Below are 52,740 nucleotides of genomic sequence, written 5' to 3'. Positions count from 1 at the left end.
AGACGCTGACCATGCCCGCACCCTTTTCAGGGTACTTCGATGTTTCCAAGACTGCGCGAAAATGTCTGGCACATCAATCCCGAGCGAGAGACGGCGCTCCTCATCACCAGCCAGACCAGCTACGAGGTTCCGGTGATGCCCGCATTGCAGTTCCTGAAGATGCGCAGCTACTGCACCGGACATCATTCGGTCGACGACATCGCTTCGCGGAGTGGCCTTTCCGTAGATGATGTCAATGCGCTATTGGGGTCGTTGCGGCCGGCCGGCGTGGTCTACTTCTCCAGCGATACCCAGGACACGATTCCGCATCCGGTGGTCCGTGACACGCTCGTGCGTGCCTGCCGCATCTGGGCCAGCGAGCTTCGCATTTCCTACATCGGCAACGAGTTTTCGGCCGGCGATCTGCCAAAGTCGGTACTGATCGGTTGGCTGCTTGAGATGTATCACTACATCCGCGATTTCCCTTCCGCCATCCAGCACGCCGCCGACCGTGCCGATGGACGCCTTGAGGAGGTGCTGACGCGGTACGCAGCCGAGGAGCGGGGACACGAAGGGTTCGTCCTCGACACCCTCGTTCGGTTGGGTCTGTCCCGCGCAGAGGTGACCACGAGCATCCCGCTGTTGTCCACGCGCCTGATCGGATTCCTGATGCGTGAACTTTTCGAACTGGCGCCCTGCTCGGCGCTGATGGTTGCGGCAGTGATCGAGGCACAGGAATTTGACGGCGATCGGATCGACGACTTCAAGCGCAGCCTGCACGAGCATTACGCGATTGACCCGCAGGCCTTCGATCCCTACTTCAAGCACCAGCAGATTGATGTCGGTCTCGGCCATGCAGAACTGCTCGGGTCGCACCTCGACTTGGTCGACATCGACGATCGGCGCACACTCGATCAGGTGGTCAACAAGATTCACGATCTCAAGCACGCATTCGATTTGCAGGGAATAGAGATCAAAACCTATTTCACTGCCTTGACCGGGAAATATTTTCCGCGCCAACCGGTTAACTTCGAGTCGATTTGACTGCTGGCGCCGGCGGCGCTTGCAGAGGGAGGATTGCATGCAAGCCCTGTCCATTGCTGACGAACAAATTCTCCGCGTCGTGATCGTGGCATTTGACGACTTCACCGACATCGATCTGATCCTAATCTGGGATCTCCTGAATCGCGTTCACCTCCCGAACTGGAGTGTGCGCATCGTCGGCGAAGCAAAGTTCCATCGCTCGATGACCGGCCTGACGGTGCCGATCCACGGCCCCCTCGACGAAGCCAACGTCGCTGACGCCGTGCTCTTCACCAGCGGCAAAGGGACGCGCACGAAGATCGTCGATTCTGAATACCTGGCGCAGTTCAAGCTTGATCCAGAGCGTCAACTGATCGGCTCGATTTGCTCCGGCGCGCTGCTTCTGGGCGCACTCGGGCTGCTGACCGGGAAAGAGGCCACCACCTATCCCTCCGCCAAACCGCTCCTTGAGCTATTTGGCGTACGCGTCGTCGAGCGACCGATCGTGATTGAGGGAAACATCGCCACTACTGGCGGTTGTCTGGCAGGGCAGTACCTGGCGGGCTGGGTGATCGAACGGCTCGTCGGGAGCGCCATCGCGCAGGCCGTGATCACTTCTTGTCAGCCCGTTGGGGAGGGTTTGTCGTTCAACACCGAGGTTGAAGCCTTGCCGACACCCGGCGTCGTGGTGGCCTGATGCGTTACCGGCTGCTGGGGCGCTCGGGTCTGCGGGTCTCGGAACTGTGCCTCGGCACCATGACTTTCGGAGAAGACTGGCACTTCGGTGCTGGCAAAGACGAGAGCCGGGCCATCTTCGACGCCTATTGTACTGCCGGCGGAAACTTCCTCGATACCGCCAACGCCTACACGTGTGGGACCAGCGAGAGGCTGGTCGGTGAGTTCGTGGCGGGTGAGCGAGAGCGCTTCGTGATTTCGACCAAGTACTCGCTGAGCACCAATCCGAACGATTCGAATGCCGGCGGCAACCACCGTAAGAACATGCACCAGGCGATCGAGCGCAGCCTGCGGCAGTTGCAGACCGACTACATCGACATCTACTGGCTGCATGTCTGGGATGCCATCACCCCAATCGACGAGATCATGCGCGGACTAGACGACCTCGTACGTTCCGGCAAGATCCTTTACGCAGGAATTTCCGATGCGCCGGCCTGGGTTGCTGCGCAGGCCAACACTCTGGCCGAGTTTCGCGGCTGGACACGCTTCATTGGCCTACAGGCGGAGTTCAGCCTGATCGAGCGAACAGCGGAGCGGGATCTTCTGCCGATGGCCGCAGCGCTGGGCCTCGGCGTCATGGCGTGGGCGCCGCTCGGCGGTGGCGTCCTCACCGGCAAATATGTTTTGAACGACGATGCGGTTCACATCGCCGATTCGAAGCGCGGCGAATGGCTGAATGGCGAGCGTCTCAAGCGGCGCTCGTTGCAAATCGCTGGCACCCTGGCGAGCATTGCCGCTCATTTGAATCGTCCGCCGGCACAGGTGGCCCTGAGCTGGATTCGCCAGCAAGCTGGTCACCTGATACCCATCGTTGGCGCGCGTACAGCGTCACAGATGATCGAGAATCTCGGTTGCTTGGAACTGACGCTCGACGCCTCGACATTGGCGAAACTCGACAATGTGAGCGCCATCAGCCTTGGCTTTCCCCATCGTTTCCTCAATTCCCGGCCTCTCCAGGATGCCCTGTTCGGGGTCAAGCACGAGCAGCTTGATGGCTGGCATCAGTTCGCCGGGTGCAGCCGCGATGAGGAGAATCCGGGGAAATGATCTACGTCATCGCTGCGATCAGGGCCCGGGAAGGGCAACGCGACGTCGTGGAGCGGCTATTGCGCAAGATCGTCCCTGCCGTACAGGCGAAAGCGGGTTGCCTCGAATACGAGTTGGCCGTGCATTTGTCGAGCGGATTTCCGGGACAACCCGCCTTCGACGATAACGAGTTGGTGATCGTCGAGAAATGGGCTGATCTCGAGGCGCTCAAGACTCATCTGGCGGATCCGGCGTACATGGACTGGTATACCAATGTCTGGCCGCTGCTGGCCGGGGCTTCGATGCAGGTCTTCAAGCACTGTGGCGGATAGCGAGTTCTGGTGGGGGTTCTAAGCCGGAACCGTCGAAATTTCCGTCATCCCAAACCCAACCCTGCCACGAGCGTATCCAGGTCGATGAGCTTGCCGTCGCTCTGGAATGTGTAGTGCCCGTTGAGCAGGATGTGCCGCCACGCGGCCGGCGATATTGGGGTTCTGGGAGTAATGGAACCGGGAACTGGTTTAAGGTGTTCACTCTAATGAACACCTCAGGGTAAGATAAAAAGATGATCCCGAAGTCCAGAGAAGAATTTCAACGCTGGGCGCGTATTCGTACTCGGCTTGCACGAGCCTCCTTCCAGTTGGAGATGGCCGAACTCGAACGCGTCTGGGCCATCGTGTCGGCTCATCGACAAGGGCTTTCCGTCCGAGATATCGCCCAACAGGTGGGCTTGGGTCCAACCCGTGTTCATCAGCTTGTCACCAGCCCGCAGGCGGATTGTGTGGAACACCCCTTATCGATGCTTCGGGAGGCGGGATGGCCTGCTCCAGAGGATCCTCTTCCTGACGCAGAGGAGCAGGTCGCAGACCGACTCACAGAGGAAGCAACGATGCTGATCTCATGCGTTGGCTGGCTGGAATCTCTCGCTGCAGGAGAAACGCCGGCAGTGAACCTCCGACCGGACGATGACTTGCCAGAGACCTGTTACGTCGGCGTGGACCACGGGCCGTGTGATCCGGGTGCTCCGGCGCATAGCCCATGACCTGGAGGAACTGGCCAGGACCAAGCGGCTGGCGGATCTGTCCACGCGCGCAAACGACGCCGACCCGCGCCTGCGGCTACGTCGCCGCCTAGCCGAACCACCCATTGAAATCTCCCTGCGGGGGACGAGCATCCCACAAAGCCGACAAGCCTGGGCGGATTACGAGTCTCACATGCAGAAAGCCGGATTCCCGGCCCCAGTTAATCCGTACCGTCATCTCGACCGTTCTGATAAGTGAACACCTTAAACCAGTTCCCGGTTCCATTGCTCCCCGAACCCCTTGCAGCCGAGCAGGATGTCGCGCAGGTCGATCAGGCTATAGATCGTCTTCTTCAGGGGCGCCAATTCTCGGGTGGCGTGCCTGTCCTTGTGTTCCACCTTGCGGTGGTGTTTGAAGAAACTCACGTCATTGACGGTCGTTTCGACCCGCAGTACGCGGGAGAATTTGTCATACACCTTGACGCCAGCGGCGCCCATGGTGTGCTTGATGCAGCGCCCCTCGATACGGGTGGACAACCGGGAACCGATCTCCTGGGCCAGTTGTGGCGTGACCTTCTTGCCCAGAAAGCTGGAGACGCGTTCTGCGTTGGCGGCCAAGACCGCTTGGCGCGAAATGGCGTCATACAGTGGAACCAATATCTGCTCACTGCGAAACATCAGGTCGGTGGAGTATTCGACTTGGCGCAAGCTCCAGTGATACGAGGATCCAAAGACGTCAAGCACTGGGCACAACCACTGCGCATAGCGATCCAGTCGCGGGTGAAGTACGTCGGGACTGAACGCATCCGCCAGCGCCTGCGCCTGCGCGATGTCGGCGACACGCAGGAAGGCGTTGTCCTGCTGGAGGAAGTCGATCCTTTCTCGCGTCAGAGTTCTTGCCAGAGCGCTGTGACCATTACAGTAGAACTGCAACCCGAACGGTGCCCACGTCGGCACACGCAGGTAGCACAACCCCAGTTCCTCGTCGATGAAATAGAAGTAGTAGTGCAGGCACTTGCCTTGATCGGGGCGCAGGTAAGTCTTGCCACTGCCTTTGTCATGCCACGGTTTGTAGCTCGGACAGGCTTCCATGGCCGAGAGCACATGCACCAAACCCGGTGCGTCGCCGCGACCGGCGAGCACTCGCGCGACCAACTCTTCCTTGCGAATATGGCTTTTGCTGACGTGCTCGATTTCAATACCCGCCGCCAGACACACCTCCTGCGCACGCTCACGAATGCGATCTCGCAGCGGCTCGGCAAATCGCGGGTAGTCGAATACCCGAATTCCGTGCGCGTACAAATAACTCGTCATTCCTGCCGCGTAGCACGCACCAGGCAGCGTGCCGGTGATAATGATCCGGTCAAAGCACGAAAGCACACCATGCATGTTCGTCGCGTATCGTTCCGCCAGAGCCATCGCCAACATGATCGCCTCCTCGGTCATTCGTCAGGCTTCTATCGTAATACCTGTTTGGTTCCGGCTCGTCCGGCTTAGGATTATTGATTTCTGGTTGAGTGACGGTGGATGCATTACGCATGTGTTTAGAACAAAACTGATGGTCTCATAATGCAGAGGGTTTTTAGCTTGGCGGGCGCGGCGTGCCGAGGTTGGTAGGAGGTGTAGCGCCACCACCGCGACCGGTAGGCTAAAAACCCTCTGCACTATGTAGAGGTTTACATAGCGGCCATCTGCGGACGGTTGAGAATACCCTATTGCTTTGGAGACTGAACATGGCCATCCCTCATGCTGCCTCGGGCGAACTGATCAACGTCGCGCCACTCGGCGAGTTCGTCAAGGGCTCGGTTTCAACGACGCTCGTCCGGGCCGATCACCTCGAGGTTTTTCGGTTGGTATTGCCAGCAGGCAAGTTCACCCAGGAGCACGAGGCCGCGGGCACGATCACCATTCAGTGTATCGAGGGCGTCGTCGAACTCGATGCGCATGGACGTACGCAAACCCTGCGTGCCGGTTCGCTGGTCTATCTCGCCGACCATCAGCCGCACGCCGTACGGGCACTGGAGGACGCTTCACTGCTGATCACCATGTTGCTGCACCGTCTGTGATGAGCAACAACGGCAGTACCTTTGACCAGCCTCTTTTAGCGTTCGACGACACCGGCATGCTTGCCGTTGACCGGTAGCGGCAAGCAGCATTGATGGGCTGCACTCAGCGAAATTAGCGTTCCAGCAATCCGCGCTTGTCCGTCAGTTTGGCGTACTCATCTGCTTCTGGCAGTGCATCTTTGCTCTTCCCAATCACTGGCCATTTCTTGGATAGCTCGGCATTCAAGGCAAGGAACTCATGCTGGGATTTAGGCAAGTCATCTTCGGCAAATATGGCCGCGACCGGGCATTCGGCCACGCACAGGGCACAGTCAATACATTCATCGGGGTCAATGGCCAAGAAATTCGACCCTTCATGAAAACAATCGACCGGGCAAACGTCCACGCAATCGGTATATTTGCATTTCACGCAGGATTCGGTGACGACGTGGGTCATTACAGGTTGCTCCCGGATGGGTAAATGACAGAAAAGGTCAGCTTCTGGATGCCATGAAGGAAATTATGCTGACGTGTCCAAGTCAGGGGAAGATACGGTTCGTGCCGACGACGGCACGTCCGACCTGCAGCTCAAGCTGGTGGAGATCGCGCTGGCACCGGTGCAGCCCCTTGTGTCGGAATTTACCACGCTGACTGTGGCCTCCGGCACGGCTTCCAGCAGTGGCCGCTTGCGCTATGGCGATCCGGCAGTTGCCGGTGCAAAACTGGCCTACAAAGGCAGCTTTGTGGTCGATAAGCTGCAGATCGACGAGGTCGAGCCGAAGCGGCCATTCGTCACCTGGGACAAGCTGACCACCGACGACCTGTTGCTCACCGTCGAACCGAATCTGCTGGATGTCGGCGAGCTAAAGATAGTGCAGCCCACCGGGCGTTTGATCATTGCCGAGGATCAGTCGATCAATCTGACCGATGTGCTGAAGAAATCCAAGGACGGCGAGCAGGTTGCCGGCGAAGCACCAGCGGCGGCGACAGCAGGCGACGAGGGTGTTCCGACCGAAGATCCGTTTCCGGTCACGGTTGCCCGCATTCGCGTCTCCAAGGGCGCGCTTGAGTTTGCGGACCTCAGTCTGAGACCGCAGTTCCGCACGCGCATGCACGAACTGCAAGGCGTGATCACCGGCCTTGGAACCGATCCGGCACGCAGCGCCAAGGTGCAGCTCGACGCGCGAGTAGACAAGTACGGTTCGGCGAAGATACGCGGCCAGATCAGCGTCTTCCACCCGGCGAAACTGACCGATATCGAGATGACTTTTCACAACCTGACGATGAGCTCGCTGTCGCCGTACGGCGTCAAGTTCGCCGGTCGCAGGATCACGGGCGGACAGTTGTCTCTGGATCTGCAGTACAAGGTTAAGGAGAGAAAGCTGCGCGGCGAGAACAAGATCGTTCTCAAGCAGGTGAAACTTGGCGAGCGGGTCGATACCCCCGGTGCTGCGGATCTGCCGCTCGATCTGGCGATAGCGATCCTAAGTGATTCACAGGGTGTGATCGATATCGGGCTACCGGTCAGCGCCGCCCTCGCGTCCACGCGGAGTGCTACACTGACCGCATCGTTCAACGTGAACACATTCAGGGAGATCAAAGTGTCCAGACTGCAAGACAAGGTTGCACTGATCACGGGCGGGGCCAACGGTCTTGGCGAAGCGATTGCCCAGCGCATGTCCGAAGAGGGCTGCGCAGTGCTGATCGTCGATCGTGACGACCGTGGTCGCGAAGTTGCCGAAAAGCTTCAGGCTGCCGGGCGCAAGGCGGCGTTTCATGCCTGCGATGTGACCATCGAGGCGCAGGTGAAGGCGGCCGTTCAGGCGGCGGTCGACCAGTTCGGTCAGCTCGACGTGCTGGTCAACAACGCCGGCATCGAAGGTGTCAATAAGCCGACCGACCAGCTCGAACTTGCCGAATGGGAGAAGGTGATGGCGGTGAACACGACCGCCGTCTTTCTGTGCACCAAACATGCCATCGCGCCGATGCGCCAGGTCGGTGGCGGATCGATCATCAATATCTCGTCGATCTACGGCCTCGTCGGCGGTGCCGACATTCCGCCCTATCACGCCTCCAAGGGCGCGGTGCGCGTCATGTCGAAGAACGATGCGCTGACCTTCGCCCCCGACAAAATCCGGGTCAATTCGGTTCACCCAGGGTTCATCTTCACAGCGCTGGTTGATCGCTACGTTAAGGACGCCGGCCAGCAACATGACGCGGCCAAGGCCGCTCTGGACGCTCTCCATCCCTTGGGGGGCACTGGCCATCCCGACGACATCGCTTGGGGCGTGGTCTATCTGGCCTCCGATCAGGCACGTTGGGTGACCGGATGCGAACTGGTCATCGACGGCGGCTACACGGCACGCTGAGGGCCTGACAAATGCGGCCGGCGGCATCTTGCATGTTTCGACTTCGCAGCGGGAGCGCGAAGGCGCCGCCGAACCACGACGCGGCAAGGTGCGGGCAGCAGCGTGGTAGACATGCCGTCGCTCATGGGCACCGCCTCGGCCGATGAGCCGCCAGGCCCCCTCAGGCACTACGCCGGCTGCAAGCGGGGGACCCGCTGTTCCACGAAGCAGCTGTCAACATCGGCTTAAATCTAGCCCACTTTCGGCCTGAATCGCCGAAGTAAATCAGACCACGCCGAACTGCCGCGCCCGGGTGTGTCTTGGCTATTTTGTCCCGCTCGAAACAAGCAACGCAAAACTCAGTATAGGATAGGATGAAATAAAAGAGGCCCAACATGTGGGGTGAATGACCGATGCTTACGAGCATTCCGCATGGCATGGCCCCTTGGAAGGTCAACGCCACAAAGTGTATGGTGACCGTATTTACAGGAGTTGCTGTGCCCAAGCTGAGCGAGTACGTCGAGATGGCTGCAACAGAATATTTGCGGGAGACTGGGCTAGACGAACTGGCCGCACGTTGGATTGCTGCGTTCTTTCAAGATGGCGGCGTTCAGGACGATTATCCGCGGCAGGACGTGGTCGCATTTTCGGACCTGGTGCAGAAAGCACTGACCAAAAAGTCAGAGCGCGCCGGAAAACAAACGCACTTCCAGTTGGACAAGATCATCCACTTCGTCCGGCATCCGCGCAAACCGTAAGGGAGAATGCGGCAATCGGTGTCAGCGGGCATCTGACAACCCTTAACAGAATCTGCCAGAAGGGTAATTAACACAACTCGGCCTGAACGGACGGTAGTGCTCAGCGCCAACTTGGTTCGCAATGCGTTGATTACTTGTCGATGGCAAACTCGGCAAGGCTGGAGGTGCGCCACCTGGAACAGAGGCACGCAACCTTGATCTCTTTTGTCTTCGCGTGGAGCCCTTTGATAAAGCCAGTATTCGCATTCACCTTAACGCTCATGGGGTGGAGGCTGGAAACGTCGAGGCGCGCTATGGTGCCGAGGGTGAGGGTCCGCCCATGTATCTCACAGACCCCGAAGGCAATGTCATCAAGTTCAGGGGCCCACCGGCTAGCTATGCCTTCCATAATCTGCACGGCGGTGACGACAACGTCGTCTAACCCGCCCAATGAGCGGTTCTCGTTCCCAGCCGTCATGTCGGTGAGGGCTGGCATCTGACAACCCTTAACAATAGCCGACCCTCGGTCGCCGTGACCTGACGGAATTTTCGGCGGTTCCGGCTTACACCCCCAACCAGCGATAGCGTTCCGTCATCAGCCTGCGTGCTTTTTCACCCACGCGACGTAGCGGTCCATCCAGGCCTGCAGGAACTTCTGGCTGCCCGCACCGATGTCGCCTGACGGGTCGAACAAACCCTCCTTGTTGTGGATGAACGCTTCGGGCTGGCCCAGCGTCGGCATGTCGAGGTACGCGAGGATGTTACGCAAATGCTGCTGCGCCATCGCTGTGCCGACGACCCCGATCGAAGCCCCCAGCACACCGGCCGGCTTGCCCGCCCAGACGCTTTCGCCATAAGGGCGCGAGGCAAGGTCGATCGCATTTTTGAGCACACCCGGAACCGAACGGTTGTATTCGGCGGTGACGAACAGCACTCCACTGGCCGACTTGATTTCGCCTTTCAGGCGCTTGACCGATTCAGCTGGGGTGCCATCGTCGTCCTGGTTGTAGTGCGGCAGGTCACCGATCTCGATTTGATTGAATGAGAACTCGGGCGGTGCCAGTTTGGCGATCGCAGTCGCGAGCTTGCGGTTGATCGAATCACGGCGAAGGCTGCCGACGACGACGGCGATGGGGTATTGGCTCAAAGGGAACTCCTGGAGGAATGACGGAATGACGGAATAAGCTTACTGCAATAGGCGTAACGGAGGGCAGGAACAGTCTTTTCCAACATGGTATGAGTCTGAACGCTGGGGTGTATTTCCAACGAGGTATGAGTCTGAAGGCGGATAAAGGGATCGATCATTGGCGGCATGGTGATCGACATGGACGAATCGAAGCTCACGACGCTGGAGCAGATAAAGGCGTTTCTCAAGGGAACGGAAGCGGTTGGGTTTTCGGCACGGCAAGAGGATGTAAATTGCTATCGACACATCGAAGAGGTTCTGCAGCGCTTCAGTTATGGCCAACTGCACCGCTCCGACAAGGGGCTGGTCCTGCGCTACCTGGAGCGGACGAGCGGCTACTCGCGCCAGCAGCTCACGCGTCTGGTCAAACGCTGGCGGGCCGGCGAGAAACTGGTCAAAGCCTACCGCCGGCCGAAGGAAGGCTTTGCCCGCCGTTTCACCGCAGTCGACCTCGCCGTGCTGGCCGAGACGGACACCCTGCACGGCACGCTGTCCGGGCCGGCCACGCGGCACCTCATGGCACGCGCGCTGGTGATCTTTGGCGACCCCCGCTACGAACGGCTGGCGACGATCTCGGTTGGGCACCTCTACAACCTGCGCAAGCAGCGCGGCTACATCGACCGGCGGCGCAGCTTCACCAAAACCCGTCCGACGGGCGTTGCTATCGGCACGCGCCGGGCACCGGTGCCCGATGGCTGGCCGGGCTTCATCCGTATCGACAGCGTGCATCAGGGCGATCAGGACGGCATCAAGGGCGTCTATCACATCAACGCCGTCGACTGCGTCACCCAGTGGGAACTGATTGCCACCTGCGAGAAAATCAGCGAGGCCTACCTGCTGCCGGTCATCGAGGCCCTGCTGGGCGGCTTTCCCTTCGGTATTCTGGGCTTTCACGCCGACAACGGTTCGGAGTACATCAATCGCAAGGTCGCCCGGATGCTCGACAAGCTAGCGGCCGAATTCACCAAATCACGGCCAGGCCACGCCAACGACAACGGCCTGGCCGAGACCAAAAACGGCGCGGTGATCCGCAAGCATCTGGGCTACGCGCATATCCCGCAATACGGCGCCGCCGAGGTCAATGCCTGGTGCGCTGGCTACCTCAATCCCTATGTGAATTTCCATCGCCCCTGCCTGTTTGCCGAGGAGATCACGGACCAGAAGGGCAAACGACGCAAACGCTATCCCTTGCCGCTGGTGATGACGCCGTTCGAAAAGCTGGCCAGCTTGGCCGACGGAGCCGCCTTCCTGCGCCCCGGCGTGACCCTCGAGAGCCTGCGCGCGAAGGCCACGGCACGGAGCGACAACGCGGCTGCCGAGCAGATGAACCAGGCCCGGCAGAAACTGTTTCTTTCTATCAACAAACGATCCCGCACCGCCGCTTGAGCACGACTTACGTAATATCAGACCTGAAGTTTAGACACACGCCACGTTTCGCCGCCCGGGATTTCCCCGGTGGCGAACCATGACAAACACAACAACACGACGATTTGACACCGACCTACGCAATGCCACGTGACTCAACACTGCCAACGCTGATCCTGACCGGGGGATGGCATCACGAAATTCCCCGATTTCGGATCTAAGGCACTCCTTACGCGAAGTCCGACAAATTGAATCCGCATCCACTGGCCAAAAAGCCCTGCGGTGATCGTAGCGCCCTTGCGCCAAGGCGCAATCTCCATCAATGGAAAGGCTCCCCACAGTTTCAAGGCAAGCAACTGCATCAAGGCATACGCCGTGCAACGAATCTGCATCCACAGCTCCAGCAATGGCTTGGACTGCTGCCACAGATTCGCCACACCCCACCAGCGCTTCAGATTGTGAAACAAGGGCTCGATACCCCAGCGCTCGGCATAGATCTCCACCACGTCCTGGGCTGTCAGACTCGTCTCGGTCGCCAGAATCAGCCGTGGGCGCGACCACGTGCCGTCGTCCTGGTGCATCTCGCACCACACCGCCCGCACCGGGAGACCCTTCAGAAAGCGGGCGATCGCAATGACCGAGCGCAGTCTCACACGCTGCGACTTGCCGTACAGCGTGAGTTTGGGTCCAATTAAACAAACGTCAGAAACGTCCCATAGGATTTTTCGTAATACCCCAGCCAGAAAGGCTTTGTGCCAATTTGGAAGCTCCCGAATTTAACCCGACACCCAGGCCGGATTTTTGGGAAGTGCCAAGCCCATCGAGTCGACCATTCGCTCATCCGAGAAATCGAACTCCCCGTGCAGGTTGAAATGCGCCCAGGTGGCGACCGAGCCATGGCGAATGGCTTCGAGCAGTTTCACCATGCGCTCTTCGCTCTTTTCTGCGGCAAGCTCCCGTGAAAGGTAGAGGTAGTTCCAGCATACGATCGCATTCTTGATCAGCCGCCGGCAAGCTTCGGCGATCTCCTGGTCTTCCTTCTCGCTTTGGATGAATTCCTGGCTGTGGCCGAACGAAACGGCCTTGGAGAACTTGTTCGAGGCCTCGACCTTGTTGAGCTGCTTCTCGATGGCCTGCCGGAATTCCAGATCGTCAGCATATTTCAGAATGAAGAGCGTCTTCGGAATCTTCCCGAATTCTTTCAAGGCCCGGTACAGCGGATGTTGCTTGGAATAGGAGTTCAGGCGCTTGAAGAGCTGCGAGGCGGTCGTCACCTTCAGCCGGATGGTCGCGATAAAGCGCAGAACCTCATCCCATTGATCCTCGATGTGGGGCTCGCGGATGTAGCGGTCGGGTAGCAGTACGTGTCCTTGCTCCGCGTAATGATTGCGGTGCTTGAACGCGCTGAGCTGCTGCCGGCCCACGCCCTTGATCCGCGGCGCAAACTCAAACATCAGGAGATGGGTCGCCGCGAAGATGATTTCCGAGTAACCGTGCGTGTCGGTCGAATGCACGTCACTCTTGACCACGTCGTTGTGCATCAGCCCGTCGATGACGTAGGCCGCCTCCCGTTCGGCGGAGCTGATCACCGTGGAGTGCCACATCAGATCGCGCATGTCGATGAACGTCACCACGCTGACGCCTTTGTCTTTGCCCAGATACTTGTACGAGTAGTTGGCATTCAGGGAGTCAACGGCCACCTCGAATTTCTGGCCGTCGCTGGAGGTGTGCAATACGTCAGGTTTGCGCCGATAGATGTTCGGCACGCTCATTCGGTCGACAAAGCGCAGGATGCGATCGTTGGCGCCCTGGACGTTCTGCAGCGAGAAATGCCAGTTGACTGCGTTATCCAGCTCGCCCTCGTCGATCTGCCTGGAAATCTGCGCCAGCTTGCGGTGGCCGATATCGCAGCCATAGCCGATGATGCCGGCAAACAGAATCTTCTTGGTCGGCTTGGCGCGTTGGTACTTGATTTGCCAATGCTCGAATTCATCGAGGAAGTGGGTGGCGTGATCCACCGTCGCGAGCATTTCCAGCATGGGGATATATTTCCGATCCGGGAAGAAAGCCCCCAAGGACAGGCATTCCACCTCTTCTTGCTTGGGCGTACTGACATGGAAGCTGCCGTTGGCGCGTATGGTCAGATACGGGTTTTCACCGGATGTGAGGTTCTGGTTCGTTTTCTGGTAACGGGCATCAAGTGCCAGATCAAGCGCGCTCAAGGTGGCCTTGCAGTCGGCGAAGCCCTCAAGCTGCGCTCGTTGCAGATACTCGGCCCGGTGGGCTTCCCAATCCGCCTTTGGGATCAGGTATTCGTCCAGGGACCGGTATTTCTCCGAGTGGATCAGATTCAGCGCGCCAGACTTGATGGCTTCGGCGATCTCGACAAAGAGCAGCGCCTTGTACAGCGAGACGCGGAACTTGCCGTCCTCGGCGGTTAGTGCGGCGCGCTGTTCGTCGGCCAGAAAATCGTCAGGGGCGCTCTTGTCAACGTTGCCCTCCTTCTGCTGATAATGGCGCAACGCGTCCCACAACGCCGGCTTGCCGCAGTTGGGCGCGAACTGCACTTGGCGCACGATGTCGGCGACGCGGTGTTGCAGCTTGAGGGAGCGCGCTTCCAGCTGCGCGAAGTAGTCCGGACCCTGCTGCAATTTCACCGCGTTTTGCTTGAACTCGTCGAGTTGCTGTTCGACCTGGGCCGGCTTGGCAGTGTCCGCATTCAGTGCTACGTCGATCAAAGCGAGCTTCTGGCTGTCGCTCAATTGCGCATCGGCAACGATATGCTTGATTGCGGACAGCGTTTCGCGGACGTTCTGCCGAAACCGCTCGACGAGGGTGGCGAAGGACTGGTTGCGCTGGTCGCGCTCCCGGAAGTAGACGTCCTTTTGGTCCTTCTGCGCGGCGTTGACTGCCGCTTGCACGGCGCTTAGCATCGTATCGATCAAGGTGTCGTTCAGCTTAAAGGTCTGATATACGACGAAGGCAATCAGGTGCAGGAAGCGGTCTTCGTCAGCGCGGCGCGAAACTTGGGGAATCTGGGCCTTGATGACCGAGTAGGCGTAGTAACGGATGCTTTCGTAGCTCAAGTCCAGGCGCTGCACGAGCGGCTTCAGGTCGAGATAGAGCGTCTGCACGGTGTCCAGGTCTGTCAGATTGGCTCTGATTTTCGCCGGCTGCGTGGATTGGTAAGGCTTTTTCAACAACGTGAGGCGGTAACGCCAGCCCTCGCCGGGCGCCTTTTCCAACAAATCGTCGAGCCCGGTGCGTTGGTTTTCGCTGAGGCACTCGTTGATGATTTCACTGAGGGTATGCTGGTGCCGATTGAGCGCCGAGACGATAAGGTCAGCCAGCACGTTGTAGCTGGGGATCGCAATTCTCTTGTGGGTCAGCACCTGGATGATTTCCAGCAGCACCAGCTTGGGCCGGAACTGGACGCGCACCAGAGCTGCAATCTCCCTGGCGGTGATGCTCTTCGCTGCTTCGTCGAATGGACCGCAGCTGAAGTAGCTCAGGATGACGCGCTGATGGCGGGCACAGGTTTCCTTGCTGTAGGTCTCGACGCGAACCTCGGTCGAGTTCACGCCGACCTGATTCGCGACGTACTCGATATCAGCCTGGCGGAATTGGCAGCCGAAGAATTTGCGCCGTGCCTTGAAGTAACCTGCCGCCACCAGGAAGCAGACTTTGTTGGTCGGTGTCCGCAAATTCACCATCGAGTCTTTGAGCATCAACGGCAAAGAGAAGTACCGTTTGCGCTCGGCGCTGTTGAGCACCGGCGGGGACTCGAACGCCTCTTTCTCCAGGGTGTTGAAGATCTTCATTCTTGGCATGGGGAGCCCTCACCAGGTGGAACATACGCAGGGATCGTCTATTCTTAAAACGATCGTTTATCCGGTAAGGAAGATTAGGCAATAATGCTTGATATTTCTATGCATATGCTTATCTGATAAGCATTACTTTCAGGTATTCATCGAATGGCGTAACCATGGCAACACAGGTGGCTGCTACGACGCCCAAAACGGTCGCTTATCTGCGCGTGTCGACCCTCGACCAGGACATCGAGAAGAACAAGGCGGATATCCTCCGCTTTGCCAACCACCACGATCTGGGCAAGGTGCATTTCGTCGAGGAGATTGCCTCAGGACGCACACCATGGCGGGAACGCCAGATCGCGCAGGTGCTGGAGGAATTGCAGAGGGGCGATGCCATCATTGTGGCTGAGCTGTCGCGACTGGGCCGCAGCATGCTCGAATGCATGGAGATTCTGGTGCTGGTGACGCGCAAGGGCATCCGCGTCTATTCGGTGAAGGGAAATTGGCAGCTGGACCACACCATCCAGAGCAAGATCATTGCCCTGGCATTCTCGATGGCGGCAGAGATCGAACGCGATTTGATTTCGCAGCGGACCAAGGAAGCGCTGCGCTTCAAGAAAGAACAGGGCTTCACGCTCGGACGCCCCAAAGGACCGGGCAAGAGCAAGCTGGATACGTTTCGACCGGAAATCGAGAGCCTGTTGGCCAACGGCTCGACGCAGAGATTCATCGCGCAGCGTTACCACACGACTGAAGCGAATCTCCACAACTGGCTCAAGAAGCACGGAATGAAGACCGCCAAAGCCCATGCCCCGGCGTGAGCGGTTCAGTTCACCTGAAGTTCAGGCCGCGCCATCGCTCAAAAACCTATGGGACTTTTCTGACGTTTGTTTAAATCCACCCAAGGATGGTTTCTTTCAGGAATGTCCTGTCCTTGCTCTGGATGGCGGCGAATAGGGCGGAACGGATAAAGCTGTTGGGCGTTCCCCGCTTCGGTTCTGGCCAAAGCGGGAGCTGAATGGGCTGCTTGGCCTCGCGTTGCCGGGTTTTCTCCATGATGCGTTCAATCGCACCCACCATGGCCTTGTCACCATTGTCGATCATGTCGCCCTCCTGCCCCGTCATTCGTGCGGCTTCACGGTCAGCTTTGTCTTGCCGCTTGGGTGCGCGCGTGTTCATGGCTACGGCTCTAGCCCCGTCCGTCGGTTTGGGCGGATAACAAGGCAATTTGCGCCTTGTGGCGGCGAGCGAATACCGCGTTGATCCCTTCGCCCAGAAGCGCCTGGATGCTGGTGCGTTCCTCCGCGGCGACAATCTTGAGGGCAGTTTGCACCTCCGGCGCGAAATGCCCTCCGATCAGGACGCGACCGACGCGGGACGGAGGCACGGGCTTGATGGCGCTGGGCTGCGCCTTGACCGCATCTGGGGTTTCGGTTGCCGGTTCGAGCCTGCGGGCTTGCTGGTTAAGCCCTTGCGTGAGCGGGTTTGGCTTGGCCATGACTGTCGCCTCTTTTGGTTAAAAGTTTTAATGTATACATGTATAGCTGTTGTGATTCATCGGCGGCCTTGCTTTTCGGTTCGTATTCCTGGGCGGTCTGGCCGACGTTTCCGGCATGGCGGTGCGCGGCCCGAAGATGCAGCGTCACGGGGCAGACATTGAAGCCTTGCGCTTTGATGTAGGCGGCGGCGTCTTGGCCCTCCTTGCCCTGCACGGCGGCCTTGTTCACTACGAACAACGCGGGGGCGTCGCCGCCGAGTTTGAGCAGGTCGCCCAGCTTGGGTAGGGTTTCGAGGGTGTAGAGATGCGGTTCGACGGGCACAATCACCAGGTCTGAGCGTCTGGCCGCCTCGACCGCGTCGGTTCCGGCGTGGGGCGGCGTGTCGATCACGATAAAATCCACGCACTGCCCCTTGGCGTTCGCAATGGCGGCGTCAAGCCGCGTCGCCGGTGTCGCGACCACCCACGGAAATTCGTGGGCGCGGCGGTCTGTCCATTGCGCGGCGGTCGCCTGGGGATCGAGATCGAACACCGCGACCTTGCGGCCCGATTGAACGGCGGCCACGGCCAAGGTAAGGGCGAGGGTCGTTTTGCCGACGCCGCCCTTTTCCGCCACCACGGCGACTATCTGTAGTTTTATCGTCATGTATACACCTAGTCATGGTTACATATTATTATGCGTACATGATTGAGTGTAGCGATGTAGCTTTAAGACTGTCAACGCGCCAGGGTTGCGCCGCGCCTGGGGCAATCCCCAAAGCTAGGGCGTGAGCGGGGATGCCAAAGAAAAACATTGTTTTATCCGTACAACTGCCGTACAGTTAAAAAGTCATCGCTTGCGAGACGCGAAAGAGTACGGGAGAAGGACCATGCAAACCAACAACCATCCGGGAACTGGCGACAAGTCGCGTACAGCACGCCTGGAAGCCCGCCTGTCCGCCGAACAAAAGGCCTTGCTGCAACAGGCCGCAGAACTGTCCGGGCGCACCTTGAGCGAATTCGTCGTCGCCAGCGCCCAAGAGGTTGCCACCCGCGTCATTCAGGAACACGAAACCATCCGCCTAAGCCGGGCCGATCAAATCGCGTTCGTGACCGCCTTGCTCGATCCGCCAGCACCCAATGAGCGCTTGCGCCACGCCGCTGCGGCTTATCGCCAGCAGGTTGAGCAGCGGTAATTGTTGCCCCCGGTGACTCCGTATCGCGTCGAACCTCTTGGCAAGAGCCATGATCGCGAGGGCTTTTCCTGCGGCAGTCCGCCGCTGGATCGCTATCTGCGACAGCAAGCCCGCCAGGACGCAGAAAAGCGTGTCGCCGCGCCCTTCGTCCTGATCGAACCGCCTGCATCGCAGGTGCTCGGCTACTACACCTTGTCCGCCTCGGTCGTCGACGCCAGCGAACTGCCGAACACTCTAGCCAGGAAGCTGCCGCGCTACCCGCAACTACCGGTAACGCTGCTGGGCCGTTTGGCGCTTGACCAAGGCATGAAGGGCAGGGGGGCGGGGGAATTCCTGCTCATGAATGCCCTGCGCCGCAGCCTGGAGGCAGCGGCCAACATCGCGGCAATGGCTGTCCTGGTGGATGCCAAAGACGATGCCGCCGAAGCCTTCTACCGCCATTTTAGCTTTCTGCCGCTGCAACAACAGCCCAAACGCCTGTATCTGCCCATGAAAACCATCGTGGAGCTGTTCGGCAACTGAGAGCGTATCGGGATTGCAACGCAAGATATACATCTCTTTATGTTGGCATGTGTACATGCATACATGCCAACATAAAGAAAGAGAAACGGCAGCGACCATTGATTAGGCAAGGTACAAACACGCCCCATCACCAGGCGTGTACGCCGGCTTCGGCATCTTCATCTTTCGCTTCCAAAGTGACTGAATTCTACGTCACCATTGGACGACGAAATTTCCGGGAAAGCTCACATCGATGACACCTTGAAACTTCGATTTCCTTGGAAGGTTGCACTTCACCCCTCAGCTGTCATGTTTTGGTCACACCTCCGGCGCGATGAGCCGCGGCGGCAATCAAGAGCAAAACCGTTGGGGCCATTAGTGAATGATAAAGGACGTTATCATTCACAAATGGCGGCAGGTCACGGATCGCCGTGGACAAACTTGGTCAGTGTGATTACATTGGATTGTGTATGAGTTATCAGGATTGAACAATGGAAACGCGAGTCGTGACTGCCCACATTCCGATCGAGCTGGCCGAGAAGGTCGATCAGCTCGCCGCACGTCTGGAGCGACCCAGGGGCTGGATCGTCAAACAGGCCCTGACGGCCTGGGTTGATCTTGAAGCGAAGCGCTATCAGCTGACGCTCGAAGGCTTGGCGGATGTGGATGCCGGGCGGCTGGTCGAGCACAGCGAGATCGAGGGCTGGGCGAACAGTCTTGACCGACCGGCGTAGCGATGGCGCTGAAGTGGACCAGCAGTGCGCAGCGCGATCTGGCGCGCTTGCATGATTTCCTGGTGCCGGTCAATCCGCGCGCTGCCGCGAAGATTGTCCAGCAACTGGTCGCCGGCGCCGGGCGGCTCGTGACCTACCCGCAGCTGGGCGTCCAGCTGGAAGAATTCGCGCCACGTGATGTGCGGCGGGTGATTGTCGGCGACTACGAGCTACGTTACGAGGTGACCAACACCGCCATTTACATCTTGCGGCTTTGGCACGCACGGGAGGATCGGTAATGGCCGCATCGCTAATACAAGCAGCGTCCGGAACATTTGGTTTGCCGGCGCTGTTTTCGCCGACACCGGAGGCGGGCAAGCGCACTCTCGAATTCTTCACCGCCAACATTCGCAACCCGAACACGCGCCGGGCCTATGCGCGCGCTGCCGTCGAATTCTCGGCCTGGTGCGAAGAGGTCGGCTTGCGCGAGCTGCGCACCATCGAGCCGGTCCATGTGGCCACCTACATCGAGACACTACAAACGCGCCTCTCGGCACCCTCGGTCAAGCTGCACCTGGCTGGCCTTCGGATGCTCTTCGACTGGCTGGTGATCGGCCAGGTCATCGCGGCGAACCCGGCGAGCTCGGTACGCGCCCCGAAACACTCGGTCAAGAAAGGCAAGGCACCCGTGCTCGGCGCCGACGAAGCGCGAGCGCTTCTTGATGGAATCGACACCAACAAGGCGGTCGGGCTGCGCGATCGCGCGCTGATCGCTCTCATGGTGTACACCTTCGCGCGCGTTGGCGCGGCTGTGGGCATGAAGGTTCAGGATGTCTACGTGCAAGGCCGGCGGACCTGGGTGCGCCTGCACGAGAAGGGCGGCAAGCAACACGAAATGCCCTGCCATCACAATCTCGATGAGTACCTGCACGCCTACATCGAAGGTGGGCAGATCGGCAGTGAGGGCAGGGGGGTTCTGTTCCGGACGGCCGCCGGACGGACGGGCCAGCTCACCGAGCGCGCGATGAGCCAGGCGGACGTGTACCGGATGATCCGGCGGCACGCCGAGGCCATTTCCCTACGGACGGAAATTGGCTGCCACAGCTTTCGGGCGACGGGTATCACCGAGTACCTGCGCAATGGCGGCAAGCTGGAGGTAGCGCAGCAGATGGCCAACCATGAAAGTGCGAGAACCACCGGCCTTTACGACCGGCGAAACGACCAGGTCAGCCTCGACGAGGTCGAGCGGATCGCTATTTGATGAAGGCAAGTTCTGGCCCAACAGCTAACCGCAACCGACCCGCTGCCGTCGGTGGCAGAAAATGAAAGCGGCCATTCGCCCCGTTGGCCGGTCAAATTCCCCCACCTTTGGTCACTTCAAAATCCCCCACCCTGAAGGTTGAGCTTCCCCCGAAATTTCGTCTTCCGAGGGTGACGTAGAATTCAGTCACTTTTGGAGCGAAAGATGAAGATACCGAAACCGGCATACACGCTGGAGTTCAGGGACCTGGCGGTGAAGCGGGTGAAAGCAGGCGAGACGGCCGGCACCGTCGCAAGGGAGTTGGGGCTGATCGAGCAGACCTTGCGCAACTGGGTGAAAGCGGCGGCGTACTTCGCGAGAGATGCACTGTGAAGTACGCCTGGATTGACGCGCATCGGCGGGAATTCACGCTGGCGGAACTGTGCGCTGCCTTAAAAGTGAGCCTCAGTGGTTATCGCGCCTGGAAGAGTGGCGGGGTCCCTGACCGCAAACGGCTGACGAACAAGCAGATGCTGACGCTGATCCGAGCCATTCACGCCGAGCTCAAGGGCGCCTATGGTAGCCCACGCATGGTGCGCGAACTGCGCGCGCGGGGTTTCTCGGCGAGCAAGGAGCGGGTGGAGAGGCTGATGCGCGAAAACGGCATATATGCCCGCCACAAGCGGCGCTACAAGGTGACGACCGATTCTCGCCATGGCCTGCCGGTCGCCGATAATCTGCTGGCCCGTAACTTCACACCGACGGCACCGAATCAAGTTTGGACCTCGGACATCACCTACCTATGGACCGATGAAGGCTGGCTGTACTTGGCCATTGTGCTGGATCTGTTCAACCGTGAAGTGGTCGGCCGGTCACTCAAACCGCGCATGACCGCAGATATCGTGACGGATGCGCTGACCATGGCCTGGTTTCGCCGCAGACCGGCGGCAGGCCTGATGCATCACTCCGACCGGGGAAGCCAGTACGCCAGCCACGCTTTCCAGGACAAGCTCAAGGCATACGGCATGACGTGCTCCATGAGCCGGAAAGGCAATTGCTGGGACAATGCGCCGACCGAGAGTTGGTTCAACAGTTTCAAGAACGAACGCATACATGGCGTGCCGCATGGCAGCCATGCCGATATGAAGGCCACCAGCCTTGAGTACATCGAGGTGTTCTACAACCGGAAACGCCAACATTCGAGCCTGGCTTATCTGTCTCCTGCACAGTTCATGGAACAGTGGCTCAGCACCAAGCATCACGAGAAACAGGTAGCATGAACCCCGCCCTTTGGAAGACGAAAAACCGAGGGAACCTCACAGCTCGAATGCGGCGTTTTTCGGCAACGCGTGGCTAGGCTAGATCCGGGGCACCGCACACTGTCGGCAGGATCATCTCGTCGCGCCAAAGTATCAGGACGCCGGAGGATGCAGCCGAAGGGTTGTGTGGTCCTGGAGCGAGACGTTCAACCGTTGCACCGGCGCCACGCGCTTAACTTCCCGAACGTCGATACGCCCGGTGGAGTCCTTCCTTCTGCTCTTGTTCGAGCCACCGCACGAACAGGTCGAACGCGTTCATCGTATGAAGCCCGGGGGTCGATGCAGCGCCTAGACGACCCCATAGGCGATCATGGCGTCGGCAACCTTAATGAAGCCGGCGATGTTTGCGCCTTTGACATAGTCGACGTGATTTGTCCCTGGGAGCCGCCCATACTCGACACAGCGCTCATGGATACCGCTCATGATTTCGCGCAAAAGCTTCTGCAGTTCATCCTCCTTCCAGGTGATCCGCGCACTGTTCTGGCTCATTTCCAGACCAGACACCGCGACACCGCCGGCATTGGCTGCCTTGCTGGGCGCAAAAAGGATTCTTGCGTTGGTGAACAAATGAATTCCGTCCTGCTCGGTGGGCATATTCGCCCCCTCGGAAACGCCGATACAGCCATTGGCAATCAGCATCTTCGCATCTGCCTCGCTAACCTCATTCTGCGTCGCGCAGGGGAATGCGAGCTCGCCAGGCACCAGCCAGGGACGAGCGTTGGGATGAAACTCTGCGTTGTACTCCTTGGCGTACTCTTCCAGACCACTACGACGTTTGGTCTTGAGATCAATAACGAACGCCAGTCGATCCGCGTCGACACCATGCTTGTCGTGTACGAACCCAGAAGAGTCGGACAAGGTCACGACCTTGCCTCCAAGCTGATTGATCTTCTCAACAGCGTACGTGGCGACGTTTCCGGAACCAGAAACAAGGCATGTCTTGCCTTCGACGCTGTTGCCGACGCGCTCGAGCATGTCTTGCATCATGTAGACCGTACCGTATCCGGTCGCTTCCGTACGAATCGGGCTGCCACCGTACTCGCGGCCCTTTCCCGTCAACACCCCAGTGAATCGGCTGGTCAGGCGCTTCCATTGGCCGAACATGTAACCGATCTCGCGAGCACCGACACCGATATCACCGGCCGGGACGTCTATATCCTCACCGCCGTGACGATAAAGCTCGTTCATGAAGGATTGGCAAAAGCGCATGGCTTCATTGTCTGACTTCCCGCGCGGATTAAAGTCGGCGCCGCCCTTGCCACCGCCCATCGATAGGCCTGTCAAGCTGTTCTTGAAGGTCTGCTCGAAGGCCAGAAATTTCATGATGCTTTGATTGACGCTCGGGTGGAATCGGATCCCGCCTTTATAGGGCCCGATGGAGTTGTTGTTTTGTACGCGGTAACCGCGATTCACCCGGATGTTGCCGTTGTCGTCTTCCCAGCAGACACGGAAGCTGATGACGCGATCGGGCTCAGCAATCCGCTGCAAGATCTTCATCTGGTGGTATTTTTCCTTGTCCGCAATGAAGTCAAAGACATTGGCTGCCACCTCATAGACAGCCTGATGAAACTCTATCTCCCCAGGGTTGCGGCGCTTGAGGCCCTCCATGAACTGATTGGGTCCAATTAAACAAACGTCAGAAACGTCCCATAGGATTTTTCGTAATACCCCAGCCAGAAAGGCTTTGTGCCAATTTGGAAGCTCCCGAATTTAACCCGACACCCAGGCCGGATTTTTGGGAAGTGCCAAGCCCATCGAGTCGACCATTCGCTCATCCGAGAAATCGAACTCCCCGTGCAGGTTGAAATGCGCCCAGGTGGCGACCGAGCCATGGCGAATGGCTTCGAGCAGTTTCACCATGCGCTCTTCGCTCTTTTCTGCGGCAAGCTCCCGTGAAAGGTAGAGGTAGTTCCAGCATACGATCGCATTCTTGATCAGCCGCCGGCAAGCTTCGGCGATCTCCTGGTCTTCCTTCTCGCTTTGGATGAATTCCTGGCTGTGGCCGAACGAAACGGCCTTGGAGAACTTGTTCGAGGCCTCGACCTTGTTGAGCTGCTTCTCGATGGCCTGCCGGAATTCCAGATCGTCAGCATATTTCAGAATGAAGAGCGTCTTCGGAATCTTCCCGAATTCTTTCAAGGCCCGGTACAGCGGATGTTGCTTGGAATAGGAGTTCAGGCGCTTGAAGAGCTGCGAGGCGGTCGTCACCTTCAGCCGGATGGTCGCGATAAAGCGCAGAACCTCATCCCATTGATCCTCGATGTGGGGCTCGCGGATGTAGCGGTCGGGTAGCAGTACGTGTCCTTGCTCCGCGTAATGATTGCGGTGCTTGAACGCGCTGAGCTGCTGCCGGCCCACGCCCTTGATCCGCGGCGCAAACTCAAACATCAGGAGATGGGTCGCCGCGAAGATGATTTCCGAGTAACCGTGCGTGTCGGTCGAATGCACGTCACTCTTGACCACGTCGTTGTGCATCAGCCCGTCGATGACGTAGGCCGCCTCCCGTTCGGCGGAGCTGATCACCGTGGAGTGCCACATCAGATCGCGCATGTCGATGAACGTCACCACGCTGACGCCTTTGTCTTTGCCCAGATACTTGTACGAGTAGTTGGCATTCAGGGAGTCAACGGCCACCTCGAATTTCTGGCCGTCGCTGGAGGTGTGCAATACGTCAGGTTTGCGCCGATAGATGTTCGGCACGCTCATTCGGTCGACAAAGCGCAGGATGCGATCGTTGGCGCCCTGGACGTTCTGCAGCGAGAAATGCCAGTTGACTGCGTTATCCAGCTCGCCCTCGTCGATCTGCCTGGAAATCTGCGCCAGCTTGCGGTGGCCGATATCGCAGCCATAGCCGATGATGCCGGCAAACAGAATCTTCTTGGTCGGCTTGGCGCGTTGGTACTTGATTTGCCAATGCTCGAATTCATCGAGGAAGTGGGTGGCGTGATCCACCGTCGCGAGCATTTCCAGCATGGGGATATATTTCCGATCCGGGAAGAAAGCCCCCAAGGACAGGCATTCCACCTCTTCTTGCTTGGGCGTACTGACATGGAAGCTGCCGTTGGCGCGTATGGTCAGATACGGGTTTTCACCGGATGTGAGGTTCTGGTTCGTTTTCTGGTAACGGGCATCAAGTGCCAGATCAAGCGCGCTCAAGGTGGCCTTGCAGTCGGCGAAGCCCTCAAGCTGCGCTCGTTGCAGATACTCGGCCCGGTGGGCTTCCCAATCCGCCTTTGGGATCAGGTATTCGTCCAGGGACCGGTATTTCTCCGAGTGGATCAGATTCAGCGCGCCAGACTTGATGGCTTCGGCGATCTCGACAAAGAGCAGCGCCTTGTACAGCGAGACGCGGAACTTGCCGTCCTCGGCGGTTAGTGCGGCGCGCTGTTCGTCGGCCAGAAAATCGTCAGGGGCGCTCTTGTCAACGTTGCCCTCCTTCTGCTGATAATGGCGCAACGCGTCCCACAACGCCGGCTTGCCGCAGTTGGGCGCGAACTGCACTTGGCGCACGATGTCGGCGACGCGGTGTTGCAGCTTGAGGGAGCGCGCTTCCAGCTGCGCGAAGTAGTCCGGACCCTGCTGCAATTTCACCGCGTTTTGCTTGAACTCGTCGAGTTGCTGTTCGACCTGGGCCGGCTTGGCAGTGTCCGCATTCAGTGCTACGTCGATCAAAGCGAGCTTCTGGCTGTCGCTCAATTGCGCATCGGCAACGATATGCTTGATTGCGGACAGCGTTTCGCGGACGTTCTGCCGAAACCGCTCGACGAGGGTGGCGAAGGACTGGTTGCGCTGGTCGCGCTCCCGGAAGGAGACGTCCTTTTGGTCCTTCTGCGCGGCGTTGACTGCCGCTTGCACGGCGCTTAGCATCGTATCGATCAAGGTGTCGTTCAGCTTAAAGGTCTGATATACGACGAAGGCAATCAGGTGCAGGAAGCGGTCTTCGTCAGCGCGGCGCGAAACTTGGGGAATCTGGGCCTTGATGACCGAGTAGGCGTAGTAACGGATGCTTTCGTAGCTCAAGTCCAGGCGCTGCACGAGCGGCTTCAGGTCGAGATAGAGCGTCTGCACGGTGTCCAGGTCTGTCAGATTGGCTCTGATTTTCGCCGGCTGCGTGGATTGGTAAGGCTTTTTCAACAACGTGAGGCGGTAACGCCAGCCCTCGCCGGGCGCCTTTTCCAACAAATCGTCGAGCCCGGTGCGTTGGTTTTCGCTGAGGCACTCGTTGATGATTTCACTGAGGGTATGCTGGTGCCGATTGAGCGCCGAGACGATAAGGTCAGCCAGCACGTTGTAGCTGGGGATCGCAATTCTCTTGTGGGTCAGCACCTGGATGATTTCCAGCAGCACCAGCTTGGGCCGGAACTGGACGCGCACCAGAGCTGCAATCTCCCTGGCGGTGATGCTCTTCGCTGCTTCGTCGAATGGACCGCAGCTGAAGTAGCTCAGGATGACGCGCTGATGGCGGGCACAGGTTTCCTTGCTGTAGGTCTCGACGCGAACCTCGGTCGAGTTCACGCCGACCTGATTCGCGACGTACTCGATATCAGCCTGGCGGAATTGGCAGCCGAAGAATTTGCGCCGTGCCTTGAAGTAACCTGCCGCCACCAGGAAGCAGACTTTGTTGGTCGGTGTCCGCAAATTCACCATCGAGTCTTTGAGCATCAACGGCAAAGAGAAGTACCGTTTGCGCTCGGCGCTGTTGAGCACCGGCGGGGACTCGAACGCCTCTTTCTCCAGGGTGTTGAAGATCTTCATTCTTGGCATGGGGAGCCCTCACCAGGTGGAACATACGCAGGGATCGTCTATTCTTAAAACGATCGTTTATCCGGTAAGGAAGATTAGGCAATAATGCTTGATATTTCTATGCATATGCTTATCTGATAAGCATTACTTTCAGGTATTCATCGAATGGCGTAACCATGGCAACACAGGTGGCTGCTACGACGCCCAAAACGGTCGCTTATCTGCGCGTGTCGACCCTCGACCAGGACATCGAGAAGAACAAGGCGGATATCCTCCGCTTTGCCAACCACCACGATCTGGGCAAGGTGCATTTCGTCGAGGAGATTGCCTCAGGACGCACACCATGGCGGGAACGCCAGATCGCGCAGGTGCTGGAGGAATTGCAGAGGGGCGATGCCATCATTGTGGCTGAGCTGTCGCGACTGGGCCGCAGCATGCTCGAATGCATGGAGATTCTGGTGCTGGTGACGCGCAAGGGCATCCGCGTCTATTCGGTGAAGGGAAATTGGCAGCTGGACCACACCATCCAGAGCAAGATCATTGCCCTGGCATTCTCGATGGCGGCAGAGATCGAACGCGATTTGATTTCGCAGCGGACCAAGGAAGCGCTGCGCTTCAAGAAAGAACAGGGCTTCACGCTCGGACGCCCCAAAGGACCGGGCAAGAGCAAGCTGGATACGTTTCGACCGGAAATCGAGAGCCTGTTGGCCAACGGCTCGACGCAGAGATTCATCGCGCAGCGTTACCACACGACTGAAGCGAATCTCCACAACTGGCTCAAGAAGCACGGAATGAAGACCGCCAAAGCCCATGCCCCGGCGTGAGCGGTTCAGTTCACCTGAAGTTCAGGCCGCGCCATCGCTCAAAAACCTATGGGACTTTTCTGACGTTTGTTTAAATCCACCCGACTTGTCGCGACCCATTCATGGAGTGATCCAGAAACTCAGGACTTGTGGAGGCCATCCACCGAGGAGTCGGCTTTGCTGGCCTGAAGGAAAAATTTGAGATTCCAGCTTACAACCCCTAGGGAGGCGCTGATTAATTCCTTTTTCGCGTCGAACACGCAACGTAAGCTATTGATTGCATTGGGTCTGAAATTTCGCAAACCGATTAAATCAGCGCTTCCCTAGATGAACCTACCACTGAATCAGCGTGGACTTATATGTCCTCAAATCGCCGCTTCGCTCCCACTAGGCCAGTAAGCCGTTTTTCCTGAGTAGCTCGTTTCTCTGCCGACGTGGCAAGCTCGTTCTCCAGAGTCCGGATGAGCACTTGGAAACCCTCTATCTTGACCAAAGAATCCTCTGACGACCGCTGCCAGCGGCTGGATTCTTCCGCTGCTGCTTCGGCCTTGCCGCGCCAGAACGCCGCTTCGCTTTCCGCCCGGCCGGCTCGCGCCTGGAAACTCTCGGCGAAGGCCTTGGCCTCCTGGAGTTGCTCTTTGAGGACAGCTTCATTCGCCTTGGCCGCTTGCCTGATCGCATCGGTCTGGCGCATCAGGTACTGGCGTTCGCCGGCGGCAATTTCCCGCTCGCGCTCGACCGATTCGTGGGCCCGCTGCCGTTCGGCGTTCACTGCCTGGTCGTGTCGCTCACGCTCGGCTAGCAATTCGATTTCGTGATTACGTCGCTCACTCTCCAGAGTGTTGGCAAGCCGGCCGCCATCTTCACGCATCTGGCCGATCTGCTCGTCACGGGCGCGAAGGAGGGTGGTGGTATCGGCCAGGCGCTGCCGCAGGTCCTCAATCTCCGCCTGGCTTCCCTGCAGTCTCACTTGTAGTGTTTGCAGTTCTCCCTGCAAGGAAAGGGCTTCGCGCTCGAACTCCGCGGCGCGTTCCTGGGCTTGTGCCACCTTGGCCGCCATGTCAACCCGGACCTGGTCGATCTGAGCGCGTTCGTCGGCGTACGCGGCATCGGACTTTTCCAGTGCCAGACGCCAGACGACGGTGAGCACCTTGTCGGCCTCGGTGATCAACGCTTCCGGGAGATCGGGGTTGGTACGGCCGGCCATGAATCGGTTGGCCATCTCTTTACGCCAGTCGGCAATCATCCCCTGGACAACCTTGGCGCCGCCCTTGCGGCCAATCAGCTCGTAGACCGACTCGAATGACGGACTCTTGCCTTCGAGAAAGAGGTTGGAGCAGGCCTCTGCGACCCGCTCGTACTCGACCGCGCTAGTGCGTGCCACAGGGGATCTCGGCAAACTGCCGGGCGTTGGCTTGCAGCGCCCCGGCGATCTCGCCAGCACGCTCCGGCGCATTCTCGGCGACGCGACGGTACAAATCGCACAGCAAGCCGCTGAGGTCATGGATTTCCTGCTCGATGATCTGTGCCTGCAGCGTATCCATATCCCGTCTCCTTGAATAGCAGTGCCCGACGCTCGGGCAGCGTTGCGTGCCCGGTTCCTCGCTGAGGATAGTCTGTTGGCGGTCAAACGTCAAATAGCAGACGTAGGACGCTTTTTTCCGGACGTTTTATTCTTATATGGCGACCTGCCCCAGTTCATCTCCTGTTGCAGAATCCCGCTCGGCGCGGCGAATGTGCAGCACCTCGACATCGGCACGCACGCGATAGAACACCAAGAACGCGCCGTTCGCGACCACCAGGCGGCGAATACCTGGCGCGAGTTCATACGATGGAGCAATGTCCGGATTGTCCCTGAGCGACAGCAGTGGCGTTTTGATCCGTGCCACCATCTTGCGCGCCAGAGCATCACCGCCAACGTCCCAATAATATTGCCCAAGCGCCACCAAATCCGCCTTGGCCTGGTCGAACAGCCTAACCCGCATGAGCCGCTGCCAACTCGGCGAAAACGTCCTCTGCTTCATGCCAGATTGCGCCTTGCGCGTCGGCGCTTGCTATCCGTTCGTCGAGGACACGCTTGAGTTCAGCAGCTTCGTGCGCGGCTTTCAGCTTCACCGACTTGTCTGGCCTGGGCGGATGCAAGGAATCGGCCTGCTCGGGTCGCCAAGCTTCAGTATCGACAGCCGCCTTTCTGATGCCCATCTCGCGCAGCAGGGCCAACGCCTTGCGCGGATCACCGAACAGGCGCGGCAATTTCCGGCGGGTATCGACCAGTACAGCATCGCCGCGCTGAGTTTCTGCCTGGATCGCGAAGGCCGGCCCCTGCGCCTTGAGGACAACTGACAGGATTCCGCCGGATTCAACTGTGGCGCGGAACTGCTCTAACGTCATATTTTGCATGAATGACCTCGTTCTATAATGAACTGCTTGTAGCATGCTCTTTAAAGCTCTACAAACAATAATAACTTGCCTCCTTCGGTTTGACAAAACGCCTGATTGGCGCGATCGTTTTCTGATCGTTTGGTACGTTCGCGTCTGTTCGCTGTCACGACGAACTTCCGGAGGAATTCTCCGAGATGTTAACGATAACATATTGTAACGGACGTACAACGCTTATAATAAGACGCTTCATGCCATGGTTTAGTCATTATCTCTATAATGACTTCATTCGGCAGCATCCAGCGGTGGTTTGCTGCAACCTGCCGCCATAAAGCCAGCTGTGCCGTGGAACAATTGCAGGGAAACACCTTAAACCGTCTATAAAACAGCTAGATAGGCGTGGCGCAGGATTTCCATTAAATGTTCCACGGACCGATTTGTTTCACGAAGAGGAGTTCGTTCGTGCAGGAATCTGCAAAGCCCTGGGTACTGGCACTTGATCGGCCGTTTATGGATGGCGTCGCCACGTGGCCCGATGGGCGCTTTGAATACCGTTACCCCGGGGGGTACCACATGCTGCAACTGTGCCTTGGCAAACTGAGCGAGCGGGATATCACGGCTTTCCTCCAGGGTCAGGTGCATGTCGGCTTCTACCTCAGGCAGGCAGTGTTGTTAATTCTGTTCAAGATCGAGAATCTGATGGACTGGTCCGACCAGACCTTCGCACTCCATCTGGTGGCGCCGGAAGATCGTGAACTCCTGCCGCACCTCCCGAGCGCCTACCAGGCTCTGTCGCTGGTCCTCGTCGAAGGGGAAAGTGGGCTGGTAAAGGACATGCGACTCGTGACGTACTCGAAACACGCCAGCGCCTTGCTACACCGGATCCTGCAGCAACAACTGGAGTCACCGTTCGACACCGATCGCCATGCCGCCTTGGTCGCTGAGGTTTACCGACAATATCCACACTCCCGGCTGCTGGCCAAAGCGTCCGTCCTGATTGAGAAGGCAGGGGGAAGACAGTGACATGACCCACCCCCTGCCCTTCCCCGCCGAGCCTGCGCGAAACCAAGCACTTTCCGGGCCGAGGCTGACGGCAGCCAGTAACGATCATGAAGCGGTCGCCACCTGGCTAGCAAAGTACTCGGATAACCACCACACGCTTGACAGCTATCGCCGGGAGGCCGAGCGGTTGATGCTCTGGGCCACCTGGCACGGCAAGGATCTGCCAGGGCTGATGGTCGAGGACGTGCTGGCCTACAAGGCTTTCTTGGCCGACCCGCAGCCGGTGGATCTGTGGTGCCTGCAGACCGAGCCACGGACGCTGCCTGACGGATCGCCTAACCCCTTGTGTCGGCAAGTACGACGGGTGACGCGCCTGCTGCCCAATGGTTCGCCAAACCCCACCTGGCGTCCCTTCGTCTCGGGACTATCGAAGTCCGCCGCGAAGCAGACCACGACGATTCTGTTTGGTCTCTTCGAGCACCTGGCAGCCATCGGCTATGTCCACGCTAATCCGTTGAGGGCGGCAGCAAAGCGTACCAGGAAAGCCCGGCGGCAAGGGCAGGAACGTTACTTCGACGCGGCGGCCTGGGCGACGTTGAAGGAGTGCATCGAGGCCATGCCAAAGGAGACTGCGCGGGAGGCTGCACACTACTACCGCACGCGGTTCCTTTTTTCCTTCCTCTATCTGACCGGCCTGCGGCGTTTCGAAATGGCCAACGCACGCACCTCGCATCTTCGTTTCAAACGCGGCCAATGGTGGCTTGAAGTGCTCGGCAAAGGCGGCGTTGAGGGTGAGGTCCCCCTGCCTGCGGACGCTCTGGAAGCAATCAAGTCGTATCGGGAGAGTACCGGCCGCCCTGCCCTACCCCCCAGCGGCACGGATGAACCGCTGCTGATGGACCTCATCGGTGCCGGACGCCCGCTCTCCGATCGAGCAATCTACGCGATCGTCAAAGAGGTGTGTCGCCAGACGGCCAACAGCGTCGCGGCCGCTCAGCCTGATCTGGCCAGGCAGATTGATTCTGGATCGACGCACTGGCTGAGGCATACCTCGGCGAGTCACCAGATTGACCGAGGCGTTGATCCCTTCATCGTGCAGCGCAACCTGCGGCACGCGAGCTTCTCAACGACTGAAGGCTACATCCACAAGGACCGCGACCAACAGCATCACGAAACGGAAAAACACACGATCACCGATGCGCCACCGTGACAACCACGATCTGGCGCAACGTCGGGACACCCGTGAATCTCTGGAGGTATCACCGATAAGACGTCGTTCAGTGCTTGGTGCATTTGCCTTCGATCACATCCGTCAAGGCGATCCGGCGCGGAGCTCGGACAACATTGAGGATGTCGGTACGGGAGTCGATATCGTACGAGACAATGAATCCGACCTCGACGAGCAAAGCGAGGGCCTCACGGATTTTGTAGCGAAACTTCGCCAGGACGGCGATGCGAGACCCGCACAACGTCTTGATCGTCTCAACCTTATATCCGATCGGCTTCTCATGCGTGAAGTAGAACTGGTGCAGCCACTTGGCAAGCGGTGGCAACTGTAGGCGCTGGGCCCAGTCGATCCTGGTATAGGTATCACGGCCGAAGAGGACAACGATCTCAGGTTCCAGCCAAATGTGCCAGCACTGGGACGTACCCCGATCAGCATTGGCATTCCATTCGAACTTCCGCACAAGCGATCCGCCGAAACCCTTCTCAGGATGGCCTGCAGAACCATCGGTCCTGACAAGTACGGTCGTAGAGGAAAGTCGGTTGATGCTGTCTCGAAGGCGCTCGTACGAGCCCTTTGACGTCGTCCATTCAAGATCCTTGAGCAAGGCGTAGCCCGAGAACTCCACGACATCCCCCAACGGCTGCTGACGCGCGAGATGGACAATCTGCAAAAATACATCGCCGTCGTCCTGGCGTAACTCTTCGCCGGTGTAGAAAATTTCGGCCCCACGAAGGGTCGCTATCTTGCGGCGCTTGAAATTCTCGCGCTCCACACTCCGATTGGCCGACGTAAAGAGCGAGGAACGGGCAAGCGAATTCGGCAGACCGCGGACGCGCTCCTCCCAAAGAGGAAGCTGGACCACCACCTGGAAGACGGAAGACACATCCCGGCCAGCGTTCTTCGCCCTGGCGCTTTCCCTCAACCTCTCGGCAACCTTGATCACTTCGGGCACGGGCGACATACCATCTTCCCCGGTTTCATCAACCACAGGAGAGGCCCTGGATTTTGCTGAGCGCCATACCGTCCTCCTCATCGAAAAGCTTTCCGAAGTTTAACTGCCTTATAAGCGCCAAACGTCGTCTTATGAGTGGCAAACGTCGGCGTATCAGTGAACACACCCGCAACGCCCTCCCCTACCCTCACTTAGTACCGGCGTCTCCATGCCAAACGACGTTCCAACGGTGATACCGTCACCTCGTTCCACCGGTAGCCATGTCCCGCCCGCACAACCGGAGGCCATAGCCGTAACCCTTCCAACCCACTATCTCGCGCCTACGCCGGGACGAACGAGCCCACGCTACGTCGTCCGATGAGTGAACGGAACCTCGTCGTTTGAGTGTCAAAGCTCAGCCTATGGGTGAACAAACGTCGTCGCAAGAGTGAAAAAACATCGTCCGAACGGTGAACACCGACCCCGCTGAAACGCTTGCCAATGCAGCGATAGCGCGCATTATCCACAGCTAGGTAATCTTCTTTAATCGTCTTTAATACAGCACCCACTGTCACCAAAAACACAACGTTTCACCGTCCAAGCAACTGCAAACCAAGCAATCGGTCGCCGAACGGCACGCAACCCCTGCTTCACTCTTCGGAAACCACACCATCAGTTCAACAAAGCACACAACACAAACCTTCGTCCTTACAGTGAACCTCAGCAGCAAGCAACACGTTCAAAGATTGAGTCCCTAAACTGCTGTAAATCGGGTGGCAGGTAGCCACCGCTTCGATTCGGTAAACTGACGTTGCGAGACGATCGATAACCGAAGGAGAGAAGCGATGACTGGGTATGAGGTTAGCGTAGGAACGGACTTGCTGCCAGGGCTTTTAAACGGGCAGGACGGGCTGGCGAAACTGGTGGAAGCGGTGCTCAATCAAGTACTGGAGGCGCAGGTGACGGAAACGCTGGGGGCGACGCGGCACGAGCGCACGGACGAACGGGCCGGCTATCGCAACGGCTACCGGCCACGCACCCTTTACACGCGGGTTGGGCCGGTGACGCTGCTGGTGCCGCAGACGCGGGACGGCAGCTTTTCGACGGACATCTTCAAGCGCTACCAGCGGAGCGAGCAGGCCTTCGTTCTGGCGCTCATGGAAATGGTCGTGCACGGTGTCTCGACGCGCAAGGTCTCGGCGATCACCGAAGAGCTGTGCGGCGCCAGCTTCTCCAAATCGATGGTGAGCGCACTGTGCGCCGGACTGGAACCGCGGGTCAGCGCGTTCAACGAACGGCGGCTGGACGGCGAGTATCCCTTCGTGCTGGTCGATGCCCTGTTGATCAAGAGTCGGCAAGAAGATCGTGTGGTTTCGCGTGCCGTGCTGACCGTCTCAGGCATCCGCTCCGATGGCTTCCGGGAGATTCTGGGCGTGCGGATCGGCGACACCGAGAGCTTCGCCACCTGGGACGAGACCTTCCGCTGGCTCAGAGGGCGCGGCCTCAAGGGCACGCAGTTCATCATCTCGGACGACCACGGCGGCCTGCGTGAAGCGGCAGCGCGGCACTTTCAGGGGCCAGCTGGCAACGCTGTCAGGTGCATCTGATGCGCAACATTCTGGGCCAATGCAACACCCGCCACCGCGCCGAGGTGGCAGCTGCCGTCAAGCTCGTGCTGCAGGCGCCCGATCTGGTCGAGGCCAAGCGCCGCCTGGCGGAATTCACCGAGCGCTTCGCCAAGAGCGCCCCCAAAGCGGTGGCCTGCCTCGAAGCAGGATTCGAGGATGCCATGGCGGTAATGGTCTTGCCCGAGAAGTATCGCAAGCGGCTACGCACAACGAACATGCAGGAGCGGCTCAACGAGGAAATTCGCCGGCGGGAGCGCGTGATCCGCATCTTCCCCAACGACGAGTCAGCCTTGCGCCTGATCGGCGCCCTGCTGGCCGAACAGAACGAGGCTTGGCAGGAACGGAAGTACCTCGACATGGATGAATTCAAGGAGTGGGCGGCTTCCCGCGCCGCAGCTAGCGAGGGCAACAACGTTGTTGCCCTCGCTAGCTGAAAACCATTCGTCATTCATCGGATCGAAGAGTATTTACAGCAGATTTTGGACTTGACTCGTTCAAAAAAGCGTCTTTAGAGAAACCGTTGCAAACCCTACCACCTTAGGCCGATCCCGCGCTATAGACGAACGACACTTTCTCAAAACCACCACAACCCAAACTGCTATCACCGATAAGACGAGCTTTCCCACTCAAAGCAACACGCCAAGGGAAGACCAATCCTCATCAAAAAGCTTTCTCATGCATCACCAATCGAGAATCGTTTTTTCAACTCGTTGATCAGTGCAACGCGATCAGCAGCGGACGATACCACCACGTCCAGCGACACCCGACCAGAATCCCACTCTTTCAACGCCCCAATCTGTATTCCGTTCGCAACGTGAATTTTGTATTGTCGAGAAATTTCCTTCCTCTTGCGGCTTTTCGGGGTTTCGATTCTCGTCCTGGCCTCGATGATTTCCTTTCGTCCTATCTCGCCCTGTCCAACCTTTTCCGCAAAAACAATAGCTGTTTTCGTCCCGGCAACTGCTTCAAGCAGAACCAATTCCGAAAGACATGACATCGGGAATGTTTCCGGGTTCTGGCCGACCAAATCGAGGACGGGTCCCGACAGCTTCAGAATGGAGAGCGTCCGGTTTACATTTGCCAAGGATTTTCTGACAACACCGGCGAGGGCAGTTTCATTCGGGTACACCTTCCGGTCCAGCATCTCTCGCCAGGCCATCGCATCATCAAGGGCCGACTGGCTGTCACGCTCCGAGTTCTCCCGATAGCTGTATTCAAAGAGATCCCGATCCGAGAGGCCATCGTGCACCATCGCGTCCATCGTTGGCAGGCCGGCTTGCCGGATCGCGGCTAGCCGATAGTGACCTGCCACCAGCACGTATCTTCCGCTGTCCCGCATCGTAGCTATTCCAGGCTGCATCTGCCCATTGGCAACGATACTCTCGGATAGCTCGCCTATTCGCTGCGGCCGATAGATCCTCCGGGCGTTGTACGGATTGGCATCGATCAGATCAACCGGGATACGTTCAAAGCGGCCGCTTCTCTTGTCCCCTGGAACCGCGAGTCCAGACGACACCACCACCGCCGGGTTCCGCGACGGCTGATGGAACGCGGTAGGCCGCTGATCCAGAACAGCCTCCGCCCGCGAGAACCTGTCACCAGCCTCTGCTGCCTTGCGCGCCTGCTCAGCCATATCAATTTTTCTCATCCCTTGCCCTTTCGCTTCCCTTCCACCCACTTCGATAAGCCGAGCAGGCCGAGGACCTCGTCGGAAAGCGCCGACATTTCCTTCGCCGCGGTCGACGAACTCGACAACTGTCCCACACACAAACCAAGCATCTGCGAATCCAGGTAAGCATTAAGAAGGCTGACGGTCGAACTGAGCAGGGCGACCTCCGGGTCACTTCTAAACTGATCGAGCACTCCAGCGATCGTGTTTCCCCGCCGGACCATCGACGGTAGATGATAGACTCCGCGGATATCCGGGTTCTGCTCCATGGCCCTCCTGGCGAGTACGCGAGCCTCTTTCGCCCACATGTCCGCTGCCGTTGGAACAAACGGGATCAGCGCCAAATCGGAAATCTGCAACGCGGCCCACGGCGCCTCCGAAGCCACAGTGGGAGGAGTGTCAATGATGATCAGATCGTAGAGGAGGGCCAAGTCCGCCACCGGGCGAACCATCCCACGCCCAAGCGGAGCGAACGATTCCACCTTCGCCGGAAACCCCGTCGCCTTGAGCCTCAGTCGCGGATCGGGTTTGACGGTCGACCACACCAATGCCGTTCCCTGGGAATCCATGTCAACCACCAGCGTCGAATACCCGCGCATGGCGCACGTACCAGCAAGCTGCATCGCAGTCATTGTCTTGCCGCAACCACCCTTCTGATTGAACACCGTAAGAATCTTTGCCATCCACAGCCTCCTGCATTTGCACGCGTGCAAGTCGAACCGATAACACCACGAGCTGAACGCCCTCGCACCAAAACGTTACCTCGTTACGCTGCTACACCATCATCCCAGCAGCTTCTCGACTGGGCTCGCAACCCACCGGGCCCGATGGAATTTCTCAGAAGTTATCACCTCAGAACAACCTATAGTTTAACGTAACTATAAAATTACTGGCAACGATTTGTGCGATCTACTAATCGCCATAAAAATTAGATCGAAAAATTCTTCAAAATACATAACCCGACGACGTCAGTCAATAAGCTTGCACGTGTTCAAATGCCACCCTCAAGATTCCCCTTTCCAACAAAAACCTCGCGCCTCTCGGCCTGGTCTGTTGGCCCCGAAAAGCGTTGCGCCGTCGCGCCCCTTTTCTCAACACCCATCTACTCTCACCACGCAGATACCACAACCCACACGCTTCCAAAAGCAGCACCGGCACAACCCATTCCCCCAAAACAGAATCTCCCGACCATTTCGGCCCTTCCTGCGTCAGGAACAGAAACTAAGCAAATGTTGCCCAAAAAATGTTCCCGCTTTATCTAAACGGTATTGAACTCTATCGCGCTAAGGTACGATCCGATAGGAACCCGGTTTTGCCTGCAAACTTTCGGACTAAGCCAAGGCGTTGCCGGCCAAACGGCGCCTGGCGGTAGAACAGGCGGAGAACTGGAAGGCAGGTAAGGGGACTCTGGAGAATGACCTGCTCGTCTTGCTCCAAGGTAAGCTTGATAACACTATCCTGAATCAGTATGTATTTGTCATTCATAAAGTCCAACCCATTGAATTTATGTGAGCATTCGACATCGTCACACGTCACCCATTTGACCATGCCCCGCTTCGAAGTCAAACAAACCAGCAAGCTCTATCTGACCTCTTATTCTGGACTGGCCTTGATCGGCCAATGCTGCCAGGCGGCGCAGGTTGATACGGTGATTGATCCTCGGCTGCCGGTGTCGCAAGGCATGCGCACCTCGGATATCGTGAAATCGATGGTTGGCCTGCTGAGTCTGGGCAAAAGCGACTTCGATGCCATCGAAGCGTTTCGAAGTGATCGCTTCTTCAAGGGGGCGCTGGGATTGTCCAAAGTCCCTGGCAGTGTCTGGATGCGTCAGCGGCTTGACGCCAAGAGTGCGGAACTGCGCAAACTCACCGACGAACTCTCCTTGCGCCTGCTGGAGCGTACCGCAGCCCCCATCACTGCGCACCACGGCTACGTTTGCTGCGACATCGACACCTTCGTCATGGATAACAGTGATACCAGGAAGGAATACGTCAGCCGCACCTACCAGGGCGTCAATGGCTACACGCCGATTGCCGCTTACCTTGGCAACGAAAGCTGGAACATCGGTCTGGAGTTGCGTGCCGGCAAGCAGCACTCGGCCTGCGAGACGGACTATTTCCTTGAGCGTGTCTTTCCGCGCATTGAACGCCTGTGCCCTAAGGAGGCCAAAGCACTCCTGCGCAAGGACAGCGGCTTCGATGGCGCCCACCTGTTGTTCATGCAAGCTGAGGAGAAAGCGCGCTGGGCGGCGCTGGGGCGCTCTTTCGACTTCATCACCAAATGGAATCCGCGCAAGCAGGACAAGGACGCCTGGGTGGCCCGAGCGGAAGCGGCAGGTACCTTTGTCGAAGCCCGTCCTGGCAAACGCGTCGCCTTGCTATCGCTCAACGTCGAGCGCGCCTGGCAAAAAGCCAAGCGCGAGTTCCGTCTGGTCGTTCAAGTGACTGAGCGCACCATCGACAAAAAGGGGCAACGTCTGCTAGTGCCCGAGATTGAACTCTCGGGCTGGTGGACCAGCCTCGACATCAAGGCCGATGAGGTCATCACCCTGTACAAGCACCATGGCACGCACGAGCAGTTCCATTCCGAGATCAAGAGCGATCTGGACCTGGAGCGGCTGCCTTCCGGCAAATTCGCCACCAACGATGCCATCGTCCATCTGGCGTCTTTTGCCTACAACTGCCTGCGGTTGCTGGGGCAGTTGGGGCTGACGGGCGAGATCGCACCGATCCGACATCCAGCCAAGCGCAGAAGACTGAAGACGGTGTTACAGGAGATCATGTATCGGGCGGCGAAGTGTGTAGAACATGCCCGCCGGTTGGTGCTGGATTTCGGGCGCGGCGTGGCGGCGCACACCCATGTGTTCATTGCCTTGCAGGAGCGTTTGCTCAGGGCGGCGTCACCGTGACGAAGCAGATGCGCCACTGTGTTGTCGGACCTCATTTTGCCACTGCGGAAGGAACCCGCTTGCGCAAGAACATAAAAATGACGTAGCGCCGTCTCGCCAGCGCCAACTTTTTGGGGGCGAGGGGGATAACTCAGCCCCGAGAACAGCAGATTCGGCCACTTCTTGAAGGGCGGCCAGCGAGATAATCTTGCGCCGGTACCTACAGGTGAGGTTTGAAGTTTAACGAACACGGATTCAGGACTATCTGTTGATGGCGGCCAAAAGCCGGGCACGGAAATTGCCGGCTGAAAGCCAGGTCGAGGGCGGGCCTCAGCCCGGCGTGGCGAACCCTTGTAGCGCCAGGCTAAGCCTGGGAACGGAGGGTTGGACTCCAAGAAAAAAATAGAGCCGGCCCATCTTCCTTGGTAATCCAATCGGTGATCGTCATCGCGGTGGCCCTCCTTATCCGTCAGCGGCCTGTTCTAAACCACTAAACCAACGAACCTCAACCCACGCAATGATTGACAAGTAAGAATAGTAATAATAATAATATTACTTCTAATGTTATTATCGCTGCCTGATGATGCCGAAGGAGCCGCAAGCATGGAACTAAACAAAGACATCCGCGACCGCGTTTTCTCTGCCGCCGATACACTCTATGAGCAGGCTGGCCGGGGGACCTTCCCGACGGTCGATGCCGTCCGTAAGGCGTCCAAGGTCAACATGAACGATGCGGCTACCGCGATGAAGCAGTGGCGGCGTGCACAGACTGCCCAGGCGGCACCGGTAGCCATCCCCGTTCCGGATGCAGTTCATCAGCTTCATAGTCAGGCGCTGGCCGCCTTGTGGCAGTCCGCCCAAGACACGGCAAACGAATCGCTGCGCGCCGCACAATCTGGGTGGGAAGCCGAGCGGGCTGAGGCGGAAACGCTCAACAAGCAACTTGGTGATGCCTACGAGGCTCAAGCGGCGGAACTGGAGGCCGCGCATCAGCAGATCGGGGAACTTGCCGCAAGGCATCAGGCCGAGCAGCAGCGGGCGGCCAAACTCGCGCAACAGCTTGATGCAACGTTGAGTGCCAAGCTGGCAGCCGAGAATCGGGCAACCATCGCCGAGCAGCGGGCCGTCGAAATCGATCGCCGAGCGGCTGATTTGCGGACAGAGCTTGATCTTGCCCACGAGGATGCTGTTCAAGCGCGCAACGAGACTAAAGCCGTCCGGGCCAAAGCCGAGGCGGCCGACCAGACCCACCAGGAACAGCGCAAGACCGCCGCGCAGGAGGCGCACCGGGCCGCCGAACGCCTAACGTCGACGCAAGCCGAGCGCGACGAAGCGCGCAAGGAGGCCGGCAAAGCCCGCGAGGAAGCCGCAAACTGGCGTGGCCAAGTTGCGGCGTTGAAGGAGCAGCAGCGCGGCTTGATCGAAGCCGTTAAGACGTGGAAAGATCCAAGCGCAGCGGGTGGTACGGCGTCCGAAAAAGATGTCCGCAAAGACTGATCAATTGAAGGGCTGATTGAGTCCCTAAACTGCTGTAAATCGGGTGGCAGGTAGCCACCGCTTCGATTCGGTAAACTGACGTTGCGAGACGATCGATAACCGAAGGAGAGAAGCGATGACTGGGTATGAGGTTAGCGTAGGAACGGACTTGCTGCCAGGGCTTTTAAACGGGCAGGACGGGCTGGCGAAACTGGTGGAAGCGGTGCTCAATCAAGTACTGGAGGCGCAGGTGACGGAAACGCTGGGGGCGACGCGGCTTCGCCCTGCAACTCAAATTCCGTCGAGTCAACGGTCGTTATCCAGAGCGGCTGGATGAAATCGTTGCACCCGTTGTTGAGGCGTTGGCCAAACAAGTTAGCATTGATGCGGCCACGCTATTGACGTATGAACTTGACAGCCGGCAAAGCCAAAGACATCGTCAGGTGATCCGCCGCTTTCTCGGCTACAAGCTTCCGACAGGCTCAGATCTCGTCCGCCTGCGCGAGTGGTTGACCAGCGACGTACTGCCGTTCGACCCGCAAGCCCGTCACGGGCTTGATGTCGCGCTGGAGTGGTTCAGCGTGCAGCGAATGGAGCCGCCAGCGCTAAGCGAGCTATACCGCGCGATTCGATCCGCCTCCATGGCTTCGAACATCACCTTCAGGAAACAATGTACGCGCGGCTGCCAGCCGCCAGCAAGGCAGTCATCAACCGGATGCTGGCGGGCGATGATTCCGACGCCTTCGATGACAGTACACTCACGACCGACACCGCCTCGATATTCACGAAGCTCAAAGCCGATCTCGGCAAATCCAGCCGCAACAACCTGCTTCTCGGTCTCGAACGGCGCCAGGCCATCGACGCTATCGGCTTGGTCACGGACATATTCAAGGGCGTGCCGGCCAAGTTCATCGACCAGTTCCGCCAACGCTGCGCCACCGAGTCAATCTGTGAACTAGGGGTCTTGGTAGCAATGGAACGGTTATGGTGAATTTGCATAACTGTTCCACTGCACCTCAGACCCCAAATTCTATTTCTAACCGCCGCTAATTTCCGGGGGTTGCACTCGAGCATGTGATCGTGCAACGGTGAGTGAGGAAAACTGCCTCATGTGCGTGTGCCTCGCCGTTTCGCCGCTGTACGCCAGGCCCAAGCCTGCGAGATCAGCACATAGCTGACGATGGCGGCGCCGGTGGCGGCGATTGCCAGGCCGGTAAACAGAGGAATGCCGATCGCCCCGATGTTGTCCCAGAGCGCGGCGGGGTCGGTCAGGGAGAAGGTGACGGCTGCGCTGCTGCCGGTCACCCAGACGCCCAGTTGGTAGGCAGCGTAATAGATCGGCGGAAAGGTCAGGGGATTGGTGATCAGTGTGCTGGCGGCGGCGATCAGAATCTGGGCGACGGGAATCAGCAGGCCTATGAACAGGCCGAGCGCCACGCCGGCGGCAACACCCCGGCGCGACCACTGCCACAGTTTTGGATTGGAAAGAAAAGGCGCCAGCGCGCGCAGTGAGCGATGGGCTTCAAGCTGCTCGCGGCTGGGCGCCAGCGCCCGCAGGCGCTGGATCGGTGAGGGCATCGCTTCAGTCGTCCCCGCTCATGAAACCGAGCAAGTGCAGCAGGCTGGTGAAGAGATTGAAGAGCGAGACGAACAGCGTCACGGTAGCCAGCACGTAGTTGGTTTCTCCGCCATGGATGATATTGCTGGTCTCGTAAAGGATGAGGCCGGACATCAACAGCACGAAGGCTGCCGAAACTGTGAGTGACAAGGCGGGAATCTCGAAAAAGATTGCCGCGAGACCGGCCAGGAAAGCCACCAGAATACCCACCATCAGGAAGCCGCCCATGAAGCTGAAGTCCTTCTTCGTCGTCAGCGCATAGGCCGAGAGGCCAATGAAGATCGCAGCGGTAGCGCCCATCGCCTGCATGACGATCTCGCCCCCGTTGGGCAGGCCCAGATAGCGGTTGATGATGGGGCCCAGGGTGTAGCCCATGAAGCCGGTCAGCGCGAAAACTGCGAGGATTCCTCCGCCGCTGTTCTTGAACCGGTGAACGGCAAACAGCAGACCGAAGAAGCCTCCGAGCGTCAGCAGGATGCCCGGATGCGGCAGTTTGAGGGCTGCCGACACGCCAGCCACGCCGGCCGCGAAGGCCAGGGTTAGCGACAATAGCAGATAGGTGTTGCGGATCACCCTGTTGGCGGAGAGGACGGACTCGACACCGCCGTGGGGCAGGGGGATCGCCTGGGCGCGGGGATGGTTCAGTTTCATTTCAATCTCCTTGGGGGGTGGAAAAACGTAAGTGCTTACTGGCGGAACTTCATGTCTTGCAGTTGCCATCGTTGATGGCGCCATCGGGAATCAGGCACGCATCAGCGCAATCACCTGCCCGGCGTCAAGCGTCGCTGCTTTCTGCTCGATCTGCGGCAGATACTGTTACTGCTCTATTGTCATGCGGGTTCTCCGGGGATGGAATTCAGATTCGTTCGCGTCACCAGCAGCGCCTTCAGTTCGCGGATCTCGTCGCGTATGCCGCTCATCTCGGTGTGCAGGTCGGCGTCGAGCCGCACGTGCATCTGCCCGGTGGAGGCGACGGTTTCCTCCTGCTCGTGCGTCGTGAAATCCTGCATGGCATTGACGATGATGGCGATGAAGAGGTTCAGCATGGTGAATGTCGCCACCAGAATGAACGGAATGAAGAAAGCCCAGGCGTAGGGGAAGTTCTCCATCACCGGACGCGAGATACCCATCGACCAGCTTTCCAGCGTCATGATCTGGAACAGCGTGTAGAGCGAGCGGCCGAGATGGCCGAACCATTCGGGATAGGCCGCGCCGAACAGGTTGGTGGCGATCACCGCGAAAACGTAATAGATCACCAGCAACACGAGCAGGATCGAGAGCAGCCCGGGAATCGCCCCGAGCAGGGCGCCAACCACGCGCCGCATCGACGGCACCATGGTCAGCAACCGCATCACTCGCAGGACCCGCAGGGCACGCAGCACCGACAGTTGCCCGGTTGCTGGCAGCAGGGCGATGGCGACCACTGTGAAATCGAAAAGGCTCCAGGGGTCGCGGAAGAAGGCGCGCCGGTGTACGTAAAGGCGCAGTACGATTTCTATCACGAATACTGCCAGGATGGACTGGTCGACCATCCGAATCGCCGGACCGGCCGCCGCCATCGCGGCGGGCCAGGTTTCCAGCCCAAGCAGGGCGGCGTTGAGCAAAATCAGCGCGATGATGACACCTTGCACTCGGGGGTGTTCGATGAAATCGCGCAGGCGCTCGCGGGCGCTTGCCGGGAAGGAAGGGGCTATTGCTTCGGTCATGTCCTGGTCGCCGGATGCGGGTCCGAATTAACGTTATTCGTAAGCAGCCAGTGAAAGCGTCGGGCCGAATTCGCGTTGCCGGGAAAGGCGGCGTTCGAGGGTGCGCGCGGCGCGGTCGATGGCACGGTCGACGGCGAGATACAGGTCGGCAGAGGTATCCTCGATGATCACATCGCGCATGTGCGGCAAGGGAATGCGCAAGCGGCAACGTTTGTCGTCTCCACCCCGCGGGCCGTTGATGTCTGAGAAGTTCAGCTTGATCGTGTGGACATCGTGCCGGGCCCAGTCGAGGGCAAAGCGGATGCGCCGCTCGGTGTGCGCCTGCAAGCCGTCCGTCAGTTCAAACCCTTGGGTGCGAATGTCGATTTTCATTGCATCTTCCTTTCAGCGGTGGTGACAGGTGCAAGATAGGGTGCAAAGATGATTTAATAAAGACGATATTTCCTTATTTATGCATCGGTAAATACCGAAGAGTGCCATGAACCTGAGACACCTGAGAAATTTCTGGACGGTAGCGCGCATGGGTGGCGTTGCCCGTGCCGCCGAGCGCCTGGCGCTAACCCCACAGACGATCAGTGGCCAGCTCCGCCAGCTTGAAGAAGATCTTGGCGCCGTGCTGTTTCGTCCGGCCGGACGCGGTCTTGAGCTGACCGAGGCCGGGCGCATGGCCTTGTCCTACGCCGATGAGATTCTGCAACTCGGCGATGAAATGAAGTTGACTCTTGGCACCCGGCGGCAACAGCCGCTACCGGTATTACGGGTCGGTATCACCGATGTGGTACCCAAATCCTTCGCCTATCGCCTGTTGGCGCCGGTCGGCAAATTGCCCGAACCGGTTCGGCTGGTTTGCCGTGAAGGGCCGATTGACCTGTTGCTGGGCGAACTGGCGCTACATCGCCTCGACATGGTGGTGGCCGACCGGCCGATGCCGTCCGGCCTGGCGATCAAGGGGCACAACCACAAACTGGGTGAAAGCGCGCTGGCCTTCTTTGCCGGGGAGGGGGTAAGCAAAGGTAAGGAGGATTTCCCCGCCTGCCTGAACAATGCAGATCTGCTGCTGCCGGGGTCGGGTGCTGCGGTTCGTGCCCGGATCGATCAGTGGCTGAACGAGCAGCGACTGACGCCGCGCCTGATGGGGGAGTTCGATGACGGTGCACTAATGAAGGCGTTTGGCCAGGCGGGGGCCGGCATCTTTCCGGGACCATCGTTGCTGGTGGACGAAATTTGCAAACGCTATGAGGTGCGCCGCATTGGTGAGGTCATCGAAATACGTGAAGTGTTCTGGCTGATTACCGCAGAACGAAGAATCACCCATCCGGCGATCAAGACCGTGCTCGAATCTGCGCGCGCCGTTTTGGCGTCTGACTGAGTCGTCTGAGCGATACGGGGCAGATATCCTTGCGGCTTCGGCAAACACCGCATGAAGACAAAGGGCGAGAAGTCTACTTGCCATGTCCAGAAACCGAAGTGCTCCCCACGGCTCGGCTGTTGGATATCTGGGTCGGTGTGAGAGATCCGCGACAGATGAAGGGGTCACCTCAGAATTCGGACAAAATCTTACGATAGGTTGTTGGCATTGGCCTGTATCTCGCAAACAATTATTTTCGAGAAGCCGCTGTAAGAAAAAAGGCCGCGCCAGTGCTGGCCTTGCCTGTCACGTTCTCGAAAACCGCTCTCGTATTGAGCCGCCAAGACTCATTCCATTACACACAAATTATTCAAAATTACACTTTGAAGTTGAACTCGCGTCATAACGCATGAGCCTCTCTCGCGAATCTGATCCCGGCGGCGAAATCGACGACGCGTTGAAGGCCAAGCCAAAGGGTCTTCACCCCTGGCTCGCCATCGCCCTTGCGGGCCAGAAATCCGCCAAGCATCGCCACCAAGCGCACCACTTCATTGAGCCTGGGCGGCGTCTTGGGCACCTTCTTCCGATTCAGGATGTAAGCCGCTTGCCATTCGTCCTGCTCGAACAGCAAGGCCGCATCCAGGTCTGGGCAGGTACGGCCCAGGCGCATGAGTCGGGCAATCCGCCAAGCCACCACCATGAACAGCGCCAGCGCCCGTTCCAGCCGCGCCACGGTGCTCAACTGCAACGCCTCTACGCGGCAGCCGTTCTTGAGGACATGGAAGAACAGTTCGATCTCCCAGCGCGCCCGGTACCAGTCGATCAGTTCGGTCGCCGCTTCGAAAGAGTTAATCGGCCGATTGGTCAGCAGCCGCCATTCCACCGGCTTCACGCCCTCGGGGGCACTTTCTTCTCGCGCCACCAGACAACTCACCTCGATCCGGCTCCCCTTGCCGTCGGAGACCGTCACCCGCTTTGCCCAGACTCGTTGCCGAACGTCCCGCGCCTTCTGTCCTTGCCGCGAAGGCATCGTGAAGCGGATGCCGCCGAGCGCTTCGCTGGCCAGGACCTCAGTCCACAGCTTGCCGCCCTCGGGAAGCGCCCGATTGTGCTGGGAACGAATCAGCCAGTCGGCGGGATGCCCCAGCTCGCGGGCTTGCACCATCAGGGCCACGATGTCCGCCTCCCGATCCGCCACATACACCAGCCGGGTGTCCGGCATGCTGCTCGCCAACTCCGCGATGCGGGTGTAGCCCTCCGTCCAGCGGGTGCTTTCCAGCAGGCCACCTCGTTGGCCGCTCGCGTCCTTGGGTTCGCGTGCCCACATCCAGGCGTCCAGAACACCCAAGGGTTCACGCTGCGGACTGACCGCGTAGGTGGAATGCACGTACATCCCGCGTTGGGCTTCATACGAGAGCGGCCCCAGACCGGCAATGCGCTGACCATTGAAGTCGAGTTCCGTGGTGTCTTGGATGCACAGCACCACCGGATGCACCCGCATGCGCGTTTCGGCGCTTCCCCAGTGCGAGGCCAGGATGGCTTCCCATTCGATGTCGTCCTGCGCAAAAAACGATACGCCGCCTGGGTTTCCGCCCAGCCGCCGCAGGCTTGCGGGATACTGGCCATCGGATTGGCTGCCATGCGCTCCGCCAGCAGCACCGTGCGCTTGTCCAGACGCCGGTCGCCCAGGTCGATCGCCTTGAATTCTTCCGCTGCCCAACCCATCACATCCACCCAGCATTTCTTGTAAAGTCAGCATGTTACGCAGAGGTGTTGAAGTTGTGTGTAATGGGATGGCCAAGACTGTCGAGTTTTGAGAACGACCATAACCCCGCTTCCAGCGACAACCGCCAAACGCAAAGCTGCACCGTTGTTGGATCGAGCATTCCTTAGGGAAGCGCTGATTTAATCGGTTTGCGAAATTTTCGCCCAAATGCAATCAATAGCTTACTACAAGAGCTTCCCCCCTATTCAGCAAGCGGGTTTCTGACTTTTAGCGTTTCATCGTTCTGCCTCAATGATCTGTCTGCCCATCTGCTCTGCCATGTCGAAGCAAAGAAGGTGAAGGACTGCGGTACTACAACCGGTCATGTTGGGCTTCTTGCCCGGACCCTGATGAAAGACGCGCGCGAGGGCCTCATTCGTTAGTCGGGAATGACTTCTTCCCCTTGAGCTAATCAGGCATACCCCGCGCGGGTCCAAACCGCTTCACATCAACGTTGGCAGTGCTTCGCTGGTATTTGGCCGCCAGCGAGCGGCCTGTGATCCCTTTCCAGATTTTTCCCTATAGACGCTTTTTTCGACTGTTCAGGCGGGTTCCGCGGTCAACCGGAAATCTTCCCCATATTTCATGACGGCCCAGGCCAGCCGCAGATTCTTGGCAGCAATGGCGACCGCCGCTTTCCAGTAGCCGCGTCGTTCAACCAGGGCGCGAGCCCAACGGCTGAAGCGATCTTGCTTGTCACCCAGACCGGCGAGGACAGAGCGGGCACCCATGACGAGCAGGCTGCGCAGGTAGGCGTCACCCGCTTTGGTAATCCTGCCCAATCTTGCTTTGCCGCCGCTGCTGTATTGACCTGGAACCAAGCCGACCCAGGCGGCGAGTTGGCGGCCGTTCTTGAAGTCGTGCCCACCACCCAGACTGGCGACCAGGGCACTGGCAGTGGTCGGCCCGAGGCCGGGCAGTTGCATGAGCTGGCGGCTGCGCCGATCTTGCCGGGCGGCTTCGGCGATGGCGCGGTCGTCCCCCAAGGGGACTTCCTCCGGGGCGTATTCCGTGATGCGTTCGTTGAGACGGTCAGCGTGGGAAAGAAGATCGCCGACACAGCGGTTGGCCCAGCCGGGTAGTTGTTCGAGGTGGGCGCCGATTTCCCGGCGCAGGCGCTCGACTTTCTGCGGCAGGACGATGCCGAACTCGCTGATCAACCCGCGCAGACGGTTGTAGAGGGCGGTGCGCTCTTCGATGAAGCCTTGCCGGGTGCGGTGCAGACAGAGGATGGCTTGCTGGTCGATGTCCTTGATTGGCACGAAGCGCATATTGGGCCGGGTGACGGCTTCGCAGATCGCGGCGGCATCCGCCGCATCATTCTTGCCGCGCTTGCCGCTCATCCGGTACGGCGCCACGAATTTGGGCGCCATCAGTTTGACGGTGTGCCCGAACTGCCGGAACAGTCTTGCCCAGTGATGCGCACCCGAGCAGGCCTCCATACCGATCAGACAAGGCGGTAGATTGGCGACCATCTCCAGCAATTGGCTACGCGCCACCTTCGGTTTGACAAAAACTGCCTGGCCGCTCTGGTCAATGCCATGTAAAGCGAATACATTCTTGGCGAGATCAATGCCGGCGGTGACAATACTCATGGACTTCCCCTTTCGAATGAATGATTCAGTCTGGAAACTCAATCATGGCAGCAATCGCTGCCGGTGGCTTCCGCTGCTACTTCGGGACGGGGAAGTCCCTTTCATTCGTTACGTGTTCGGCGCGAAAAAGGAATTAATCAGCGCCTCCTTAGCGTGCTTTAACTTCCGAATTCTGAATCGACCCCAACTTGAGCGCATCTGGGCCATCGTGTTGGCTCATCGACAAGGGCTTTCCGTCCGAGATATCGCCCAACAGGTGGGCTTGGGTCCAACCCGTGTTCATCAGCTTGTCACCAGCCCGCAGGCGGATTGTGTGGAACACCCCTTATCGATGCTTCGGGAGGTGGGATGGCCTGCTCCAGAGGATCCTCTTCCTGACGCAGAGGAGCAGGTCGCAGACCGACTCACAGAGTAAGCAACCGTGCTTATCCGGTTAACACATACAGCGATTTTGTTTCCCACAATGATGCCGTATTTGTTCCGCCGGTGCCATTATTGGCGACGAATTCCCCTCCAAAAACAAGTTGCCCCCCACTTTGTGCTCGGAAATTCCCATGGCGTGAATTTTGTGTGTGCTAACCGGATAAGCACGGAAGCAACGATGCTGATCTCATGCGTTGGCTGGCTGGAATCTCTCGCTGCAGGAGAAACGCCGGCAGTGAACCTCCGACCGGCCGATGACTTGCCAGAGACCTGTTACGTCGGCGTTGACCAGGGCCGTGTGATCCGGATGCTCCGGCGCATAGCCCATGACCTGGAGGAACTGGCCAGGACCAAGCGGTTGGCAGATCTGTCCACCCGCACAAACGACGCCGACCCGCGCCTGCGGCTACATCGCAGCCTAGCCGAACCACCCATTGAAATCTCCCTGCGGGGGACGAGCATCCCACAAAGCCGACAAGCCTGGGCGGATTACGAGTCTCACATGCAGAAAGCCGGATTTCCGGCCCCGGCTAATCCGTACCGTCATCTCGACCGTTCTGATAAGTGAACACCTTAAACCAGTTCCCGGTTCCATTGCTCGCAGAACCCCAGGTTGACGTGCTCCCAGCCTAACGGCGACAGGTATTGCAACAGCGCGTCATCGACAGCATGGCCATGCCCGCGCAGGGCGTTCGCGGCCCGTTCCAGGCAGATGTTGCCGGCGGCGTAAATCCGTAGAAATATGGCGGCGAAACCGCTGGCCTTTATGGCAGTAAGCGCAAAACTGCTGTACTTACTGCCACCTTCAAGCGTATCGCCCCTCCACCGCGTCAAGGGTGCGCTTCGCCAGTCTGTATAAGGCCACAGCCTGCCCTTGACCCGGCTCCGGGGCAACTCGGCATCTCAGCGAGAAAGCACACAACATGCTTGAAAATTTAACGCCGCCAAATTTCTACGGAATTTGACCGCCGTTAACAGTAGACCGTGTTCCACAGCACAATGGCCGCCGTCACCAGGTTGAGGCCGCTGGCTCGATAGGGCTGCTGCTCGAAACTACGGTCGCGGATTTCGCACAGCCGGTTGAAGAACACGGCACGTGCCAACGCGTTGCGCGCTTCGCCCTTATTCAACCCGGCATTCACGCGGCGCCGCAGTTCCATGCTTTGCAGCCAGTCCAGGATAAACAGCGTGCGTTCGATGCGCCCCAGCTCGCCCAGGGCGACGGCCAGTCCGTTCTGGCGCGGATACCCCATCTCGCGCTCTCTGTCGTCAAGGGTGCAGCCGGCGGGGCGCTTCGCTTCCTTGACTGCCTCCCTGACGTGAGTGTGGGCTCGCTTCAACTAGGTAAAGGGTTCGGCTTAGCGTACGATTTTTTCCGTTTTCTGAGACGACCCCAGACCGTCAAATTTTGTCACTTAACCCGTTATTTATAGTAAGCCATGCAAAGGGCTATTGGTGATCAATATGTGACAAAACGCCCGATCCGTTGCTTGTCATCGAAAAATGGGACGACGTATTGATCTTCTTCCGAGGTGGCGGCTGGTGACACGACTGCTTGTTCTACCCCATAACGTAGGTAGCACAACTGTACCGCGAAGCCGAGCCGGTTGTGGCTGCCGCGCCGCTGGCGGATCACTGACAGGTCGGGTTCGGCGAAGGTGTAATGCTGGATGAGTTCATCGTCAGTGGCCGGGAAGGCCAGCAGGCCGGTACGCTCGGCGGGCGTCAGCAGATTGCGGCGCGGCATGGTCAGTCATCCGTTCTCAGATACTGGTACAGGGTTTCGCGGCTGATGCATAACTCGCGGGCGAGCTTGGCCTTCTGCTCGCCCGCCGCGACGCGCCGTTTCAGTTCAGCGATCTTTTCACCGCTCAGAGACTTCTTACGGCCCCTGTACGCCCCGCGCTGCTTGGCGAGCGCGATGCCCTCGCGCTGCCGCTCGCGGATCAGGGCGCGCTCGAACTCGGCGAATGCGCCCATTACCGACAGCATGAGGTTCGCCATCGGCGAATCCTCGCCGGTGAAGGTCAGACTCTCCTTGACGAACTCAATGCGCACCCCGCGTTGGGTGAGCTTCTGCGCCAGGCGGTCCATGCTGTGCACCACCACCGTGTCGCCCTCGCGCACGAAGGCGAGCAGCCGTTCCAGCTCGGGGCGCTGGGTGTCCTTGCCCGATGCCTTATCAGTGAACAGCCGGTCTACCGAAACCTGCTCAAGCTGGCGTTCCGGATTCTGGTCGAAGCTGCTGACGCGAACGTAGCCGATGCGCTGACCGTGCAAGGTATCCTCCTGAGGATAATGTGTCAGGAAGAAATCTATGACCCTTGGTGGCGCATGTCAATCAATGCAGAAGGCAACTCTATCCTGACGCTAGCGCGCCGGAGGGTCTGACGCCAGGTTAGGGTATGCCTCAACCGGGCACGGAGAGGGCACTGTCAAGCGCGGCGGGCGCTCCCGACCCACGCCAGCGGCTTAGCGTACAAATCCGTCCGTTTCGTGAGCTGACCCCTTGATGCGCTCGCTGCTCGGTACGCAGACCCCAACTACTGGAGCAAGGTACTCAAAGAGGTGCGGAGCGTGCCGTTAGGCTGATTTTACATTTTTGGGGGATGGGCAAAAATAGCCAAAATAAAGGCGTTGGGCGCCACAAAATCAGGCGGTTCTTGACACGGGCGGGGGGTAGGGAATAAATAATAGATACCATCTGTTAGTTTGAGGTTTACATGCCCACCAGTGTCGCCCTTGGCTCCCATTTCGAGAAGTTCGTCAAAGCCCAGCTTGCATCGGGCCGCTACAACAACGCGAGCGAAGTTATCCGGGAGGGGCTGCGGATGCTCGAAGATCAGGAAATGCTTCGGGCGTTCAAGCTGGATGCGCTCCGCGCCGAAATTCAGAAGGGTGTCGACAGCGGCCCCGGTCTTCCCGCCGAACAGGTGTTCGCCAATCTGCGCCGACGGATTGATGAAGTCGCCAGCGAAAACGGTGTGGAGTGATGCGTCTGGTATTCTCGACCGAAAGCCAGAGCGACCTTCTTGAAATCGCCGCCTTCATCGCCCGCGACAACCCGGCGCGGGCGCGGTCGTTCGTCGATGAGCTTGAGGCCGATTGCGCCAGGCTTGTCGATCATCCGGGGATTGGCGCACCGCGCCCCGATCTGCGCGAAGGGCTGCGGATGCTCACGCATGGGCGCTACCTCATTTTCTACCGGGCCGAGCCGAATGTCGTGCGGATCGAGCGGGTGCTACACGGCGCTCGTAATCTAGGACCGCTGTTCGACCAGTAGTTTTTATGCTGATCGGTTCCGGCCACGTTTCGACGGAAGACCAGCCCGCTGTCAAGCAAGGGTTGAAGCAAGAGTTGCGCCGGATGTGGCAACAGGCGATTGACGACAACGGTGGGCCCGTTTTCGTGAGCAAAAAAGAGTCCGTTTTGGTAAGCGTTGAGGGCGAGCGAGGCATTTTCCATAATCTTTGACATAGCCGATGTTTTATGCAATAAATCATCGCACAGGCGGACTCCCCACCTGACATACGAGTAAGATCCAACGAAGGAGGAAGTACCATGGCTGACAAACCTGAACGTTCGCAAAGCGTAATGCAGCTCGATAGCAACGACGAGGGTGTGATGGTGGCGAAGGCCGTCGCCGAGGGCTTCGAACCGGGCAAGGCGCCGCTGAAGGTCGTCACCGGGAATCAGACGACGAGCAGGCTGAACTTCAACATCAAACCAGGCGCGATCGTCGCCCATCCGGGGTCGAGCGTCATCTTCGTCTGCGGGTAGTCGGGCATTTGCTCTGTGCGGTCCATCTCCGGGCTG

50 protein-coding genes and 7 pseudogenes are annotated in these 52,740 nt (G+C 58.7%); 29 read left to right on the top strand and 28 right to left on the bottom strand.

Going from position 1 to position 52,740, the window contains the following annotated elements:
* The first annotated feature begins 39 nt into the window (after positions 1–39).
* The 4 genes from IPP03_05645 to IPP03_05630 are packed head-to-tail and all read left to right on the top strand — an operon-like array spanning position 40 to position 3,095.
* Entirely contained in the window at positions 40–1,023 is a 984-nt protein-coding gene (locus IPP03_05645; protein ID MBL0352150.1) for a hypothetical protein, read from the top strand.
* Between the two features lie 37 nt (positions 1,024–1,060).
* Positions 1,061–1,699: a DJ-1/PfpI family protein gene (locus IPP03_05640; GenBank protein MBL0352149.1), complete on the top strand. Its 639-nt coding sequence runs from the start codon at positions 1,061–1,063 to the stop codon at positions 1,697–1,699.
* On the top strand, positions 1,699–2,784 hold the full coding sequence (locus IPP03_05635) for an aldo/keto reductase (protein MBL0352148.1): 1,086 nt from the start codon (positions 1,699–1,701) through the stop codon (positions 2,782–2,784). The genes IPP03_05640 and IPP03_05635 overlap by 1 nt, the downstream gene beginning before the upstream one ends.
* Positions 2,781–3,095, top strand: coding sequence for an antibiotic biosynthesis monooxygenase (locus tag IPP03_05630; protein ID MBL0352147.1), 315 nt, complete (start codon positions 2,781–2,783; stop codon positions 3,093–3,095). Before IPP03_05635 ends, IPP03_05630 begins: the two co-directional genes overlap by 4 nt.
* Positions 3,096–4,048: 953 nt before the next feature.
* On the opposite strand, the gene IPP03_05625 is transcribed toward IPP03_05630, so the two are convergent.
* A complete protein-coding gene (locus IPP03_05625; protein ID MBL0352146.1) occupies positions 4,049–5,230 on the bottom strand; it encodes a hypothetical protein in 1,182 nt (393 codons plus the stop codon).
* 287 nt (positions 5,231–5,517) lie between these two features.
* Between IPP03_05625 and IPP03_05620 the strand changes: the two genes are divergently transcribed.
* Entirely contained in the window at positions 5,518–5,850 is a 333-nt protein-coding gene (locus IPP03_05620; protein MBL0352145.1) for a cupin domain-containing protein, read from the top strand.
* A gap of 112 nt (positions 5,851–5,962) precedes the next feature.
* Here IPP03_05620 and IPP03_05615 read toward each other — a convergent pair whose 3' ends face one another.
* Complete coding sequence (locus tag IPP03_05615) at positions 5,963–6,286, bottom strand: ferredoxin family protein (GenBank protein ID MBL0352144.1); 324 nt, start codon at positions 6,284–6,286, stop codon at positions 5,963–5,965.
* A 73-nt stretch (positions 6,287–6,359) separates the two neighbouring features.
* Here IPP03_05615 and IPP03_05610 point away from each other — a divergent pair, with 73 nt between their 5' ends.
* On the top strand, positions 6,360–8,198 hold the full coding sequence (locus tag IPP03_05610) for a glucose 1-dehydrogenase (GenBank protein ID MBL0352143.1): 1,839 nt from the start codon (positions 6,360–6,362) through the stop codon (positions 8,196–8,198).
* 476 nt (positions 8,199–8,674) lie between these two features.
* Positions 8,675–8,935 carry a hypothetical protein gene (locus IPP03_05605; protein ID MBL0352142.1) on the top strand — a complete coding sequence of 87 codons (261 nt, stop codon included), beginning with the start codon at positions 8,675–8,677 and terminating at the stop codon, positions 8,933–8,935.
* A 130-nt stretch (positions 8,936–9,065) separates the two neighbouring features.
* Here IPP03_05605 and IPP03_05600 read toward each other — a convergent pair whose 3' ends face one another.
* Both IPP03_05600 and IPP03_05595 read right to left on the bottom strand, forming a co-directional pair.
* Entirely contained in the window at positions 9,066–9,410 is a 345-nt protein-coding gene (locus IPP03_05600; GenBank protein ID MBL0352141.1) for a hypothetical protein, read from the bottom strand.
* Between the two features lie 99 nt (positions 9,411–9,509).
* The gene (locus IPP03_05595; protein ID MBL0352140.1) at positions 9,510–10,061 is read right to left on the bottom strand and encodes an NAD(P)H-dependent oxidoreductase; all 552 of its coding nucleotides are present in this window, start codon (positions 10,059–10,061) and stop codon (positions 9,510–9,512) included.
* Positions 10,062–10,226: 165 nt separating this feature from the next.
* Here IPP03_05595 and IPP03_05590 point away from each other — a divergent pair, with 165 nt between their 5' ends.
* Positions 10,227–11,486 (top strand): integrase, encoded by a 1,260-nt coding sequence (locus tag IPP03_05590; GenBank protein ID MBL0352139.1) that lies wholly within the window; start codon positions 10,227–10,229, stop codon positions 11,484–11,486.
* A gap of 134 nt (positions 11,487–11,620) precedes the next feature.
* On the opposite strand, the pseudogene IPP03_05585 reads toward IPP03_05590, so the two are convergent.
* Both IPP03_05585 and IPP03_05580 read right to left on the bottom strand, forming a co-directional pair.
* A pseudogene (locus IPP03_05585) lies at positions 11,621–12,148 on the bottom strand (transposase).
* 93 nt (positions 12,149–12,241) lie between these two features.
* Positions 12,242–15,295 carry a Tn3 family transposase gene (locus IPP03_05580; protein ID MBL0352138.1) on the bottom strand — a complete coding sequence of 1,018 codons (3,054 nt, stop codon included), beginning with the start codon at positions 15,293–15,295 and terminating at the stop codon, positions 12,242–12,244.
* 155 nt (positions 15,296–15,450) lie between these two features.
* On the opposite strand from IPP03_05580, the gene IPP03_05575 reads away from it, so the two are divergent.
* Positions 15,451–16,098, top strand: a complete 648-nt coding sequence (locus IPP03_05575) for a recombinase family protein (GenBank protein ID MBL0352137.1) — start codon at positions 15,451–15,453, stop codon at positions 16,096–16,098.
* A gap of 70 nt (positions 16,099–16,168) precedes the next feature.
* On the opposite strand, the gene IPP03_05570 is transcribed toward IPP03_05575, so the two are convergent.
* Genes IPP03_05570 through IPP03_05560 form a run of 3 tightly spaced genes read right to left on the bottom strand, consistent with a single transcriptional unit; the run spans position 16,169 to position 17,421 of the window.
* Positions 16,169–16,456 (bottom strand): hypothetical protein, encoded by a 288-nt coding sequence (locus tag IPP03_05570; GenBank protein MBL0352136.1) that lies wholly within the window; start codon positions 16,454–16,456, stop codon positions 16,169–16,171.
* A gap of 10 nt (positions 16,457–16,466) precedes the next feature.
* Positions 16,467–16,775, bottom strand: coding sequence for a hypothetical protein (locus IPP03_05565; GenBank protein MBL0352135.1), 309 nt, complete (start codon positions 16,773–16,775; stop codon positions 16,467–16,469).
* Positions 16,741–17,421, bottom strand: a complete 681-nt coding sequence (locus IPP03_05560; GenBank protein ID MBL0352134.1) for a ParA family protein — start codon at positions 17,419–17,421, stop codon at positions 16,741–16,743. The genes IPP03_05565 and IPP03_05560 overlap by 35 nt, the downstream gene beginning before the upstream one ends.
* Before the next feature lie 223 nt (positions 17,422–17,644).
* Between IPP03_05560 and IPP03_05555 the strand changes: the two genes are divergently transcribed.
* From IPP03_05555 to IPP03_05530, 6 genes and pseudogenes are all read left to right on the top strand, one after another.
* The gene (locus IPP03_05555; protein MBL0352133.1) at positions 17,645–17,950 is read left to right on the top strand and encodes a DUF1778 domain-containing protein; all 306 of its coding nucleotides are present in this window, start codon (positions 17,645–17,647) and stop codon (positions 17,948–17,950) included.
* Positions 17,951–18,472 carry a GNAT family N-acetyltransferase gene (locus IPP03_05550; GenBank protein MBL0352132.1) on the top strand — a complete coding sequence of 174 codons (522 nt, stop codon included), beginning with the start codon at positions 17,951–17,953 and terminating at the stop codon, positions 18,470–18,472. It begins immediately after the preceding gene.
* 470 nt (positions 18,473–18,942) lie between these two features.
* Positions 18,943–19,185: a ribbon-helix-helix protein, CopG family gene (locus IPP03_05545; protein ID MBL0352131.1), complete on the top strand. Its 243-nt coding sequence runs from the start codon at positions 18,943–18,945 to the stop codon at positions 19,183–19,185.
* A 2-nt stretch (positions 19,186–19,187) separates the two neighbouring features.
* Complete coding sequence (locus IPP03_05540) at positions 19,188–19,463, top strand: type II toxin-antitoxin system RelE/ParE family toxin (GenBank protein ID MBL0352130.1); 276 nt, start codon at positions 19,188–19,190, stop codon at positions 19,461–19,463.
* On the top strand, positions 19,463–20,425 hold the full coding sequence (locus IPP03_05535; protein ID MBL0352129.1) for a tyrosine-type recombinase/integrase: 963 nt from the start codon (positions 19,463–19,465) through the stop codon (positions 20,423–20,425). Before IPP03_05540 ends, IPP03_05535 begins: the two co-directional genes overlap by 1 nt.
* A 204-nt stretch (positions 20,426–20,629) precedes the next feature.
* Positions 20,630–21,684 (top strand): annotated as a pseudogene (locus tag IPP03_05530) (IS3 family transposase).
* Between the two features lie 327 nt (positions 21,685–22,011).
* Here IPP03_05530 and gdhA read toward each other — a convergent pair.
* Together gdhA and IPP03_05520 are read right to left on the bottom strand one after the other, a co-directional pair.
* On the bottom strand, positions 22,012–23,331 hold the full coding sequence (gene gdhA, locus IPP03_05525; GenBank protein MBL0352128.1) for an NADP-specific glutamate dehydrogenase: 1,320 nt from the start codon (positions 23,329–23,331) through the stop codon (positions 22,012–22,014).
* A 102-nt stretch (positions 23,332–23,433) separates the two neighbouring features.
* Positions 23,434–26,487: a Tn3 family transposase gene (locus IPP03_05520; GenBank protein ID MBL0352127.1), complete on the bottom strand. Its 3,054-nt coding sequence runs from the start codon at positions 26,485–26,487 to the stop codon at positions 23,434–23,436.
* A 155-nt stretch (positions 26,488–26,642) separates the two neighbouring features.
* On the opposite strand from IPP03_05520, the gene IPP03_05515 reads away from it, so the two are divergent.
* The gene (locus IPP03_05515; protein MBL0352126.1) at positions 26,643–27,290 is read left to right on the top strand and encodes a recombinase family protein; all 648 of its coding nucleotides are present in this window, start codon (positions 26,643–26,645) and stop codon (positions 27,288–27,290) included.
* Positions 27,291–27,624: 334 nt separating this feature from the next.
* Here IPP03_05515 and IPP03_05510 read toward each other — a convergent pair whose 3' ends face one another.
* The 4 genes from IPP03_05510 to IPP03_05495 form a co-directional block, all read right to left on the bottom strand.
* Positions 27,625–28,653, bottom strand: a complete 1,029-nt coding sequence (locus tag IPP03_05510) for a DNA-binding protein (GenBank protein ID MBL0352125.1) — start codon at positions 28,651–28,653, stop codon at positions 27,625–27,627.
* Positions 28,640–28,813, bottom strand: a complete 174-nt coding sequence (locus tag IPP03_05505; GenBank protein ID MBL0352124.1) for a hypothetical protein — start codon at positions 28,811–28,813, stop codon at positions 28,640–28,642. Before IPP03_05505 ends, IPP03_05510 begins: the two co-directional genes overlap by 14 nt.
* 132 nt (positions 28,814–28,945) lie before the next feature.
* A complete protein-coding gene (locus IPP03_05500; GenBank protein MBL0352123.1) occupies positions 28,946–29,254 on the bottom strand; it encodes a type II toxin-antitoxin system RelE/ParE family toxin in 309 nt (102 codons plus the stop codon).
* Entirely contained in the window at positions 29,244–29,669 is a 426-nt protein-coding gene (locus IPP03_05495) for a hypothetical protein (GenBank protein ID MBL0352122.1), read from the bottom strand. The genes IPP03_05500 and IPP03_05495 overlap by 11 nt, the downstream gene beginning before the upstream one ends.
* 441 nt (positions 29,670–30,110) lie before the next feature.
* On the opposite strand from IPP03_05495, the gene IPP03_05490 reads away from it, so the two are divergent.
* Complete coding sequence (locus tag IPP03_05490; protein ID MBL0352121.1) at positions 30,111–30,671, top strand: hypothetical protein; 561 nt, start codon at positions 30,111–30,113, stop codon at positions 30,669–30,671.
* A 1-nt stretch (position 30,672) separates the two neighbouring features.
* Entirely contained in the window at positions 30,673–31,860 is a 1,188-nt protein-coding gene (locus IPP03_05485) for a site-specific integrase (GenBank protein MBL0352120.1), read from the top strand.
* A gap of 67 nt (positions 31,861–31,927) precedes the next feature.
* On the opposite strand, the gene IPP03_05480 is transcribed toward IPP03_05485, so the two are convergent.
* Positions 31,928–32,839: a replication initiator protein A gene (locus IPP03_05480; GenBank protein ID MBL0352119.1), complete on the bottom strand. Its 912-nt coding sequence runs from the start codon at positions 32,837–32,839 to the stop codon at positions 31,928–31,930.
* An 815-nt stretch (positions 32,840–33,654) separates the two neighbouring features.
* Here IPP03_05480 and IPP03_05475 point away from each other — a divergent pair.
* Positions 33,655–34,871, top strand: a pseudogene (locus IPP03_05475) (IS256 family transposase).
* Positions 34,872–35,110: 239 nt separating this feature from the next.
* Here IPP03_05475 and IPP03_05470 read toward each other — a convergent pair.
* Positions 35,111–36,070 carry a ParB/RepB/Spo0J family partition protein gene (locus IPP03_05470; GenBank protein MBL0352118.1) on the bottom strand — a complete coding sequence of 320 codons (960 nt, stop codon included), beginning with the start codon at positions 36,068–36,070 and terminating at the stop codon, positions 35,111–35,113.
* Between the two features lie 11 nt (positions 36,071–36,081).
* On the bottom strand, positions 36,082–36,789 hold the full coding sequence (locus IPP03_05465) for a ParA family protein (GenBank protein ID MBL0352117.1): 708 nt from the start codon (positions 36,787–36,789) through the stop codon (positions 36,082–36,084).
* A gap of 661 nt (positions 36,790–37,450) precedes the next feature.
* Here IPP03_05465 and IPP03_05460 point away from each other — a divergent pair.
* The 5 genes from IPP03_05460 to IPP03_05440 all read left to right on the top strand — a co-directional run bounded on the left by IPP03_05460 (position 37,451) and on the right by IPP03_05440 (position 41,428).
* The gene (locus tag IPP03_05460; GenBank protein MBL0352116.1) at positions 37,451–37,618 is read left to right on the top strand and encodes a hypothetical protein; all 168 of its coding nucleotides are present in this window, start codon (positions 37,451–37,453) and stop codon (positions 37,616–37,618) included.
* A 34-nt stretch (positions 37,619–37,652) separates the two neighbouring features.
* Positions 37,653–39,014, top strand: a complete 1,362-nt coding sequence (locus IPP03_05455; GenBank protein MBL0352115.1) for an IS1380 family transposase — start codon at positions 37,653–37,655, stop codon at positions 39,012–39,014.
* A 582-nt stretch (positions 39,015–39,596) separates the two neighbouring features.
* Complete coding sequence (locus IPP03_05450; protein MBL0352114.1) at positions 39,597–40,490, top strand: KfrA protein; 894 nt, start codon at positions 39,597–39,599, stop codon at positions 40,488–40,490.
* A gap of 148 nt (positions 40,491–40,638) precedes the next feature.
* Complete coding sequence (locus IPP03_05445) at positions 40,639–40,806, top strand: hypothetical protein (GenBank protein MBL0352113.1); 168 nt, start codon at positions 40,639–40,641, stop codon at positions 40,804–40,806.
* Positions 40,754–41,428 carry a DUF4158 domain-containing protein gene (locus IPP03_05440; protein ID MBL0352112.1) on the top strand — a complete coding sequence of 225 codons (675 nt, stop codon included), beginning with the start codon at positions 40,754–40,756 and terminating at the stop codon, positions 41,426–41,428. Before IPP03_05445 ends, IPP03_05440 begins: the two co-directional genes overlap by 53 nt.
* A 148-nt stretch (positions 41,429–41,576) precedes the next feature.
* On the opposite strand, the gene IPP03_05435 is transcribed toward IPP03_05440, so the two are convergent.
* From IPP03_05435 to IPP03_05420, 4 genes are all read right to left on the bottom strand, one after another.
* On the bottom strand, positions 41,577–42,047 hold the full coding sequence (locus IPP03_05435) for a DUF2062 domain-containing protein (GenBank protein ID MBL0352111.1): 471 nt from the start codon (positions 42,045–42,047) through the stop codon (positions 41,577–41,579).
* 4 nt (positions 42,048–42,051) lie between these two features.
* Positions 42,052–42,738, bottom strand: coding sequence for a Bax inhibitor-1/YccA family protein (locus IPP03_05430; protein ID MBL0352110.1), 687 nt, complete (start codon positions 42,736–42,738; stop codon positions 42,052–42,054).
* A gap of 179 nt (positions 42,739–42,917) precedes the next feature.
* Positions 42,918–43,793: an ion transporter gene (locus IPP03_05425; protein MBL0352109.1), complete on the bottom strand. Its 876-nt coding sequence runs from the start codon at positions 43,791–43,793 to the stop codon at positions 42,918–42,920.
* Positions 43,794–43,826: 33 nt separating this feature from the next.
* Complete coding sequence (locus IPP03_05420; protein ID MBL0352108.1) at positions 43,827–44,165, bottom strand: HPF/RaiA family ribosome-associated protein; 339 nt, start codon at positions 44,163–44,165, stop codon at positions 43,827–43,829.
* Between the two features lie 106 nt (positions 44,166–44,271).
* Here IPP03_05420 and nhaR point away from each other — a divergent pair, with 106 nt between their 5' ends.
* Positions 44,272–45,162 carry a transcriptional activator NhaR gene (nhaR, locus tag IPP03_05415; protein ID MBL0352107.1) on the top strand — a complete coding sequence of 297 codons (891 nt, stop codon included), beginning with the start codon at positions 44,272–44,274 and terminating at the stop codon, positions 45,160–45,162.
* 379 nt (positions 45,163–45,541) lie between these two features.
* On the opposite strand, the pseudogene IPP03_05410 reads toward nhaR, so the two are convergent.
* The 6 genes and pseudogenes from IPP03_05410 to IPP03_05385 form a co-directional block, all read right to left on the bottom strand.
* Positions 45,542–46,836 (bottom strand): annotated as a pseudogene (locus IPP03_05410) (IS4 family transposase).
* Between the two features lie 612 nt (positions 46,837–47,448).
* Positions 47,449–48,501 carry an IS110 family transposase gene (locus tag IPP03_05405; GenBank protein ID MBL0352106.1) on the bottom strand — a complete coding sequence of 351 codons (1,053 nt, stop codon included), beginning with the start codon at positions 48,499–48,501 and terminating at the stop codon, positions 47,449–47,451.
* Positions 48,502–49,497: 996 nt separating this feature from the next.
* A pseudogene (locus IPP03_05400) lies at positions 49,498–49,638 on the bottom strand (Tn3 family transposase).
* Positions 49,639–49,898: 260 nt separating this feature from the next.
* A pseudogene (locus IPP03_05395) lies at positions 49,899–50,183 on the bottom strand (Tn3 family transposase).
* 308 nt (positions 50,184–50,491) lie between these two features.
* A pseudogene (locus IPP03_05390) lies at positions 50,492–50,671 on the bottom strand (DUF4158 domain-containing protein).
* A gap of 2 nt (positions 50,672–50,673) precedes the next feature.
* Complete coding sequence (locus IPP03_05385; GenBank protein ID MBL0352105.1) at positions 50,674–51,204, bottom strand: recombinase family protein; 531 nt, start codon at positions 51,202–51,204, stop codon at positions 50,674–50,676.
* Between the two features lie 443 nt (positions 51,205–51,647).
* Here IPP03_05385 and IPP03_05380 point away from each other — a divergent pair, with 443 nt between their 5' ends.
* The 4 genes from IPP03_05380 (at position 51,648) to IPP03_05365 (ending at position 52,704) form a co-directional block, all read left to right on the top strand.
* Positions 51,648–51,917: a type II toxin-antitoxin system ParD family antitoxin gene (locus IPP03_05380; protein ID MBL0352104.1), complete on the top strand. Its 270-nt coding sequence runs from the start codon at positions 51,648–51,650 to the stop codon at positions 51,915–51,917.
* Positions 51,914–52,207, top strand: coding sequence for a type II toxin-antitoxin system RelE/ParE family toxin (locus IPP03_05375; GenBank protein MBL0352103.1), 294 nt, complete (start codon positions 51,914–51,916; stop codon positions 52,205–52,207). The genes IPP03_05380 and IPP03_05375 overlap by 4 nt, the downstream gene beginning before the upstream one ends.
* A 5-nt stretch (positions 52,208–52,212) precedes the next feature.
* On the top strand, positions 52,213–52,398 hold the full coding sequence (locus IPP03_05370; protein MBL0352102.1) for a hypothetical protein: 186 nt from the start codon (positions 52,213–52,215) through the stop codon (positions 52,396–52,398).
* A gap of 120 nt (positions 52,399–52,518) precedes the next feature.
* On the top strand, positions 52,519–52,704 hold the full coding sequence (locus IPP03_05365) for a hypothetical protein (GenBank protein ID MBL0352101.1): 186 nt from the start codon (positions 52,519–52,521) through the stop codon (positions 52,702–52,704).
* Positions 52,705–52,740: the final 36 nt, after the last annotated feature.

It is taken from the genome of Candidatus Dechloromonas phosphoritropha (assembly GCA_016722705.1).
Lineage (GTDB): Bacteria > Pseudomonadota > Gammaproteobacteria > Burkholderiales > Rhodocyclaceae > Azonexus > Azonexus phosphoritrophus.
The sequence above is the reverse complement of the archived record's forward strand: the minus strand, read 5'-3'. Positions and strand labels throughout refer to the sequence as shown.

What these genes read in the sequence shown, in the direction of transcription:
- IPP03_05645 (MBL0352150.1), top strand. Translation starts at nt 40, where the DNA reads ATGTTTCCAAGACTGCGCGAAAATGTCTGGCACATCAATCCCGAGCGA.
- IPP03_05640 (MBL0352149.1), top strand. Translation starts at nt 1,061, where the DNA reads ATGCAAGCCCTGTCCATTGCTGACGAACAAATTCTCCGCGTCGTGATC.
- IPP03_05635 (MBL0352148.1), top strand. Translation starts at nt 1,699, where the DNA reads ATGCGTTACCGGCTGCTGGGGCGCTCGGGTCTGCGGGTCTCGGAACTG.
- IPP03_05630 (MBL0352147.1), top strand. Translation starts at nt 2,781, where the DNA reads ATGATCTACGTCATCGCTGCGATCAGGGCCCGGGAAGGGCAACGCGAC.
- IPP03_05625 (MBL0352146.1), bottom strand. Translation starts at nt 5,230, where the DNA reads ATGACCGAGGAGGCGATCATGTTGGCGATGGCTCTGGCGGAACGATAC.
- IPP03_05620 (MBL0352145.1), top strand. Translation starts at nt 5,518, where the DNA reads ATGGCCATCCCTCATGCTGCCTCGGGCGAACTGATCAACGTCGCGCCA.
- IPP03_05615 (MBL0352144.1), bottom strand. Translation starts at nt 6,286, where the DNA reads ATGACCCACGTCGTCACCGAATCCTGCGTGAAATGCAAATATACCGAT.
- IPP03_05600 (MBL0352141.1), bottom strand. Translation starts at nt 9,410, where the DNA reads ATGCCAGCCCTCACCGACATGACGGCTGGGAACGAGAACCGCTCATTG.
- IPP03_05590 (MBL0352139.1), top strand. Translation starts at nt 10,227, where the DNA reads ATGGTGATCGACATGGACGAATCGAAGCTCACGACGCTGGAGCAGATA.
- IPP03_05580 (MBL0352138.1), bottom strand. Translation starts at nt 15,295, where the DNA reads ATGCCAAGAATGAAGATCTTCAACACCCTGGAGAAAGAGGCGTTCGAG.
- IPP03_05575 (MBL0352137.1), top strand. Translation starts at nt 15,451, where the DNA reads ATGGCAACACAGGTGGCTGCTACGACGCCCAAAACGGTCGCTTATCTG.
- IPP03_05570 (MBL0352136.1), bottom strand. Translation starts at nt 16,456, where the DNA reads ATGAACACGCGCGCACCCAAGCGGCAAGACAAAGCTGACCGTGAAGCC.
- IPP03_05565 (MBL0352135.1), bottom strand. Translation starts at nt 16,775, where the DNA reads ATGGCCAAGCCAAACCCGCTCACGCAAGGGCTTAACCAGCAAGCCCGC.
- IPP03_05560 (MBL0352134.1), bottom strand. Translation starts at nt 17,421, where the DNA reads ATGACGATAAAACTACAGATAGTCGCCGTGGTGGCGGAAAAGGGCGGC.
- IPP03_05555 (MBL0352133.1), top strand. Translation starts at nt 17,645, where the DNA reads ATGCAAACCAACAACCATCCGGGAACTGGCGACAAGTCGCGTACAGCA.
- IPP03_05545 (MBL0352131.1), top strand. Translation starts at nt 18,943, where the DNA reads ATGGAAACGCGAGTCGTGACTGCCCACATTCCGATCGAGCTGGCCGAG.
- IPP03_05540 (MBL0352130.1), top strand. Translation starts at nt 19,188, where the DNA reads ATGGCGCTGAAGTGGACCAGCAGTGCGCAGCGCGATCTGGCGCGCTTG.
- IPP03_05535 (MBL0352129.1), top strand. Translation starts at nt 19,463, where the DNA reads ATGGCCGCATCGCTAATACAAGCAGCGTCCGGAACATTTGGTTTGCCG.
- gdhA (MBL0352128.1), bottom strand. Translation starts at nt 23,331, where the DNA reads ATGGAGGGCCTCAAGCGCCGCAACCCTGGGGAGATAGAGTTTCATCAG.
- IPP03_05520 (MBL0352127.1), bottom strand. Translation starts at nt 26,487, where the DNA reads ATGCCAAGAATGAAGATCTTCAACACCCTGGAGAAAGAGGCGTTCGAG.
- IPP03_05515 (MBL0352126.1), top strand. Translation starts at nt 26,643, where the DNA reads ATGGCAACACAGGTGGCTGCTACGACGCCCAAAACGGTCGCTTATCTG.
- IPP03_05505 (MBL0352124.1), bottom strand. Translation starts at nt 28,813, where the DNA reads ATGGATACGCTGCAGGCACAGATCATCGAGCAGGAAATCCATGACCTC.
- IPP03_05500 (MBL0352123.1), bottom strand. Translation starts at nt 29,254, where the DNA reads ATGCGGGTTAGGCTGTTCGACCAGGCCAAGGCGGATTTGGTGGCGCTT.
- IPP03_05495 (MBL0352122.1), bottom strand. Translation starts at nt 29,669, where the DNA reads ATGCAAAATATGACGTTAGAGCAGTTCCGCGCCACAGTTGAATCCGGC.
- IPP03_05485 (MBL0352120.1), top strand. Translation starts at nt 30,673, where the DNA reads ATGACCCACCCCCTGCCCTTCCCCGCCGAGCCTGCGCGAAACCAAGCA.
- IPP03_05480 (MBL0352119.1), bottom strand. Translation starts at nt 32,839, where the DNA reads ATGTCGCCCGTGCCCGAAGTGATCAAGGTTGCCGAGAGGTTGAGGGAA.
- IPP03_05470 (MBL0352118.1), bottom strand. Translation starts at nt 36,070, where the DNA reads ATGGCTGAGCAGGCGCGCAAGGCAGCAGAGGCTGGTGACAGGTTCTCG.
- IPP03_05465 (MBL0352117.1), bottom strand. Translation starts at nt 36,789, where the DNA reads ATGGCAAAGATTCTTACGGTGTTCAATCAGAAGGGTGGTTGCGGCAAG.
- IPP03_05455 (MBL0352115.1), top strand. Translation starts at nt 37,653, where the DNA reads ATGCCCCGCTTCGAAGTCAAACAAACCAGCAAGCTCTATCTGACCTCT.
- IPP03_05450 (MBL0352114.1), top strand. Translation starts at nt 39,597, where the DNA reads ATGGAACTAAACAAAGACATCCGCGACCGCGTTTTCTCTGCCGCCGAT.
- IPP03_05435 (MBL0352111.1), bottom strand. Translation starts at nt 42,047, where the DNA reads ATGCCCTCACCGATCCAGCGCCTGCGGGCGCTGGCGCCCAGCCGCGAG.
- IPP03_05430 (MBL0352110.1), bottom strand. Translation starts at nt 42,738, where the DNA reads ATGAAACTGAACCATCCCCGCGCCCAGGCGATCCCCCTGCCCCACGGC.
- IPP03_05425 (MBL0352109.1), bottom strand. Translation starts at nt 43,793, where the DNA reads ATGACCGAAGCAATAGCCCCTTCCTTCCCGGCAAGCGCCCGCGAGCGC.
- IPP03_05420 (MBL0352108.1), bottom strand. Translation starts at nt 44,165, where the DNA reads ATGAAAATCGACATTCGCACCCAAGGGTTTGAACTGACGGACGGCTTG.
- nhaR (MBL0352107.1), top strand. Translation starts at nt 44,272, where the DNA reads ATGAACCTGAGACACCTGAGAAATTTCTGGACGGTAGCGCGCATGGGT.
- IPP03_05405 (MBL0352106.1), bottom strand. Translation starts at nt 48,501, where the DNA reads ATGAGTATTGTCACCGCCGGCATTGATCTCGCCAAGAATGTATTCGCT.
- IPP03_05380 (MBL0352104.1), top strand. Translation starts at nt 51,648, where the DNA reads ATGCCCACCAGTGTCGCCCTTGGCTCCCATTTCGAGAAGTTCGTCAAA.
- IPP03_05370 (MBL0352102.1), top strand. Translation starts at nt 52,213, where the DNA reads ATGCTGATCGGTTCCGGCCACGTTTCGACGGAAGACCAGCCCGCTGTC.
- IPP03_05365 (MBL0352101.1), top strand. Translation starts at nt 52,519, where the DNA reads ATGCAGCTCGATAGCAACGACGAGGGTGTGATGGTGGCGAAGGCCGTC.